Below are 41,109 nucleotides of genomic sequence, written 5' to 3'. Positions count from 1 at the left end.
GGCGGGGATTCTTTGCATTTCAGGTGAGAAGCGGGATTGACTCCACCGGGTTAAGCGTTTGAATAGATAGTAGGCAATTCCATCTGGGCGCCACGGTTTCGGCCCAACCCGGTTCGAGACCTCGGCCCCGCTGAGAGGACGACCCATGGATGCTGCCAGTTTCATCCTTCAAGCGGCGATTGCCCTCGCGCTGGTAGGGATCCTCTCCGCGGCAACCGCCTTCGCCTTGTCCAGGTGCCTAAGGCGGAACGACGACGCCGACTCCCTGTTCTGGTACGGATTCTCGGGTTTACTCGCGGTCGTGTTTGTCATCATCGGCGCGGTAGCAACAGTTCCCGGGAGCGGCGGATTGGTCAGCGCAGGGGCACTGGTCTTCGCTGGCGTAGCGATGGGCTGGCTGTGGCGGGGCGAGCGTGAACGTCGGCGCAGGGTCCTGGCCGAGGAGATTCGGGAGGTGCGCGAAGGTCTGCGGACCAGGCACGAGAGAGTCCTGCAGCAGTGGGTCACCTATGAGCTGGATCCGGCCGCGGCAATCGACTTCCCGGCGATGACTGACCTCAGCCGTAGCGACACCTCACAGTTGATCCGTTCGATGCGGGCGGCGGCCCTGATGCGGGAGCAGTTCGAGGGTGACGACGTCGACAGCTCCGAGTATGAAAGGGCCGTAGCAGGGCTGGAGGCGGCACTACGGGCCGCCGAGACGGCCGCCGGAGTTATCCGGACCGACCCGATGGGGCGCGAGCTGCCGGCCACCGGCAAATCCATCTAGTCAGTCTCCGGGCGGCTCTGGCCGAGCTGCTGGGCAGCGTGTAAGTTTAGGCTTATGAGAACACTAATTTTCGAGTAGTCCCTCAGGGATTACCTGCTGCCTACCGAAAACCATGCTCGTTGAGGCCGTGCCTCCGAGCGACGTTTCTTACTCACCCAGTGGCCGTTGAATCCAGTTCGGCGGTCGACTATTTAAGGATCACCATGACCGACCAGGCGAAAAACCACACCAGTAATGCCCAAGACCAGACCGACGAACTGTCGACACATTTATCGGACTCGGCGGCAAAAAAGCTTCAGGACGACCCACGGGCCAAGCTTGCACTGGAGAAAAAGAACCCAGACTTCGGGAAGCTGGCGGGATCGCGGAGCACCGGGCCCAACCACCAGCCGGTTCACCGCAGTGGGAAGCAGGGCAAGACCGAGAAGAAGGCTCGCTGGTAGGCCGTCGCCCCGAGACGGCGGTGTCACCGACCCGAAATGGGGCTGGCCGTTAAATTGAGACTGGCTCCGCGTTCTGCGTATGGGGGAATCGCAGAATGGGGAGCCAGCGATCTCAGTATACTTCAAATTCTGTACTGGAAGTCCAATTGAGAGGTTGTAATGGCAGTCACAGCTAAGTCATTTCAGCTGTGGCGTGCTCGGGTCGCACCCGAGGATACCGTCGCGGACCTTTGCCGCAAGGCAGGAATCAAGAGATCCACCCTCGGCCAGCAGCTGGTTCGGGGGAAGGTGGCGATCGGGACCGTCGTCAGCAGTGCCCGAGCCTACGGCCTGAACCCAGCACAGGAGCTGGGCAATTTCGATGGTTACCGGGACCTGCCCACAGGGATCCGGGAGCCAACCGACGCGGAGCTGATCAGCCAGGTTTCACACATCGATATTCTGAGACTCCTTGTGGCCCGTAGCCAGGATGAAGAAGAGGCGGGCCGCGAAGTCCGGTTTGAGTTGGCACCGTTTCCGCATCGAAATTCGGTGCGGGCGTGGATTGACGCCGTGGATCGGGGCGAACTGCGCCAGGGACTCGCCGCCAGGGCAGGGATTGCTCCGCAGAATTTATCGGCGCAGCTCACTGCTGGCCGGCTGACCCCTGAACTCGCTGTCGAGGCTGCGCGGGTCGCGGAAGTCTCGCTCACCAGCGGGTTGGTCGTAACGAGCCTCCTCACCTCGGCTGAGGGCGGGTGGCCGGCCGACGGCCGGAATCGGGCGTTGGGTATGTTGTCCGATGCAGACCTTGTGCTGCTGGCCCGCGACCGGCTTGATGTGCTGGGCAAGTCATTGAAGAAGCTCGAGCTAGCCAATAGCCGAGATCAGAACCTTTGGGAGAACCTCGGATGAATGGGCAAGTGATCCAGTGGATAGTGCTGGGGCTTTGCATAGCGTTTGTCCTGCTGCGCCTTCCTGACGCTATCCGCGGGCGGGGGCGGGGGATTTTCATTGCTCTGGTGCTGCTGGTAATTGCCGTGGGGCTGAGCTTGCCGCAGATTTACCTTCCTTGTGACCGGTTTCTTGGCGGAATCAACATTGCGAACCTCATCATCAGGCTCTCCCTGTATGCGGTTTTCGTGCTGCTTGGTCTCCGCATCGCCGCGGCGTTCAGGTCGCCACGTACGCGCTGGCTTATCGTCGGTCCAATTGGCGTCACAGTGTTGGCGGTAGTCGTTCTGGCTACCGTCGTACTCTTTGCGATGAGCGACCTTCCGGAAAGCTCCACTGGCCTGTTCGCCTACGGGGGTCAGGAAACGGTTCGTCTTTACGCGGAGGCCGGGAGGCTCTACCCGGGTTACGTCGCAGCCTGCCTGGTCCTGCCCGCCCTTAAAGACCTCGCGGATCCTGCCGGGCGGCCCGCGCACCGGAGCGCGTCGGCGCTGCTGGCCGTCGGGTTCGGAGCAGTTGTGGTCTTTGCGGTGGTCAGCCTCGTGCCCGGGACGAGCCTTGGGGTCTGGGAGATCGGCCTGCCCTTCGGTGCGATCGTGCTGGTGACGAGCGGCCTGACGATCATTTGGGCGTCACGAAGGCGGACCGAGTTGTCGCCGCGCACCAATCATCTTGCGTGATTTTTGACGTTTTTGTGATTGATTACCCCCCGGGTATTCACGTTTTCATCATCGTGTGGCAAAATTATGATTGTGTAACTCCGCTTGCCGTGGGGGACGGCGGAGCTACAGAGCGGGGTGGGGCGTCCATTAGAACGGGTGGACGCACCTACCCGCTCTTTGGGTGTCAACCGGTCCAGGCGTAGCGTTTCTCCGGCCGGCCCGCGGCGCCATATTTGGGCGTGATCTTCGCTTGTTCCCGAGCCACCAGGTACTCGAGATAGCGACGAGCGCTCACCCTCGCCAACCCGAGTCTCAGGGCAACCTCCGATGCCGACGACCCTTCAGGGGCCGACCGGAGATCACCGATCACTGCAGCAAGGGTGGGACCGGATAGCCCTTTCGGGAGGATAGGCGGGAGCATTGCTTGCGACGATCGAGATCCACCGGCCGCTCCCCGTTGCTCCTGCGCGGGGCCCAAGAGCGAGTCAATTCCTGCCTGATCGAGCGTAGGAGACCCCCCGGCACTGTGTTCGAGGATGCTGCGCCGATGGGCAACATACTGATCAAGACGTTCCAGTAGGACCTTCGAGTTGAATGGCTTCACCAGGTAGTGCAGCACACCACCGGCCATCGCAGCGCGCACCGTCTCGAGTTCACGGGCAGCGGTAATCGCAATGATGTCCACGGGGTCGCCTGGTAAATTCCGGGCCGCGCGTAGCACCTCAATACCCGATAGATCCGGCAGGTGAATATCCAGCAGCACCAACTCTGGTCGGTCGTTGGTAATTAGCTGCAACCCGTCGGTTCCGTTGTAGGCAACGCCGACCACGTCAAACCCCCCATGGGCCAGCAGGAACCCGGTATGGATCCCAGCTACCTCCCGGTCATCATCGATGACTGCGGTGCGGATCAACTGTGTCACTGGCGCTCCACGCCCACTGCGACCGGCGCAGGGGCGAGGCTGACCCTGAACTCTGCACCCCCGAGTGGGGAATCGGTCACGGAAATCTCACCCTTCCGGCGTTCTGTCACCCGCTGAACCAGTGATAGCCCAAACCCTCGGGCAGCTGATGGGCCGTCGGCCTTGGTGGAGATGCCGCTTTCGAAGATCTGCTGCCGCGCAGACTCCGGGACGCCTGGTCCGTCGTCGGACACCGTGATCACACACCCCGCCTCGTTGGCTGTCGTCGAAATATGGATCGTCCCGTTCGAGACGATCGCCTCCATCGCATTGTCGATCAAATTTCCCAGGATGGTCACCTGATCAGTGGTCCCGTCGGGATTCAACGTCGAATTCCCGTCAACAATCACCTGGATGTTCTTTTCCTCACCGATCGTACTCTTCGCCATCAGCAGGCTCGCGGCGTCGGGGTCGGTGATTCCCGGGCAGAGGTCGCCGGAGACCACTGATCCACCGTGCCCCGAACGGGTGATGAAATCAACCGCCTGTTCGGTCCGGCCGAGTTCCAGCAGACCGGAAATGACGTGCATTTTGTTGGAGAACTCGTGGGCCTGCACGCGCAACGCCTGGGTCACATCCCGGGCACCGTCCAGGTCCTGGAGCAACTGGTGCAATTCGGTGCGGTCCCGGAGGATCAGCACGCTACCCACTCGTCTACCGTCAACAACCGCGCGGTTGGCCTGGGCCAGCAGCACCCGTTCGCCCACCAGCACTGTGGTTTCCATCGCCCCGTCCGAATCGAGCATCCCGCCGAGGGCTGGCTCCAGCACATCATCGATGGGTCGCCCAACGGCCGAGTCATCAAGACCCAGCAGCCGCCGCGCCTCATCGTTGATGAGTGCCAGGTTCCCGCGTTCGTCGACGGCCACCATTCCTTCGCCGATGCCGTGGAGCATGGCGTCCCTGGTCTCGAGCAGGGTGGCAATTTCTTCAGGCTCGAGTTTGTAGATCCGGCGCCAGACCAAGCGGGACACGTAAATGGCCCCTGCCGATCCCATCAGGGCCGCAGCGATCAGCCAGATCAACAACTGGGGCAGATCCTCCTGAAGGTCCTGGCTGAGCCGGGACTCGAGGATTCCCACCGAAGCGGTACCGATCACCGAGCCGTCGGCATCGAAGATGGGGACCTTCACGCGCCACGACTCTCCCAGCGTTCCTGTCTGGGTGCCCACGAAAGTTTCACCCGACAATGGAACTGAGGGGTCAGTGGAGACCATGCTCCCGATCATTTCCGGGTTTGGATGTGAGTAGCGGATCCCTGAGTCATCGGTGACCACCACGTAGGTGACGTTGGTCGACTGGGCAATCAGGTCGGCTATCGGCTGGATGGTGTCGCTGGGACGTTCGTCGTCGAACGCCTCGATGATGGTGGGCAGTTGCGCCACCGATTGCGCGACCCCAACCATGCGCGATTCGTACGCATCGCGAATCTGCTGCTCCTGCATTCGGATTGCCACTGACCCAGCGATGAGAACAATGATCAGCACGATCGACAGCTGCAGCAGAAACAACTGTGACCTAAGCGACATTGACTGGATCATGAAGCTATTTTGGCACGTCAGGGCCCGTTCGACGCCGTGCACCCCATGACCGTAATGACCAATACGCGCGTTATGTCCACATTCTTCCCCGCTGGACCATGGCTCCCTACGATGAACCGGACGGCTTGGTGATCTGCATCACGCCCAGGAAAGGAATTCATCATGAAGCTTGATCGCCCAATGAAGCGCAGTTCAGCTTTGGTCGCTGCGGCGGCCGTATCGGTATTGGCCTTGTCGGCGTGCGGTGACAGCGGTGCCGAAACCCCCGAAGGCGGCATAGACCGCCTGAACATCGTGGTTCCCGCCGATCCAGGCGGTGGCTGGGACCAGACAGGAAGGGCCATCCAGGCCGATCTCGAGGAAAACGAGCTGGTCGGGAGCGCCTCAGTGGTCAACGTCGGCGGCGCCGGTGGCACCAACGGCCTCGCCCAGCTCGCCACCGAACAGGACCCCAACACCCTCATGGTGATGGGCTACGTCATGGTGGGTGCAGTGGAGACCAACTCCGCGGAAACCCGGATTGAGGACACCACCCCAATTGCACGGCTCACTGATGAGCCGCTGATCGTCGTCGTACCAGCCGATTCCCCGTACCAGACCATTGAAGACCTGGTTACTGACATTGACGAGAACGGGCAGGCAGTATCGGTCACTGGCGGGTCAGCTGGCGGCGCGGACCACATTCTCGCGGGAATGATCCTCGAGGCTGAGGGAGTAGCCCCCGACAAGCTCAACTACATCCCGTACTCCGGCGGCGGCGAATCGTTGGCTGCGCTGCTGGGAAACCAGGTATCGGCTGGTATCTCAGGTGTCGGCGAATACGCTGAACAGGTCAAAGCCGGAACGGTCCGCGCGCTCGCAGTCTCCGGCGAGGAACCTGCCGGTCAGGTGCCCGAGGTTGAGACCCTGACCGATCAGGGCATTGACGTGGTTCTGACCAACTGGCGCGGCGTCGTCGCTCCGGGCACGATCGACGAGGAGCAGGCAGCCGTCCTGACCGAGCTGATCACCGAACTCCACGAAACCGAATCGTGGCAGGAGACCCTGACCGAGAACAACTGGGCTGATGCTTTCCTCGTCGGCGAGGAGTTCCAGACGTTCCTCGACGAGGACATCGAGACGGTCAAGACCACCCTGACAGACATCGGTCTGCTGTAGCCGTTATGAGCACTCACCCACCAGAGGCACAGACCGGCGGCGTTGACACCGCTGCCGGTCGGCCCATCGGAGAAATCATTTTCGCGGCGGGGGTCCTCAGCCTCGGCATTGTCGGGTTTGTTGCCGGCGCAGGCATCAAGATGCCGCCGTCAGCCACCGGTATTGGCCCCCGCGAATTCCCTTTCATCGTGTCAGGTCTGCTGATTTTCCTTGGCACCGCCATCATCATTCAGCTGCTGAGGGGCCGTCGAGGCGCCCCCGAGGAGGGCGAAGACGTGGACCCCAACGCGAAAACCGACTGGCTGACGGTTGCCAAGCTGGTTGGGTTCGTGGCGCTGCACATTCTGCTTATCGTGCCAGCAGGCTGGCCGGTTGCCGCTGCGGTCCTGTTCTTCGGGGCCAGTTGGACCCTGGGCAGCCTGTCGTGGTGGCGGAACGCGGTGATCGCCGTCGTCATGGCGTTGGTGCTGCAGTTCGTGTTTGCCGGTCTCCTGGGCGTCTCGCTGCCCGCCGGGTTCCTCCTGGAAGGGGTTGAGATCTTCAATGGATAACTTCATGGCCCTGATGGAGGGTTTCTCGGTTGCCATGCAGCCGATGTACCTGCTGTTTGCCCTGGGTGGAGTGCTCGTGGGTACTGCGGTTGGGGTGCTACCCGGTATCGGCCCGGCGATGGCTATCGCGCTGCTGATGCCCATCACGTATAGCCTCGACCCGACTGCCGCCATTATTGTGTTCGCCGGGATCTACTACGGCGGCATGTACGGCGGGTCAACGACGTCGATCCTGCTCAACACGCCGGGTGAATCGGCGTCCGTGGTCACTGCCCTTGAGGGTAACAAGATGGCGAAAGCGGGTCGCGGAGCGGCCGCGCTGGCGACGGCGGCGCTCGGCTCGTTCGTCGCGGGCACCATTGCCACCGTGCTGCTGACCTTCCTCGCTCCGATGCTCGCCGAGTTCGCGGTTCGGATTGGCCCGGTTGAATACGTTGCCCTGATGGTCGTCGCCTTCCTTACCGTCGGCGCGCTGCTGGGTGCCTCGGTGCTGCGCGGGCTCGCATCATTGTGCATCGGTTTGTTCCTTGCCCTGGTTGGTGTTGACGCTCTGACCGCCCAGCAGCGCTACACCTTTGGCAATCCGTTCCTCACCGACGGTATCGACGTGGTGCTGGTCGCTGTGGCGCTGTTCGCGATGGGTGAGGCACTCTACATCGCTTCACGGATGCGCCACGGGTCGGTCGATGTGATCCCGGTCAGTGGCAACTGGCGGAAGTGGATGAAGCGGGAGGACTGGCGCCGGTCCTGGAAGCCCTGGTTGCGGGGCACTTTCATCGGGTTCCCCATCGGGACCATTCCGGCAGGCGGCGCCGACGTCGCCACCTTCGTCTCCTACGCGGCTGAACGCAAGCTCGCCAAGGGGGAGGACAAGGCCCAGTTCGGAAAGGGTGCCATCGAGGGAGTTGCCGGTCCCGAATCGGCCAATAACGCTGCCGCTGCGGGTGTGCTGGTTCCGCTGCTAACGCTGGGTATCCCCACCACCGCTACGGCGGCGATAATGCTGGTGGCCTTCCAGCGGTACCAGATCCAGCCTGGCCCCCTGCTGTTCGAGGTCGAGGGCGCGCTGGTTTGGGCCCTGATTGCCAGCCTCTACGTCGGCAACCTGATGCTACTGGTGTTGAACCTGCCGCTGGTGGGGCTATGGGTGAAGATTCTTCAGATCCCCCGTCCCTACCTGTACGCAGGGATCCTGGTGTTCGCAGCGCTGGGGGCGTTCTCGGTGAACTTCACGCCGGTGGATGTCTGGATTCTACTGATCATCGGGATTCTCGGGTTTTTCATGCGGCGCTATGGTTACCCGATCGCGCCGCTGGTGGTGGGGCTGATCCTCGGTCCCATCTTCGAGGATCAGCTCCGTCGGTCCATGGCCATCTCGCAGGGTGATCCGACCGCGTTGATTACCTCACCGATTGCGGCGGTGATTTACGCGACCCTCGCGCTCATCTTCGCCCTGTCGTTCTGGATGAAGAAGCGCCAGAAGGCGATGGAATCATCAATGGCTGAAGACTCGGTCACCAGCGGAGGGGGAGACCAGGCCCGAGCCTAGGCGTAAATCCGCCTAGGCGTCGTGGTCTGTCTCCAGGATCTGCGCCAGGCCCTCGAGGGCCTCCTCGGCACCGTCGCCGTCTGCACGAAGGACGACGACGTCGCCGTGGGAGGCCCCGAGGCCCATCAGCGACAGGATGCTTGACGCATCCATCGCATCTTCAGCTGGTTCACCCTCCATGGCGATGGTGACTTCCAGTAGGAGCTCACCTGCCGCCTCAGCGAAGATTGCTGCGGGCCTTGCGTGCAGGCCGACACGGCTCGCGACTGTGGCTTTGCGTTCTGACATAGGGTTCCTCCTTGGTTGGGGCGCTTACTGGCCCAGGGTTTCCAGAATGGGGAGCCGTTCACGGACGGCGGTGCGTCCGAGGTCGGCTGTTGGAGCGGCGAGGGCTAGCGCCGCCAGCTCCTGGGCTTCGGTGCGGGTCACTGAGGCGAGAACCGCAGCGACGGTGGGGAGCGATCGGGCTGACATGGAGAGAGTCTGAACTCCCAATCCCACCAGCACGACGGCGAGGGCGGGGTCAGCTGCAGCCTCGCCACACACCCCCACCGGCTTCGCGTCCGCCGTGCCTGCGGCTGCCGATTCGGCGCCGGCGACCGTGAGTTTGATCAGCTGCAGCACGGCAGGCTGCCAGGAGTCGTTGAGGGTGGCCAACTGTCCCAGCTGCCGGTCGGCGGCCATCGTGTACTGGGTGAGGTCATTCGTTCCCAGCGAGGCGAACCCCACATGCTGCAGGATGGCTTCGGAAGTCAGCGCAGCCGAGGGTACTTCGACCATCACGCCGGGCTGGTCGAGGCCCTCGGCCAGGCACATTTCACCGAAGGATTTCGCCTCGGCGGCAGTTGAGATCATCGGTGCCATCACCCATACCTCCGCCTTCGTGTCGGCGGCGGCCCGGGCGATCGCCTGAAGCTGGCGGGTCAGCACGCCGGGGCTGACGGATCCGGTCCGGTATCCCCTCACTCCCAGCGCAGGGTTGGGCTCCGAGGCGTCGGTGAGGAACGGTAGCGGTTTGTCAGCGCCCGCGTCGAGTGTTCTGACCACCACCTTGCGGCCCGGGAACGCGTCGAACACCTCCCGGTACGCTGACGCCTGCTCTTCGCCGCTGGGCTCGGTCTCACGATCCAGGAAGCAGAACTCGGTACGGAGCAGGCCTACACCTTCGGCCCCAGCAGCTGCTGCAGCGCGAGCATCCTTGCCGGATCCAACGTTCGCCAGTAGCGGCACCAGGTGTCCGTCGGCGGTGGCACCCGTCCCATTGAACGTCCCGAGTGCGGCGGCCTGTTCGACCCAGCGGTCCGCCGCGGCGCGCTCGTCGTCGCCGGGGTCGGTGATGATGGTGCCAGCCGCCCCGTCGACGTACACACTTGTCCCTGCCTCGATGGTGTCGGCGCCGGTTGCGGCCACCACTGCCGGGAGGCCCAGCGCGCGGGCAAGGATCGCGGTGTGGGACTGAGGGCCGCCGCTGCTGGTGATCAGAGCCAGCACCTGGCTGGAGTCGAGGGTTGCCGTGTCCGCCGGAGCAAGGTCCTCTGCCGCGAGGATGAAGGGTTGCTCGGAGGTCGGAACGCCCGGTGCCGGAAGCCCGCGGAGTTCGGCCACCAGCCTCGCCCGCACGTCGTGAACGTCCTGGGTCCGTTCGGCCATGTAGCCGCCGAGACTGAGCAGCATCTCGGCAACAGCCGAACCGGCTTCCCAGACGGCACGTTCGGCTGAGGTGCCGGCAGCGATGAGTTTGGCCGCCGATTTCAGGAGCATCGGATCGGCGGCCATCATTGCTGTCGCCTCCAGCACTGCACTTGCGTCCTTCGTCGCGGCATCGGCGCGCCGCTTCAACTCGGCCTGGACGGCCTTGGAGGCCGTCTTCAGCCGTGTGGTCTCCGCCTCGGCGCTCGTGTCCGAACCCCACCGCTCGTCTGCGTGTGGTTCCCTTGCACTGGCAGGCATCTGTAGGACAGGCCCGATCACTCGGCCAGGGCTAACCCCGACTCCGGTTAGTTTCGTCATTGAAGTACCCTCCCGGGTTTCGGTTAGGCGGCGACCGTCTCGATGACGGGGGTGTCTTCGGTCTTCCGCGTGGCGAAGCGCTTCAGAGCCACCACAGTGAGAGCCGAAATGATGGTGCCCGCAATGATAGCCAACACAAACATAGCGACATTCCCGATGGCAAAGAAGACGAAGATGCCGCCGTGAGGTGCCTGAGAGGTGACACCGGAGCCCATTACGATGGCTCCGGTCACCGCCGAGCCGAGCATGCTGGCGGGAATGACACGCAATGGGTCGACCGCTGCGAACGGAATCGCACCTTCGGAGATGAAGGCCGCACCCAACAACCAGGCTGCCTTGCCGTTCTCCCGCTCGGCCACTGAGAAGCGGCGGCGGTCCAGGACGGTGGCGAGTGCCATGGCCAGGGGTGGGACCATGCCGGCTGCCATTACAGCGGCCATGATCTGCCACGGCGCCTGGTTGGCGACGGCTCCCGCTCCGAGACCGGCGACGGCGAATGAGTAGGCGACCTTGTTGATTGGTCCGCCCAGGTCGATGGCCATCATGAGTCCCAGGATTACCCCAAGGAGGACCGCTGCCGCGCCGGTCATGCCGGAAAGCCAGTCGTTCAAAGCGTTGGTCAGCGAGGCGATTGGTCCGCCGAGAACCAGGATCATCAAACCTGAAGCCGCGATAGAGGCGAGTAGTGGAATGATGACCACCGGCATCAGGCTTCGGAGCCAGCGTGGCACCTTGATCCGTCCGATCATCATGGCGACGTAGCCCGCCAGCAGACCGCCGACGATGCCGCCCAGGAACCCGGCGCCCATAAAGCCTGCCACTGCGCCAGCGACAAAGCCCGGTGCGATACCTGGCCGGTCCGCCAGTGCGTAGGCAATGTAACCAGCGAGGGCCGGGATCAGGAAGCCCATCGACAGGGCTCCGATCTTGAAGAAAACCGCGCCGAGGAAGACCGCAAGGCCCTCTGGTGGCAGGTTGAGCAGGGTGTACTGGGCGAGCATCGCGTCGCCGTTACCCACGCCCTCATCATTCGACAGCGCGATTTCGTAGCCGGCGAGGAGGAAGCCAAGTGCAATCAGGAGACCGCCACCTGCAACAAAGGGGATCATGTAGCTGACGCCGGTGAGGAGTGCCCGCTTGAGTTGACGCCCCACACCCTCGCCGCCGCCGCCGTCGTCGGTCTGCTGTGACTCGGAGTCGGTTGACCCCTGCACGCGTCGTGCGTTGGGGTTGTCAGCGGCAGCGAGCGCCTCGTCGACCATGACACCGGGTTCGTCGATGCCGCGCTTGACCGGTGAGGTGATAACTGGCTTCCCGGCGAAACGGTTCCTGTCCCGCACGTCGACGTCGACAGCGAAGATCACCGCATCGGCAGCCGCGATCACCTCCGGCGGGAGGGGTGTGGCGCCAGAGGAACCCTGGGTTTCGACCTGAAGATCGACCCCGCGCTCCTTGGCTGCGGCGACCAGGGAATCGGCGGCCATATAGGTGTGGGCAATGCCGGTGGGGCACGCGGTTACGGCGACGAGCCGGCGAGGTGCCGATGGTGGGGTGCCGGTGGGCGCCGCGGTTGATTCTCCGGGAGTGCTTCCTGATGCCGCTGTGGACAGTGCGTCGGCGGGCTGGGCGCTCTTGCGAGGACCGGCGTCGAGGGCACCCTGAACAAGGTCAACGATGTCCTGGGGCGTTGCCGCGGCGCGAAGGGCCGCAGTGAAATCTTTTTTGATCAGCGATCGCGCCAGTTTGGAGAGCAGCTGCAGGTGTTCCTGGTCAGCGCCGTCGGGGGCCGCGATGAAGAACACGAGATCGGCGGGGCCGTCCTTGGCGCCGAAGTCTACGGCGGGGTTAAGCCTGGCCATTGCGAGGGTGGGCTCGGTGACCGAGGTTGACCGGCAGTGGGGGATAGCGATGCCGCCCGGTATACCCGTGGCGGTCTTCTCTTCCCGGGCCAGTGCATCGGCGTAAAGTCCGTCAGCGCCGGTTGCCCTGCCGGTGGCAGCAACCTGATCCGCGAGTCGGCGGATCACCTGCTGACGGTCAGAACCCAAATCCTGATCCAGTGTGACCAGGTCGGTGGTTATCAGCTGTGCCATTGATCTTCCTCCTTTGGAAGTGGTGCATTGAGCGGTGTGTCGGTTGGTGCGTTGTGGAGGGGAAGCCGCCGGGTGGTGACGGCCTCCGGAGTCGTTTGATTGAGAGCTGGAACTGTTGAACCGGGCAGCGCAGCGGCGGCTGATCCGTGGGCCACCGCCTGGCGGAGGCTCTGCTCGGGCGTTCCGCCAGCAGTGTGTGCCAGGAGGTAGCCGGCAAGGGCCGAGTCACCCGCCCCGACGGTGGACCGCGCGGCGACCGGTGGGTGAGTCGCTTCCCATGCCTCAGCGGCGGTCACCAGAAGGGCGCCCCGTGCTCCGAGTGTCGCGAGGACAGTGCCGACTCCTGCGCCCACCAAAGCTGCCGCAGCTGAGGCGGCGAGGGTGGAGTCGGCCTCAAGGGCGTCGCCGTCGGCCACGCCGCTCAGTTCGGCAAGCTCTTCGGCGTTTGGTTTCAGCAGATCCGGCAAAACGTTTGCCGCAAGGGTGTCGATGAGGGGCGCACCGGAGGAATCGACAGCGATCAGTGGTGGGTTGTCGGGGTAGCGCGCCCTGACCGCCTGGATCACTGTCGCGTAGAACGTGGTCGGGACTCCCGGCGGGAGCGAACCGGCCAGAACCAGCCAGGCAGCGCCGGAGCATTCAGAGACCACCGTTTCCAGCAGGTGGGCAAGCTCGGTCGATCCGAGGGCCGGCCCGGGCTCATTGATTTTGGTGGTGGTGCCGTCAGGTTCCGTGAGGGTGATGTTGCTGCGCAGTGGGGTGCCGATCGGTACGTTCCGGAACGGTACGCCAGCGGCGCGGAGGCCTGCGAGCACCGGGTCGTCGGGATCTCCAGGGAGCACAGCTGTCGACGCCACGCCTGAGGCATTGAGGGCGCGGCAGACGTTGACGCCTTTGCCCCCGGATTCCTGATGCGCGTTGGTGGCACGCTGCACGCCACCGCGCATCAGTTCATCGGCAAGTTCAACAGTCCGATCGAGGCTGGGATTTACCGTCAGGGTGATGATCACGCGACCACCACCTCTACGTCAGCGTCGGCCAGAGCTGCGGCCAGGACGGAGGGGGGTGTCCGGTCGGTAACCAGGGTGTCAATGTCGGTCAGGGAAGCGAAGCCGACGAGAGTTTCCTGCTCCAGTTTCGACGCGTCCACCACCGCGATGACGCGGCGCGCCGACCTGACTATGGCGGTTTTGACTGCAGCTTCGTCGGGGTCGGGTGTGCTCAGTCCAAAGGTCGAGTGAACGCCGTTCGCCCCGATGAAGGCGATATCGGGGCGGTAGCCGTGAAAACGATCGATGGTGTGGCTCCCGACAGCGGCGCTCGTGAGGCCCCGCACCCTCCCGCCGACCAGTTCAAGGTGCAGATTGGAGGACGCAATCGACTGAGCGATGGGAACGGCGTGGGTGATGACCACGAGGCCGGCTCTGGCCTCGTGTGCCAACAGTTCGGCGAGGTGACCGGTAGTGGTGCCAGCATCGAGGACTATTGATCCGGCGTCGGGAATCATGGCGAGGGCGGCCTTGGCGATGCGTGCCTTTTCGTTCTGATGTTGGCCTGCGCGGCTGTTTAGGCTCAATTCACTGGTGCTGCTGTAGCCACCTGTGACCGCGCCCCCATGGACCCGGCGCAACACCCCAGCATCTTCGAGCAGTGCCAGGTCGCGCCGGACTGTCTCCCTGGTGATGTTAAAGCGTTCAGCTAGTTCGGCGACGCTGACGCGGCCTTCGGCTAGGGCGATTGTGGCGATCTTGCTATGGCGTTCTTCGGCGAACACTGCGGCCTCCTTGCGGCGGTGACTACCATCACAATAAATGTCTGATTGAGTGACTATATCTGTGTTTATCTTTGTTTGTCAATCATTTTTTGGCAGAAAAAAGCGCCATCGGCCGGGCCGGTGGCGCTTCTCTCGGCGGGTACTGTTAGATGCCGCCGTCGCGTGTTTCGTTTCGGGTGACTGTCTCGCCTGTGTTGGGGTCCTGGACTGAACGGGATTCAGTGACCCGACGCTGACTGCGGGGTGCGTTCATTACGAGTGAAATAATGAGCCCAAGCACTCCGACACCCATCAGGATGTAGCCCACCAGAGTGAGGTCGATGAAGTCCACGACGTCAGCGACTGCGAAAGCAAGAATTGCACCCAGTGCAATAAGTACGATTGAAGAACCGATTCTCATTTGGTCTACTACTCCTTCGATAAAGGGCATCCCGCGACGAATTGGCCAGCGGGGGTGAAACTGGTGAACAGTTGGCTTTTCGGCCTTAACGTAGTGATCAGCTTACTGTTGTTCCGGTTTATGCTCGTTAACTAGCGGATTAGCGGCCGTCGCGCCGTGCCAGCTGGCGAGTCAAGTGTTATCAAATCAACACCGGCGTGGCCTATTGAAAGATGGTGCACAGGGGGTTTAATGAACTCAGCACCGCTTTAATTGAAAGCTAAGCACGCTGATGAAGTAGGATGGTTGGAAGCTTGTGTAGGGACATCCTGCATTACAGCACTTTTGTTATACGTATCACTCGTAGACAAGACTCGATCACAAGGAGTACTTCATGGGTTTCTTCGCATTCCTTCTTCTAGGCCTTATCGCTGGCGCAATCGCCAAGCTCATCCTTCCCGGTCGCCAGGGTGGCGGATGGATCATCACACTCGTACTGGGTGTAGTTGGTGCCCTGCTCGGCGGCTTCATCGGCAGCGCGCTGTTCGGTGCTGACATGAACGAATTCTTCTCGCTTGAGTCATGGCTTCTCGCTATCGGCGGTGCGCTGATCGTGCTGGTTGTTTACGGCGCCATCACCGGCCGCAAGTCACGCGCGTAATTTAGACGCTGCACAACAAAGCGCCGTCGGGGAAACCCGGCGGCGTTTTTTGTCGCAATGTATTTCGGGCCTTATGTTCCGCGTTAACCGCTTTCAAGTGAAGGAAACCAGCCATGAAACTGCCTAATCTCAATCCGGCATCCAGGATGGCCAATGGGGCGCTCTTCGACAAGGAGGGAAAACCGAAACCGGGCATCCAGCGCACCATTGAGCGAGCCATCGAGGTGCAACGGCCTCTCGTGTTGGCAAATCTGCGCCGGATGTATGCAAAGAATCCGCAGGCCACTGCAGCTGAGATAAGCGCTGACCTTGAACGCCATTATCTGGCAGTCATCACCGTCACCGGCGCAGCGGTGGGAGCAACCGCAGTGGTGCCCGCCGTCGGCACAATTGCATCTTTGGGTCTTTCAGCTGCGGCAACCGTCGGCTTTCTTGAAGCCACGGCGTTGTACGCCCAATCCATTGCCGAACTTCACGGCGTCCAGACTGGAGATCCGGAGCGGGCGCGGACCCTCGTGATGGCCATCCTCATGGGCGAGGAGGGCCTCGCGCTGATTCAGTCGGTGCTCCGCGGCTCGGGCAGTGGAGCGTCAGAGCACTGGGGGACGGTCCTGGGAGGAAGCGTGTCCTCACCGATTGCGCGTACCATCGGCCACAGCATCCGGAGACGCTTCGTACGTAAAATGCTGGCCAAGCAGGGCGGCGCTCTGCTGGGTAGGGCTCTCCCCTTCGGTATTGGGGCTGTCGTCGGTGGAGCCGGTAACCACATGATGGGACGGGCGGTGATTACCGCAACCGCTCAGGCTTTCGGCCCCGCACCCAGTGTGGTCCCAGGCGAGCTCCTGAAGGACCTGGATAGCTGACCAGGGGTAGCCGCTCCGTGTGCTGACCCGTGCCGGGTTACCCGAAGACGGCGTGGGCGACGCTGAAGATCAGCAGGCCCGCCAGGGAACCGACCACGGTGCCGTTGATCCTGATGAACTGCAGGTCCTTTCCAATCTGCAGTTCGATCTTCTGTGAGGTCTCGACCGCGTCCCAGCGGCCAACGGTCTCGGTGATGATTGCCGCAATGTCGCTGCGGTAGGTGCGCACCAGATAGCCCGCCCCATCGGCAATCCACCGGTCAACCTTTCCAGCCAGCTCCGCGTCCGTGGACAACCGGCGACCGAAGTCCCGGACCGCTGTCTTGAAATTGCGGGTCAGCTCGCTATCGGAGTCGTCGACAGCTTCCATCAGGGCCTTTTTGATGGTGGTCCAGGTGCGAGCCGCCAGATCGCGCACCTGGGGGTCGCCCAACACCTGCGCCTTGATGCCTTCGGCCTTGGCGATTACCACCGGGTCGTGCTGCAGGTCCTGAGCCAGGTCCTTGAGATATTTATCCAGGGCCAGCCGCACATCATGGTTGGGGTTGGTCTGAACAGCACGCATAAACTTGGTCAGCTCCACGTACACCTTGTCCCCCACGAGGCCGTCCACGAACTGGGGCACCCAGGTGGGGGATCGCTGCGAAACCAGGCCTGAGACGAGGTCATAGTTGGTGTCCACCCAGTCGGCGGCACGGTCCACCAGGAGGTCCACCAGCTGATGGTGATGGCCGTCCTCGAAGATCCGCTCGGCAATTTTCCCTGCCGGCGGCCCCCAGGGTGGCGTGAGCAGGTGTTTCCGGACCATCGACTCGATCACGGATTGCACCGCATCGTCGTCGAGCACGGTGAACGCGCCCCGAATCAAGGCTGCTCCCTCAACGGCTACCCGATCCGCGCCTCCGGGAGTGGCCAGCCACGCACCTGCCTTCTGCGCGATTCCCACCGATGCCAATTTTTGTTGCACCACCGTCTCGGAGAGGAAGTTATCCTCGACAAATTGGCCCAGTGACGCCCCAATCTGGTCCTTCTTGCGAGGGATGATGGCTGTGTGGGGGATTTTGACGCCCATTGGATGTTTGAAGAGTGCGGTCACAGCGAACCAGTCCGCCAGGGCGCCGACCATGCCGCCTTCAGCAGCGGCGCGTACATACTGCAACCAGGGATACTGGTCCTGCAGTGCAAACGCGACAATGAAGATCAGCGCCATGACACCGAGCAGCCCGGTGGCAACCACTTTCATGCGCCGCAGCCCGGCGGCCCGTTCTGCGTCAGTGCCGGCTAGGTGAGAGCTCAAGGATCCTCCGGGGGTTACGGTGCCCCAGGCGGGTGCATCCGTCTGAGCCAGTAAAGCAGCGTATGGCCGGGTAAGTCACGCCGGGCTGGCCAATTTCGCGTACGGTATCAGGTAGATGCTGGTTGCCGACGGGATGGGGCGTGGTGTACACAATTTTCGCCCACCGCGGCGCCAGCCACCAGTTCGCCGAACATACCCGCGCCGCTTACCTCCAGGCGCTCGCTGAGGGAACCGACGGCGTCGAATGCGATATCCACATGACGCGTGATCAGCAGCTGGTATGTATTCATGATTCCACCCTCGACAGGACCTCAAGCGGAACCGGTGACGTTGCGGACCATACGCTGCGGGAACTGCGGGATCTCGATTTTGCGTCGTGGAAGGGTGCCACCATCCCCCCTCAATATGGGGGGATCGCCGACCAGTTCCTCTCGCTGGGGGACCTGTTGGACCTGCTGTTGGCGGCGGACCGGGACGTCTCCCTTGCCATCGAACTCAAGCACCCCAGCCCCTTTGGGCTCAAACTCGAAGAGAAGCTGATCACCTTTTTGATGCAACAGGGGTGGGATCCGGTTAGTTCAACTCTCGCCAACGTGAGTATCAGCTTCATGAGCTTCAACCCCGACTCCGTGAGGCACCTGCTCGAGAAGGTGCCATCGCATATCGTCTGCCAGCTGGTCTCCGACGTGCGGCCCATCGAATTGCGGGCTGAGCTGCATCTGGGTGCGCTGACCGCGGCCGCGGTTATCGGGCTGCTCCGCCGGGCGCTCAACGACGGAGAGCGGAACATTGATTCGCACTCGGCGGGCATGGCGGGCCCCGGGATTGACTACGTGAGGACGCATCCAGCCAGAGTGCGCCGCTGGCTGGCCGAGGGGATCCGGCTACGTGTGTGGACGGTCGACGACGCCGACGACGTCGAACTCATGCGTGAATTGGGCATCCAGGAAATCACCACCAACCGTCCCGCGGCGGTCCGTGCACAACTGGATGGCACGCGCCCGCAGCCATGACGCGAGCCGCGATGGTGGCCGCCAGGATCAGGGGAGTCCGGAGGCGAATGTGATTGAGTTGAATCATGCAATCTCCGATCGAAGACTACTCACTCGTTTCCGACATGCACACTGGCGCGCTGATTTCCAAGACCGGGAGCGTGGATTGGCTGTGCTTCCCCCGGTTTGATTCTGATTCTTTGTTCTCCGCGCTGCTGGGCGAGCAGGACCACGGTCGATGGGCGATCGCTCCCGCCCCCGGTGCGGGCTCCGCCGAGGTCGTGGAGTGGCGCTACATTGACTCCACCTTTGTGATGGCGACCCGCTGGCACACCGACGCCGGGGACGTCCAGGTCACCGACTTCATGCCGGTCGGCGACCGCCGCGCGTCCTTGGTGCGGAGGATTCAAGGGCTGAGCGGCACTGTGCCGATGCGCCAGGAACTGGTGGTCCGCTTCGGCTACGGCAAGATCCTCCCCTGGGTCAGCAGGCAAACTGATGAAAGCGGCGAGGCCATCTCGGCGATTGCGGGCCCCGACGCCCTGGCGCTGCGCGGTGAGCACCTGCCGCACGCCTCCCACCGCCGACACGAAGGCGAGTTCACTGTTGCCGCAGGAGAAACCGTCGACCTCGAACTTGTCTGGTATCCCTCCTACCGGCCCATGCCCGAGCCCATCAACGTCGATATCGCTCTCCGGGAAACGATTGATTACTGGGCCGGTTGGGCCGCCAGCTTTGAGCAGCAGGGGGAGTACGATCCCATCGTCAAACGCTCGCTGCTCGTCCTGCGAGCACTGACACACGAGGACACCGGCGGGATTGTGGCCGCCCCCACCACCTCGCTGCCCGAGCACTTCGGCGGCGCCCGGAACTGGGACTACCGCTTCTGCTGGCTGCGCGACGCGGCGCTCACTCTTGAGGCGATGATGACCCACGGGTACCAGGAGGAGGCGCTGGAATGGCGCAACTGGCTGCTGCGTGCCGTCGCCGGCGACCCGGAGGACCTGCAGATCATGTACGGCGTTGGTGGGGAGCGCGAGCTGCCGGAGAAGATCCTCCATCACCTGCCCGGCTACGAAGCGTCCACCCCGGTCCGGGTTGGCAATGGGGCCGTCGACCAGTACCAGGCAGACGTCGTCGGCGAGGTCATGGTGGTGCTGGAGAAGCTCCGTAACAGGGGAGTGCTGGAGGACAGCTTTTCCTGGCCCCTGCAGCGCGCCCTGCTGAGCTTCGCCGAGAACCATTTCGACGATCCCGATCACGGCATCTGGGAGATGCGCGGTGAGCTGAAGTACTTCACCCATTCCCGGGTGATGATGTGGGCCGCCTTCGATCGCGGAGTGCGAGCCGTCCGTGAGCATGGGCTTGAAGGCCACGCAGAACGCTGGGCGGAACTTCGTGACCGGCTTCGCGAAAACATCCTGGAAAAGGGTTTCGACACCACTATCAACTCCTTCACTCAGACCTACGGCAGCCCCGAGGTTGACGCTTCCCTGCTGCAACTCCCGCAGGTTGGCTTCCTGGACTACGACGATCCCCGGATGCTCGGTACCGTGGCCCGATTGGAGAAAGAGCTGGCCAACGAACAAGGGCTGCTGCTGAGGTACCGCACCGAAGCCGGTATGGACGGACTGGAACCGGGCGAACACCCCTTCCTCGCCTGCTCCTTCTGGCTGGTGGAACAGTACGCCAGGTCCGGCAGGATTGACGATGCCAAGCGGCTGATGAACCAGTTGGTGGGCTATGCCAACGGCCTGGGCCTGCTCGCCGAGGAATACGACACCGACAGTTTACGGATGGCTGGCAATTACCCGCAGGCCTTCTCGCACCTGGCCTTGGTGCGTGCCGCCGATGCCATTCATGGGGTGCACAGCGGCTCGCTCTAGGGCGTCCATCGCCGAAATCTCCACGAAAAAGTGCCGGCCCCGCAGGTTCGCTGTTGCGTAACAGCGGCTCTGCGGGGCCGGCACTTTTCTGCGCCAGACGGCCTCTAACTAGGGGCGGATGATCACCTTGATGCAGCCGTCCTGCTTCTTCTGGAACTTCTCGTAGGCGGCTGGCGCCTCGTCGATGCCGATGGTGTGGGTCATCAGATCCATCACACCCAGCGGATCGGAGGGGTCCTCGACGATGGGCAGCAGTTCGTCGGTCCAGTTGCGCACGTTGCATTGCCCCATGCGGGTCTGGATCTGCTTGTCGAACATGTTCAGCAGGGGCATGGGGCTTGCTGTTCCGCCGTAGACGCCGCTGAGGGAGATGGTTCCGCCGCGGCGCACCGAGTCAATCGCAGCGTGCAGGACCGTGAGACGGTCGACCCCGGCGGTTTCCATTGCCTTCTTGGCGAGGGCTTCCGGGAGCATGTTGACCGCGTTCTGGGCAAAGGCGCCCAGTGGGGAGTCGTGGGATTCCATGCCGACGGCGTCCACTACCGCGTCCGGGCCGCGCCCGTCGGTCATTTCCCGCAGCTCGTCGCCGATATCTTTCGTGAAGTCGAGGGTCTCAATGCCGTGGCGTTCAGCCATCGCACGTCGTTCCGCGACAGGCTCGACGGCGATGACCCGCTGTCCGAAATGGCGTCCGATCCGTGCGGCGAACTGCCCCACCGGCCCGAGACCGAAGACGGCGAGGGTGCCGCCGTCGGGCACGTCAGCGTACTTCACGCCCTGCCATGCAGTGGGGAGGATGTCAGAGAGGTACAGGTACCGCTCGTCAGGTAGTTCGTGGCCGACCTTGACCGACCCGTAGTCGGCGTGGGGGACGCGCAGGAATTCCGCCTGGCCACCGGGCACCGAACCGTAGAGTTCGGAGAAGCCGAGCAGGCTGGCCCCGGAACCCTGTTCGCGGACCTGAGTGGTTTCACACTGCGACTGCAGCCCGCGGACACACATCCAGCAGTGACCACAGGAAATGTTGAACGGGATCACGACGCGGTCTCCAGGGCGCAGGTTGGTAACGGCGCTACCAACCTCCTGGACTATCCCCATTGGCTCGTGACCCAACACATCGATCTTGTGCATGTAGGGGGTCAACACTTCGTACAAGTGCAGGTCGGACCCGCAGATTGCCGAGGAGGTGATGCGGACGATCGCGTCGGTGGGTTCCTGGATGACGGGATCCGGGACTTGTTCAACGCTGACGGTGCGACGGCCTTGCCATGTTACTGCCTTCATGATGCACACTCCAGTTGGTAGTAAGTAAGCTGACTATCTTTAGTATTGCTCTGATTGACCCGGATTGAAAGCCAAGTGGCCGATTGCCCGCCGGAGCCCTACGCTGACTTGGTGAAATATCTGCAGTCGCCCGCCGTTCGGGTTGGTCTCTCAATCTCGGTCGCCACGGGGCTGTACGGGCTTTCTTTTGGTGCGCTGTCAGTCACCTCGGGCTTCGACATCTGGCAGACCATGGCCTTGAGCCTGCTGCTGTTCAGCGGCGGCTCGCAATTTGCCTTCATCGGGGTGGTGGGAGGCGGCGGCACCGGGGCCGCGGCGATGACTGCCGCCTCGCTGCTGGGAATCCGTAATGCGGTGTATGGCATGCAAATGAACGCGCTGGTGCGGCCCACCGGCTGGCGACGGTTCGTGGCCGCGCAGGTCACCGTCGACGAGTCGGCAGCTACCGCGAGCGGGCAGACCGATCCGGACGAACGACGACGGGGGTTCTGGAGCGCGGGAATCGGTGTGTTCGTGTTGTGGAACATGTTCACCGTCGCCGGTGCGCTGCTCGGCGGCGCGCTGGGCGACCCGGCGCGCTGGGGCCTCGATGGTGCAGCAGTCGCCGCATTCCTGGGCCTGCTCTGGCCGCGGCTCCGAACCAGGGAGCCGGCCGCCATCGCTGTGGTCTGCGCGCTGGTCACGGTAGCGGTCGTCCCCGTGGTTGCCCCCGGGCTGCCCATCCTGATTGCCGCCGCGGTGGCCGGCGCAATCGGCTGGTTTGGTCATGGACGCCCGGATGAAGGTATGGAACCCGACATTGACCCCTACGCGGAGGAGAGAGAGCACCGATGAACCTGTGGTTCTGGATACTGCTGGCCTGCGCGCTTGCGTTTCTCACCAAACTCGCTGGCTATCTGGTTCCGGCCCGGTGGATGGATAACCCGCGGATGTCCCGGGTTGCCGGCACCCTGACCATTGGGCTCCTCGCATCGCTCACGGCCGTCAACACGTTCGCCTCGGGGCAGCAACTGGCCCTCGATGCCAGGATTGTGGCCTTGGCCGCTGCCGCGGTTGCGCTGCTGTTGCGCGCGCCATTCCTCGTGGTTGTTGTTGCCGGTGCAGTGGCGGCGGCGTTGGCGCGGCTTGCTGGGATGCCCTGAACCGGCGACGAGGTCAGCGTCCGACGACGACGGCGGCGGTCGCCTCCGCGATTGCTGCCTCTTCGTCGGTGGGCACAACGAGCACGGGGAACGCAGACTCCTCCGTGCTGATCTGGCGGAGGGCCGAGCTCTTCTTACGGTTCTCGGCGTCGTCGAGGTGGACGTTGAGCGCGCCCAATCTGTTGACCACGCGCTCGCGGAACTGCCAGGAGTTCTCGCCGATGCCGGCGGTGAACACCAGCGCCTGGGCGCCGCCGACGGCCACATGATATCCGCCGATGTACTTGGCGAGGCGGTAAGACGCGAGGTCAAGGGCTAGCTCGGCCCTGACCTCCCCGGCAGCCGCTGACTCCACGACTGAACGCATGTCGTTCTGCCCGGTCAACCCTTTCAGGCCGGATTCGCGGTTGAGGAGCTGGTCGAGATCATCGGCCGAGTAGCCTTCCCTGCTCAGGAACAGCAGGATCGATGGGTCGATGTCGCCGGAGCGGGTCCCCATCACCAGGCCCTCCAACGGTGTGAACCCCATGGAGGTGTCGATGCTGGCTCCCGACCTGACTGCGGTGATGGAAGCACCATTGCCCAGGTGGGCAATGATTCCGGTGAACTCGGAGGGCGCCAACCCCAGCAGGGCGGCTGCGTGGTGGGCGACATAGCCAATTGAGGTGCCGTGGAAACCATAGCGGCGGATCCCGAACCTGGTGTACAGCTCGTCGGGGACTGCATACCGCCAGGCTGGTTCGGGCAGGGTGCGGTGGAAGGCCGTATCAAAAACCGCGACCTGCGGCATGTTGGGCCATTTGGCGGTTATCGCCCGGATGCCCTGAACGTTTGCCGGATTGTGGAGGGGCGCCAAGGGGCTGAGGCGTTCAATGGATCTCGTGATCTCGTTGTCCACCAGGACCGGTTCGCTGAACCGTTCGCCGCCGTGCACCACCCGGTGGCCGACGGCGTCAATGCCCTGTCCCTGCAGCGCTACTTCAACATCGGCCGTCACCCGGTCAAGTGCCTCCTGGTGGTCGGCTGGACCGCCGTGGGTGGGATCGCCGATCCGCTCCACGGTGCCTTCGGCTAACCGTTCGCCGGATCCGGTGTCGCGTACCTGATACTTCAGCGATGATGAGCCCGAGTTGATGACAAGAATGATCATGGTGCCTCCTGCCTGAAACTCTACTGGAGGCTGCTGACGTCGTGCGGTGGCGTCCTTCAGCAGGCGACTGGCGCACCAGCAACAACCCATTTCCGATGTAGGTGGATGGCAAGTCGAGTAGCATCGGCGTATGGAAGCTACCGAGGTGGTCCGGCGGTATTGGTCGGCGGTGTGGAGCCGGGACTGGAACGCTGTTGGACGAACACTTGCCGACAACGTGGAGGTCTTCTGGCCCGTCACGCGCGAAATCATCCGTGGCAAGGACAACCTAGTTGCGGTGAATTCAGAGCATCCGAACGGCTGGAGCATTGACGTGTTAAATGTTTACGACGCTGGCGACGTCGTCGTGTCCGAGGTACAGGTGCCTCAGGAGGACGTTGGCATCTTCCGTGTTGTCTCGATTTGGACCGTCGCCGACGGCGTTATCACTTCAGGCCGCGAATACTGGACCCTCTACGGCGGGGAGGAAGGCCGCGACTGGCGGCGCAAATACAGCACCGTTGGCGACATTCCCTCCTGAGATCAGCGTCCGGTAAGCCGAACCAGTCGATCGCCTTTGCCAATCACTCTCCGGTGTCCTGCGCCTGGACGGCGGTGATTGCCACAGTGTTGACGATATCTTCAACGGTGCAGCCGCGGGAAAGGTCATTGACCGGCTTCCGGAGGCCCTGCAGCACCGGCCCCACAGCCACGGCGCCCGCCGACTGCTGGACTGCCTTGTACGTGTTGTTGCCCGTGTTGAGGTCGGGGAAGATGAAGACGGTAGCCTGACCGGCGACCGATGATCCGGGAAGCTTCGACTTCGCGACCGAGGCGTCGACGGCGGCGTCGTACTGGATCGGGCCCTCCACCGGAAGCTCTGGCCGCAATTCCCGCACCAGCTCAGTGGCTCGGCGTACTTCGTCCACTGCGCCGCCTGAACCTGATTCGCCGGTCGAGTAGGAAAGCATGGCCACCCGTGGATCCACGCCGAACTGCTCAGCGGTCTCCGCCGAGGCCACCGCAATATCGGCGAGCTGCTCGTCGTTGGGATTGGGGTTGACGGCGCAGTCGCCGTAGACCAGTACGCGGTCGCTCAGTAGCATCAAGAAGACCGAGGACACGATCTTTACACCCTCCTTGGTCTTCACGAACTCCAGCGCCGGCCGAATGGTGTTGGCGGTGGTGTGCGCCGCCCCAGAGACCATGCCATCCACTTTCCCGAGCTGCACCATCATGGTTCCGAAGTATGCGCCTTCGAGCATACGTTCCCGGGCATTTTCGATGGACACGCCCTTGTGGGACCGTAGCCGCACGTACTCGGCGGCGAACTCTTCGCGCAAATCGGACGTGGCCGGATCAACGAGGGTGAGCCCGGACAGGTCGATGCCCTGCCCCGCCGCGAGCTCGCGGATCTTCGTCTCTGGCCCGAGAATGGTCAGATCGCAGACGTCCCGGCGGTGCAGGATCTCGGCGGCCCGAAGGATCCTCAGGTCCTCCCCCTCGGGGAGAACGATGTGGCGACGCTGGGACCGTGCCCGCTCGATCAGGTCGTGTAGGAACCGCAGCGGCGTCATGGTGAGCGCCCGGGGGAGTTCAAGCCGCTCAAGAAGCTCCTTCTCATCGACCTGGCGGGCCCAGGCGCCGAGGGCCGCCGCCGCCTTGCGCTTCAACCCGGTCGCAATTTCCCCGCGCACCTCACTGACCCGCCGTGCTGCGGTGTAGGTGTCATCGTCGAGTGTAAAAACGGGGAAGGGCGCTTGCGCCAGCAGGGAAAGGATCGTGGAATCAGGGGCGAGACCACCGGTGAGGATCAGACCGGAGGGCACGGGGAATTCCGGTGAGAAGGAGGACGCAAGGGTTGCCACCATGACGTCGGCCCGATCTCCGGGGACGATCACCAGGGCCCCGTCGGTGAGCTTATGAAGAAAGTTTCCGACGTTCATAGCGGCGACCTTGATCGACGCGACGTCCCGTTCAAGGGTGGGGCTACCCGCAATCTGCCGGGCCCCGAGCGCGCGGGCTACCTCGCCGACGGTGGGCCGGGAAATCTCCGCAAGTTCCGGAATGACATACACGGGACGCCCGGACCGCCCGGGGCGGACCTGCGAGCTGATCTCAGCGACGGCGTCGTCCGCCGCCCGGTTGACCATCATGGCCAGCAGCGAAACCTGCGCGGCGTCCAGTTCGCGGCGGGCGACGTCGACGGCGTCGGCCGCTTCGGACACGGACATCTCCTTGGCGTTCACAACCGCCAGCACCATGGCGCCGAGATTGTTGGCGAGCCGAGCGTTCAGGTCGAACTCGAGCGGGGCGTCGTGCCCGCTGAGGTCGGTGCCTTCGACGATGATGACGTCGCAGTCCCGCGCGATCTCGCTGTAAATAGCGACGCACCGGGTGTCGATTTCTTCCCGCTGGCCTTTGACCAGGAGGGCCCGCGCCTCGGTGCGGGTGAGACCGCCGCGGGCGCGTGCCGGCGGAAGATCGAATGAGCGCTGCATCAGGTTGACCATCGGGTCCGCTTCCACGTCATCGCCTTCAACGATGGGCCTGAAGAACCCGACCCGGTCCGAATGCCGGTGGAGCATGTCCGCCAACCCCAGAGAGATGAGGGACTTACCTGAGCCTTCAGTCATGGCACTGACATATATTCCGCGAGTCATTGCCCCATCCTGCCAAACGGTGGACGACCTAGCCATGACGGCGGGCACATCCGGAGATTTTATCTCGCTGGCTCAGCACCAATCTTGCTGCAACCCCTTCCGCTGGGGTGCCGATATGCCAGACTTGGACCATGCTTGTAGCCTTCTCAGTTGCCCCAGCCGGAACCGGTGCCACCACGGCGGAGAACGCGGATGGTTCGGTCCACGACGCAGTGGCCGAAGCCGTCAGGATTGTCCGCGACTCGGGCCTGCCCAACCAGACGGATTCCATGTTCACCACGATCGAGGGTGAGTGGGATGAGGTGATGGACGTGATCAAGCGGGCCACCGCAGCAGTCGGCAAGTACGGCAGCCGCGTCTCACTGGTATTGAAGGCGGACATCCGCCCAGGCTATTCGTGTGAGCTGACCGGAAAAGTGGAACGCCTCGAGCAGGCCATTGACGAGATGGACGAGTACCAGGGCCATTCATGACTGGGTGGGCCGCTGTCGAACGTTATCTGGTGGACACGGTGGTCCAACCGGATGAGGCGCTGACCGGGGCAGTTGACGCGACTGCCGCTGCGGGGATGCCCGCCATCGAAGTCACCCCCACGCAGGGGAAATTCCTGATGCTGCTGGCACGGATTCAGGGCGCACGGCGGATCCTCGAAATTGGCACCCTCGGCGGATTCAGCACCATCTGGCTGGCCCGGGGCGTGCCCGACGACGGTCTGGTTGATACCTGCGAGTACGAGCAGGCCCACGCCGAGGTGGCCCGCCAGAACCTGGATCAGGCAGGTGAGGGCCATAAGGTCACCATCCACGTGGGTGCAGCGCTCGACACCCTTCCCACTCTGACCGGACCCTACGACCTGTTCTTCATTGATGCCGACAAAGCGAACAACCCGCGTTACCTGGACTGGGCGATCAGGTTGTCCCGGCCAGGCAGCGTGATCGTCCTCGACAACGTGGTGCGCGGTGGAACCGTCCTTGAGACGAACGGTGATGACGCGGTGCGGGGCACCCGGGAAGCGCTGGAACTGCTGGGCAGCCACCCCCAACTGGAGGCAACCGCTATCCAGACCGTCGGGTCCAAGGACTGGGACGGGTTTGCGGTGGCCGTGGTCGTTGCCGCCGCGGCATAAACTGGGCGGGTGATTTTTTCCATCCGCCGGGCGTCGCCCGACGACGCAGAAACCTACTCCCGCACCCACCTGCAGGGCCTGCACGAGACCTATGCGCAGATCATGCCACCCCAGTTTCACGCGTACTACGACGCCGAACTGCCTGCCCTGATCGCCAAGCGGCGGGCTGCGCTCGAGGCCGGTGCCTCCAGTTGGGTGGCGTTCGATGAGGCTGGGACGGCCGTGGGCATCGCAACGTCGGGGCCGGGCCGGGATGAGGATCGTCCCGACTTCGAATTGCACCACATTTACACCCTCGCCGCGTCCCACGGCACCGGGTTGGGCCAGCGGCTTTTGGATACCGCCATCGAAAACCGGGCCGCCTACCTGTGGATTCTCAACGGGAACCCGCGGGCCGAACGCTTCTATCGGCGGAACGGCTTCGAACCGGACGGCACGGACACTCTCTGCGGGCCCACCTGGCACCACCGGCCGATGTTCCGGATGCACCGCCAGTAATGGTGGCCATCCGGGCGGCTAGCATGGCACCTATGCCCATATTCCTGGTTCGGCGCGCCCTTCCCGACGACGACGAACTCCTCGGAGTGGTGCTCGCCCGCTCAACCCGGGATGCCGGCATGATCGCCGACGGGCTGACCACTCCTAAGGTGGGGCGGCAGTAATGGGACGGCAGAGACCGGCCCGGCCCGGCGACCCGAAAGCCCAGCCCGATCAGGGCGACTCAGGACCGGTTGCCGGAACCTACGACATTGACACCGGCACCTGCGAAGTGGAACCCGACCCGTTCAACCCCAACGGCTGGATCCTCAAGGTCAACGGAGTACCCAGTTCGCACATCGATCTCAGCGACCCGTTGCGCCTGGACTTCGAATACATGAGGTGGATCGCGGCACTGGTCGAATCCCAGCGACGCGACGGCGGGCCCCTGCGGGCGCTCCACCTCGGCGGCGGAGCCTGTTCGCTGGCGCGGTACTTCGCCGCATCGGTACCGGAGGCTCGTCAGGTGGTGGTGGAACTCGATGGCAGACTTGCCGGGTTGGTGCGGGACTGGTTTGACCTCCCGCGTGCCCCGCTGGTGCGCATCAGGGTGGGCGAAGCCCGCGAGGTAACGGAATCCCTCACCGCCGGAAGCCGCGATCTGATCATCCGCGATGTTTTTGCGGGCAGCAAAACCCCACGGCCGTTGACCACCCTTGAGTTCACCCAGCACGCCAAGAGGGTGCTCAGTGAAAACGGCCTCTATCTGGTCAACTGCGGTGACTCACCGGACCTCGCCGGCGCCCGCCGGGAGGCGGCCACCATCGGTGAGGCATTTACTTACACAGCAGTGATCGCTGACCCAGCCATGCTGAAGGGACGACGGTATGGCAACGTCATCATCGCCGGCAGCGAGACACCACTGGATCAGGATCCGGGGCTGGCTCGCGTGCTGCTGGGTGGGGGAGTACCAGCTCAGGTGTGGGACGACGCCCGGGTGCGGAAGTTCAGCAACGGCGCGCAGGTCCTCCACGATCAGTGACCCTGCAGCCGGGCGAAGGTAGTCAGAACCGGATCGCGGATCTGCCCAGCAGGTGATCTTCGTAGGCTGCAGTAGCATCGCGGAGGGCCGCAACAACCACAGCTACGGCTGGCTGCCGCAGTGAATCCGGTCTGGCGACCAGCCAGTAGCCGAGCCGCTCGGCGATCTCGGCAGGAAGAAGACGGACCAGATCATCATGCCGGTCTGCCATGAAACAGGGCAGGAGCCCAATCCCGGCGCCAGCCCGGGTAGCCTCCACATGGACAAAGACATTGGTGGAACTGAGCGAATCCTTCATGGTCGGCAGTAACCGCCGAGGGGTGTCGAGACTGTCCACCTGCAGCATCGAATCAATGAAGTAGACCAACTGGTGCTCAGCTGCCTCGACGACACTGCGCGGGGTGCCCCATTCGGACAGGTACTCCCGGGAGGCGTAGAGGCCCAGCATGTATTCACCCAACCGGAACGCCTCAGCGCGATGCACCTGAGGTTCACCGACCACCACCTCAAGATCAAGTCCGCTGCGGGTCTGCGAGGCGCGGCGAGTGGCGGCGACTATCTCGACGGACAGTCGGGGNGGATGCTCCCGCCGCAGCCTGGCGAACGCTGGCGCGGCGATGTAGGCGCTGAATCCGTCGGTGGCGCTCATCCGGACGACGCCGGTTACCGGGGCGTCGTCGTCGCCGTCGGCCAACCCATTCACCGCTGATGCGACCCGCTCAGCTGCGGCGACCGCTCGAAAACCCAACTCGGTGAGCTCCCACCCACCGCTGGCCCGAACCAGGACATGACCGCCGAGGCTTTTCTCCAGGGCAGCGATCCGCCGGGACACAGTCGTGTGGTTCAGCTCCAGCGCCTCGGCGGCAGTAGTGAACCGGCCGCTGCGGGAGACGGTCAACAGAATCAACAGGTCGCTGGGGTTGGGAAAGCTCATATCTGCATTTTCGCAGTATCGAGGTGCGGAGTTGGTCATTGAAGCGGTCAACATCTGCAGCAATACTCAATGAGGTTGTTCCTGGGGTGACGCCTGTCACAGTACCCAGTAGGCATAGTGTCACCGTCGACACAGAAGGAGAAAGCCATGAGCGTCAATCAACGCTCCACCCAGTCCGGCCCGCAGGGAACCCCGGGGCGCGACCGTACCGACGAGTCAGGTCTGAAAAAAGTTGTCGCAGCCTCGATGGTCGGGACAGTTGTCGAATGGTACGAGTTTTTCCTCTACGCCACCGCCGCCACCCTGGTCTTCGCGGTGGTGTTCTTCCCCAACGCGGCGACCCCGCTCGATGGGATCATCGCAGCGTTCCTGACCTACGCCGTCGGCTTCATCGCCCGTCCGCTCGGCGGGATCTTCTTCGGCCAGATTGGAGACAAGCTCGGCCGCAAGCACACCCTCCAGGTGACCATCATCCTGGTCGGTGTAGCGACCTTCCTGATGGGCTGCCTTCCGGGCTACAACACGATCGGGTACTGGGCTCCGGCGCTGCTGGTAGTCCTGCGCTTCGTGCAGGGCTTCGCCGTCGGCGGTGAATGGGGTGGCGCCGTTCTGCTGGTTGCCGAGCACAGCCCCAACAAGTCCCGCGGGTTCTGGGCCAGTTGGCCGCAGGCGGCTGTCCCCGTCGGCAACCTCCTGGCAACCGTGGTTCTGCTGACCATGTCGTTCATCCTTCCCGAAGACGAATTTCTGGCCTGGGGCTGGCGGGTAGCGTTCTGGCTATCAGCGGTCATCGTGGTCATTGGTTACTACATCCGGACGCACGTCAGTGAAGCGCCGATCTTCCTTGAGGCACGTGAACAGGTTGAGCGCGAGAAGTCGATCAACTACGGGGTCCTCGAGGTAGTTAAGAAATACCCCAGGGGAATCCTGGGCGCCATGGGCTTGCGCTTTGCCGAGAATATTCTTTACTACATCATTGTCAGCTTCTCGATCGTCTACCTGAAGACCGTCCATGAATACGACACCAGCCAGCTCCTCCTCGCGCTGCTGATCGCCCACGTGGTCCACTTCCTGGTGATTCCCCAGGTGGGCCGGCTGTCTGATCGTTTCGGCCGCAAACCTGTCTACCTTGCCGGAGCGATTCTCGGCGCCACCTGGGCGTTCTTCGCCTTCCCGATGTTTGACACCCAGAACCCAGTGATCATCATCCTGGCGGTCACCATCGGCCTGTGCTTCCACGCCCTGATGTATGCGGGACAGCCAGCCATCATGGCTGAAATGTTCCCCACCCGCATGCGGTATTCGGGGGTTTCCCTCGGCTACCAGGTGACATCGATTATTGCCGGGTCGATGGCGCCGATCATCGCGACGGCCATCCTTCAGGAGACCGGTTCCTGGGTGGGGGTTGCGCTCTACGTCCTGGGTGCGTGTGTGGTGACCGGCATCGCCGTCGTCACCCTAAAGGAAACCAAAGGAATCTCACTGCGCGACGTCGACGCCGCGGACGCGGAGCGCCACGGCATCCCGGTTCCGAACGGTACTGCCTGATGGCATCCACACAGGTGAAGATGCCAGCCCAGCCACCAACCCAGCGGACGGTTGAGGCGGCACGTCCGGGCAGAACTACCAGCGCGCAGCCGCTCGCCGGGCGCCGGGCGCTCGTGACCGGCGGTGCCAGCGGGATCGGAGCGGCTACCGTCCGGGCGTTTGCCGCTCAGGGTGCGCATGTGACCGTCGCGGACCGCGATGGCGACGGTGCCGCCGCGCTGGCCGAGGAAGTGAATGGCGAATCGTGGACCGTGGACCTGCTGAGTACCGGGGAGCTTGAGGACCTCAGCCTCGACGTCGACATCCTCGTCAACAACGCCGGTATCCAGGCGGTACAGCCAATCCACAAGTTTGACCCAGCCGACTTCCGACGGATCCACACGCTGATGTTGGAGGCACCCTTCCTGCTGATCCGAGCCGCGCTGCCCGCGATGTACGACAGAGGCTTCGGCCGGATCATTAACCTGTCCTCAATCCACGGGCTGCGGGCGTCGCCGTTCAAGGCGGCCTACGTGTCGGCGAAGCACGGGTTGGAGGGCTTGTCCAAGGTGACGGCGCTGGAGGGTGGCGAGTACGGCGTCACCAGTAACTGCGTGAACCCCGGATATGTCCGCACCCCGCTGGTCGAAAACCAGATCACTGACCAGGCGCGTCTGCACGGGATCTCCGAGGAAGACGTGCTGTCCACCATCATGCTCACGGAAAGTGCCATCAAACGGATGGTCGAACCGGAAGAAGTGGCAGCTCTGGTGTGCTGGCTGGCGTCCGACGTGGCAGGCATGGTGACTGGTTCGTCGTATGTGATGGACGGGGGCTGGTCCGCGCGCTGACGGTCAGCCTGGGCTGGCCCCTACCGCGGGACCAGCCCAGGACTATCGCAGACCCAGCGCCAGTTCGATCGGTCCAATACCGAAAAACACCACAAATGCGCCCGCCACAACCCACATCAGGGGGTGAATTTCCCGGGCTCGACCCTGGAAGGTGCGGACCAGCACATAGGCAATGAACCCGGCGCCCAGGCCGTTGGCAATCGAGTACGTGAACGGCATCAGGATGAAGGTCAGGAACGCGGGGATCGCAACCCCCCAGTCCTGCCAGTCGATGCGGCCTACCTGTGCCACCATCATGAACCCAACGACGACGAGCGCCGGCGCCACGGCTTCGAACGGCACCAGGGAGATCAGGGGGGTGAAGAACATCGCCAGCAGGAACAATACGCCGGTGACGATGTTGGCGATACCGGTGCGGGCGCCTTCACCGATACCAGCTCCCGATTCGACGTAGATCTGGTTTGAGGACACCGACCCGGCACCGCCGGCGACGGCGCCGAGGGCATCGACCACCAGGACCCGGTTGACGCCGGGAATGTTGCCCTTCTTGTCCACGAGCTTTGCCTCGTTGGCGAGGCCCACCATGGTGCCCATGGCGTCGAAGAAGATGCTCAACAGGATGGTGAACGTGAGCAGCAGGGCCGCGGTCGCCCCGATGGTGCTGAAGGCGCCGAACAGGCTCACGTTGCCGATCAGTGACAGATCAGGAACTCCCACCCAGGCCCCGGTCGGAAGTTCGGGGACCACCAGGGACCAGCCCTGGGCGTTGGTGCCGTCCGGGCCAACGCTTGGCCCGACGTCGGCCACTGCTTCAATGCTGACGGCGAGAATGGTTGAGGCAATGACACCGATCAGGATCCCGCCTCGCACCTTGCGGACCACCAACGCGATGGTCAGAATCAGACCGAAGACAAACACCAGGGTGGGCCAGCCCAGCAGCGCGCCTTCGAAACCGAGGCCCACTGGCACTGTGGTTTGAGCGACATCCGGCACCCGCCTGACGAACCCAGCATTGACGAGTCCGATGAGCGCGATGAAGAGGCCGATACCGACCACAATCGCGGTTTTGAGGCTTTCAGGGACTGCGTTGAATACTGCGGTCCGGAATCCGGTGAGAACCAGGATGAGCATGGTGAGGCCGGCCAGCATCACTAGACCCATGACCTGCGGCCAGGTGAGTTCAGGGTTGGTGGCGACGGTGATGGCCACGAAGGCGTTGACGCCGAGGCCGGTCGCGAGGGCAAACGGGTACTTGGCCCAGGCGCCCATCACGATCGTCAGGATTCCTGCGACCAATGCCGTCACGGCTGCGACCCGTTCGAAGCCCAGCTCGGCGCCCGATGAATCGGCCCCGGCAAGGATCAGCGGGTTGAGGACAACGATGTAGCTCATGGCGAAGAAAGTTGCCACTCCGCCGCGGATCTCCCGGGACATAGTGCTACCGCGGTGGGTTACTTCGAAATAGCGGTCCAGTACGGAACCCTTTTTGAGCATGGTCATTCCTCGAACGGTGGGGGGTGTGGTCTGCGGATCGAGTCTATCCGCTCGACGCCGGGTGCGCCGCTTCTCCCAGCGTGCTGACAGGCCCGCCACGTAGAGTTGACACATGAGTACTACCTACCCCGCTGCACGCTCCGTCGTCGATCATTCGTTCCTGAGGGTCGCCGCCCTACTGGCCGCGATGTTGCTGGTGGCCTTGATGACTGTCCTCGGGTCCGCCCCGGCAGCCAATGCCCATGACGAGATGACCGGCAGCACCCCTGAGCCAGGGGCGAGCGTCGAGATGCTTCCCGAGGTGGTGGAGTTGACCTTCTCCAATGTGCCGTCGGGGATTGGGTCGGAGGTCGAGGTCCTCGACGCGAACGGCGAGAATTGGGCCGAAGGTGACGTGGCAATCATTGACCGGGTGGCCAGCCAGCCGCTCCGCGCTGATGCGCCAGCGGGTGAATACACAGTGAACTGGCGGGTAGTCTCCTCGGATTCCCATCCCATTGAAGGCAGCTTCGCGTTCACCGCGACGGCAGGCGGGGCCGCGCAGCCCCCGGGCGCCGCTGCCAACACCCAGGGGCCAATTGAAATCGAGGAGTCAGAGCAGGCTGCACAGGGTGATTTCCCGTGGAGCATCGTGGTGATGGTCGTGGTCCTGATCGCGCTGGCCGTGGTCCTGGCCGTAACCGCCCGGAAGAAGCTACGTCAAGGCGCCGACGCTTAGCTCTGCTGTGAAGTTGTAGGGCCAAAATTCATTCGCAAAAGCCATCATTCTTACCGGAGCTTATTAGGTCGCTATTTGCATTGCTGTCGGCAAACGGGCGCCCTCGTATATAACGAAAGAACATCGATTCGCTGGCATGAATCAGCTGGCTACTCCTTCTTTAAAAATCCCTGAGTTCATCGGGATCGGACGCCCTCCGACGGTTCGGGTCGGCCCTGAAGCAGCGTGCCTGGAAGTCGGTCTTGAGGTGCCAGGCGGGGTTTTTCCGCGTCCGGGACGAGCTGTCACCGGTATATTGGGTTACTCAATACCGCCGATAGTGATCGCCGAATTTGGATTAGGGCAATTGTTGCCCGTCCGTTGTCTGCAAATGTGCAGACCTATTTTCCGATTTTGTAGCGGTGCAGAGGGGTAGCAATCTTTTTGCCTTAGCCTCTTTGAGCCAGTGCACCTTGTGGTGCCATTCAGCGTTCCGTAGCAAGTGTAAATTGAGCTGCCGCAGGCTGCGCAAATCAAAAGCAACGTAGAGCGAGGAGCAAGATAACTGTGCCAGTCATTGAGGCCCGCGAGGTCTATAAGGTCTTCGGACACAGGCCCGAACGTGCCGTCGATCGGATGCGGGCTGGCGCTAGCCGCGAGGACCTCCGCAAGGACAACCTGACCCCGGCCGTTATCGACGCCAGCTTTGACGTCGCCGAGGGCGAAATCTTCGTGGTGATGGGCTTGTCCGGGTCCGGAAAGTCGACGCTGATCAGGATGGTGAACGGCCTTCTGATGCCGACTGCAGGCACGATGAAGGTCGCCGGTGAGGACATCACCCGGTTGAAGGGCAAGGACCTCCGGCGTGTGCGGAGGGAGAAGGTCAGCATGGTTTTCCAGCATTTCGCGCTCCTTCCCCACCGCACAGTTGGTGAGAACGCCGCCTACGGGCTGAAGGTGCAGGGGCTGAACCGGTCTGAACGTGAGAAAAAGGCTGAGGTGGCCTTGCAGATGGTCGGCCTTGAGGGCTGGGGCGGGTCACTTCCGGGAGAACTCTCCGGCGGGATGCGGCAGAGAGTGGGTCTGGCACGGGCTCTTGCAGCCGGGACCGACGTCATGCTGATGGATGAGGCGTTCAGCGCACTCGATCCGCTCATTCGACGCGAAATGCAGGACCAGTTGGTTGACCTGCAGCACCAGCTTGGCAAAACCATCCTGTTCATCACCCACGACCTCAACGAGGCGATGCGCCTGGGCGACAGGATAGCGATGATGCGCGACGGGCGGATTGTGCAGATCGGCACCACTGAACAAATCCTCAACGACCCTGCCAACGACTACGTTGCGAAGTTCGTGCAGGACGTGGATCGCACTCGGGTGCTCACCGCATCGGCCGTGATGGAGCAGCCCGTCGCACTGCTCGGCAGCGAACAGGGCCCACGCGCCGCACACAAGCTTCTCCGCGAGCACCAGCTGTCCAGCCTGATGGTTGTCGGATGGGACAAGACCCTGCACGGGATCGTGCATGAGCACGACGTTGCCGCCGCCGTCGCAAAGGGCACAGACAATCTTGACGGACTGCTTCGCTCCGCGGCGACGGTCCGCCTTGACACCCCACTCGCCGACCTAATGACAGCCGCTGCTGAAAGTGTCGTGGCACTCGCAGTCGTCGATGACCGGGGGCGGCTAAGCGGTGTGATTCCGCGGGTTACGCTCCTCAATGCCCTGGGCGACCCCAACGCGACAGTTGAGCATGTTGGACCCGATCAGGAGGTAATGGCGTGAGCCTGATGACCAGCCGCACCGACGGTGAAATTGTGCCCCGCATTCCTGTCGGCGAAGGGATCGAGACCGTCTTCGACTGGGTCGACGACAATCTCGGCGGGTTCTTCCAGGCAGTACGTGACCTCGTTCTCGGTGCCACCGACGGACTGGCTGACCTACTGAACTCCCCGGCGCCCCTCGTGCTTGTGGCCTTGTTATCACTACTGGCCTGGTTGGTGAAGGACTGGAAGTTCGCCGTCGTGTCATTCGTGGGTTTGGCCTTCATCATCAGCGTTGATCAGTGGGAAAACGCGATGACAACGTTGGCTTTGGTCCTCATCGCCACCTTCATCGCGCTCGTGATCGCTATTCCACTCGGCATCGCGGCAGCGAAGTCCGCTGCGGTGAGTAACGCGATCCGCCCGGTAATGGACCTGATGCAAACCATGCCAGCCTTCGTCTGGCTGGTGCCCGTGGTGACGCTGTTCAGCATCGGTCCCGCCGGTGGTGTGGTTGCGACAGTCATCTTCGCCCTGCCGCCGGGAGTGCGCCTGACCGAACTAGGTATCCGTCAGGTCGATTCCGAGGTGGTCGAGGCCGGACATGCGTTCGGCAGCACACCAGGACACATCCTGCGCGGCATCCAGATCCCCTTGGCGCTACCGACGATCATGGCCGGCGTCAACCAGGTAATCATGCTTGCACTCTCGATGGCGGTCATCGCCGGGCTCGTGGGCGCCGGCGGCCTCGGCGGTGCCGTCACCTCCTCGATCGCGCAACTCGATATCGGTCTGGGCTTCGAAGCCGGATTGTCGGTGGTGGTCCTCGCGATCTTCCTCGACCGGGTCACTGCTGCCGTCGGAGATGGTAGATCAGACCGTGACCGCCGCGTTCTCGGCGCCCTGGGTCGGTTGTTCGGTCGTCCCGAAAACAAGCCAGTTCCGCTCGCCACAAAATCTTGACCCTCCAACCAATCCTCGGGCGCCGGTTTAGAAGGCGCCCTCCGATGAATAAGGAAAGAAGATCAATGACTAACAAATTACGTACCCGCCGGGTCGGAGTACTTGCTGCACTGATGACTGTTGCGCTCGGCGCAACAGCATGCGGTGGATCGGATGCCCCAAGCGACGAGGGATCCGAAGCAGCGGCCCAATCCATCACGCTGGGTATCATCCCCTCCTGGACCGACGGGCTGAGCACCGCCTACCTCTGGGAGAACATCCTTGAAGCCGAAGGCATCGACGTCGAGATTCAGGAATTGAGCGAGGCCGCGCCGCTCTACACGGGCCTCTCCAACGGAGATGTCGACGTTTACCCCTCGGGCTGGTCCGAAGCGACGCACGCCGAGTACATGGAAGAGTATGGCGACGACATTGAGGATCTTGGCGCCTACTACGACAACGCCAAACTGACTTTCGCCGTGCCGGAATACACCGATATCGATTCGATCGCGGACCTGACCGGGAACGCCGACATGTTCGACGGCCGGATCGTGGGTATCGAACCAGGAGCCGGCCTGACGGCGGTGACCAAGGACAGCGTTATGCCAACGTATGGCCTTGAGGAGGACTACGAGCTGGTTGAGTCATCCACGACGGCGATGCTGACGGAGCTGCAAAGCGCCGTCGATGCCGAGGAGGACATCGTGGTGACCCTGTGGAAGCCGTTCTGGGCCAACAGTTCCTTCCCTCTGAAGGACCTCGAAGACCCTGAGGCAGCGCTTGGCCCGGTAGAAGGACTGCACACGTTGGCGCGTACCGGATTCACCGAGGACTTCCCCGAGATCGCCGAAATGATGACCAACTTCAAGCTGGACGACGACCAGTACGGTCAGCTTGAGAACCTCGTTGTCAACGAGTTTGGGTCGGGCCAAGAGGCTGAAGCCGTCGAGCAGTGGCTTGAGGAAAACCCTGACTTCATTGATGGGCTCAAGGGCTAACCCTCTCGATATCCCCAAGGGCTACCGCCTGTTGACGGGAGGACCGGATACTTCCGGTCCTCCCGTCGTCGTCGGTGGCCAGATGGGCGCGTGGCCAGGGGAGGGCCTAGGCGCCGAGTGCCCGGGTCGGTGGCAGCCGTAGCGGAGGGTGCTGAACAATCGCAGCACTGACCAGTTTCGCTTGCCTGACAATTTCTCGGGTGCTGGGGCTGAGCAGCTCGCCGACTCCCACCAGATGCAGGCCAATCGCCCGCGCTGCAGCCTTGAGGTCGTTGCCAACCGCCAGACCAAGCGACAGCAGGAACCGCCGCAACTGGTTCTGCGGGTACTTGGTCAGCACCACATGGTCGGCCAGTAGCACGCCGCTTCCGGTTTGGACCGCCCATTTCTTGGACCCGAGCACAGGGGTGGGCAACAACTTCGAATGGCCCACCACGCACAAATTCTCGGCGATGGTGCTGTGCCGGATGTCCAATGAATGGCTGCTCGCATAACCGCGCAGCAGCCGAAGCAGCTCTGTTCGTTCCGATAGGGACACCGAGTCGGTCATCACCGTACGGGACAGCTGACCGGTATCGAGCGGGTCCATGCATTCCACAACGATTGACTCGATACCCCGACGACTGAGTTCGCTGGCCACAGCCAATCCCGAAAGACCCGATCCAATGACGACCGTGGTGGTGAGCTCCGCACCGCCGTGCACGTCTGAGCGCGAGGCACCGGTTCCGGGCGACGGTGAACTCACAGGGTAGACCTCCGAAAGGGAAGGGTTAGTTCCGCACAGCCCGGCGCCTCTTCCGGGCTGTGCGGACACTTGGCTGCGAACGGGTCAACCAAGCGCATTTCGTTACGCCTGAGCAAAATGTGGCTCATTCAAGTAACGATTTCTCGAAGCCTATATAACTTTGACCACGGTGAATAGTCCTATGCGGAAGAGTAAGGTTTGAAATAGTTTGGCGGCGATCGAGGATCGCTGATCCGGCGCCGGTAGTTGTGACCGCAGGGAGGCAGGGCCATGGAAAAGGCACAGTCTGAAAATGGTGTGAACAGTCTCTACGGCAGCGGCATTGTGGTGGGGGTGGACGGCTCTGATCAGAGCCAGTGCGCCCTGGTCTGGGCGGCCCATGAGGCGGCGCGTCGAGGTACCCGCCTCAGCGTCGTCACCGCCTATACGGTGCCGGTGTTCGCGGCCTCAAGCATGGATGCCGGGTACGCCACAATTGACGACGCCGTCATCCGTGAGGGTGCGGAGGCGGTGCTCAAACAGGCAGTCGAACGTCTCCAGGGACTCCCCGTGGATATTGATCCACGGGTGGAGGCCGGAGACGCTGCGGGCGTCCTCCTGGAGCTGTCCGAGGAAGCCGAACTGATCGTCGTTGGGTCCCGTGGCAGAGGAGGTTTCGTCGGGCGCCTCCTGGGCTCGGTCAGCAGCGCGGTCCCGGCCCACGCAAAATGCCCGACGGTCGTTATCCCCCTCTGCGCCGCACGTCGGCTCACTGAAGCGGGAGTCGAGCCGCCGAAGGGGAAGGGGGAGCCGGGACCCACGGCAGACCAGGTGGAGCAGGTTGTGGTGGTGGGAGTGGACGGCTCGGAGCAGGCGCGGATGGCGTCGCTTGCTGCCGCGGAGCAGGCCGTATCCAGAGGGATGCCACTGCGGGTGGTCTGCTCGTTGCCGCCCTTCACCGGATCCCTTGCCTGGGTTCCCGCACCGTTGGACCGTGAAGCCCTCCACGCGGACATCCGCATCTCGCTGAACGCAGGAAGGGAGTGGCTGCAGAGCCACTTTCCGAGCCTCGATATCTCGGTGGAGCTGCTCGACGGTCCACCGGTTGAGGTGCTGATCGAGAGTTCGCGGACGTCCGAGCTGCTGGTAGTCGGCACCCGGGGACGTGGCGGGTTTGCTGGAATGCTGCTCGGCTCCACCAGCCAGGGTGTTCTCCATCACGCGAAGGGCCCCGTGCTGGTTGTTCCGGATGGCAATGATCCACGGTTGCTTGACCGGGAGAACTTCGGGCCGATGGTGGCCCCAACCAGCTAGTTCAAATGCCGTCAGTTCTTTGTGCCGGGCGGTGAGGCCCGGCACAAAGAACTAGAACCTTGCGACCAGCGGGTACAGGTTCGGCATGCCGCCCATGTGCGCCAGATCGGTCACGAGAATTCCCTGCGATTCGTTGAGCGCGTTCACTACCCTGTTGTTCCCGATGTAGATGCCAACATGGTAGAAATTCCCTGGCGATCCCCAGAACACCAGGTCACCCGCCTGAGCCTGTGCCAGCGGGACATGGTTGGAGCTGGCTGCATATTGTGCGGTGGCTACCCGTGGCAGGGAGATACCGGCAGAGGCGAATGCCTGCTGCACGAGTCCCGAGCAATCGAATCCCCGCGGTCCTGCACCGCCCCACTGGTAGAAGTGTGGGGAACCAGTCTTGGACATGGCGTAGCTGATCGCGGCCGACACCGATCCACCGTTTGAGGGTGGTGGGGCAGGTGCCGGCGCGGGAACGGGCGCTGGTGCGGG

The 41,109-nt window shown here is 63.1% G+C and carries 42 protein-coding genes; 26 read left to right on the top strand and 16 right to left on the bottom strand.

Annotated elements, in window-relative coordinates:
- Positions 1-145: 145 nt before the first annotated feature.
- From B384_RS19830 to B384_RS19205, 4 genes are all read left to right on the top strand, one after another.
- On the top strand, positions 146-769 hold the full coding sequence (locus B384_RS19830; RefSeq protein ID WP_019483959.1) for a hypothetical protein: 624 nt from the start codon (positions 146-148) through the stop codon (positions 767-769).
- 158 nt (positions 770-927) lie between these two features.
- Positions 928-1,212, top strand: a complete 285-nt coding sequence (locus B384_RS19210; protein WP_019483958.1) for a hypothetical protein — start codon at positions 928-930, stop codon at positions 1,210-1,212.
- A 159-nt stretch (positions 1,213-1,371) separates the two neighbouring features.
- Positions 1,372-2,106 (top strand): hypothetical protein, encoded by a 735-nt coding sequence (locus B384_RS0115215; protein WP_019483957.1) that lies wholly within the window; start codon positions 1,372-1,374, stop codon positions 2,104-2,106.
- Positions 2,103-2,825, top strand: coding sequence for a hypothetical protein (locus B384_RS19205; protein ID WP_019483956.1), 723 nt, complete (start codon positions 2,103-2,105; stop codon positions 2,823-2,825). Before B384_RS0115215 ends, B384_RS19205 begins: the two co-directional genes overlap by 4 nt.
- A 166-nt stretch (positions 2,826-2,991) precedes the next feature.
- Here B384_RS19205 and B384_RS0115205 read toward each other — a convergent pair whose 3' ends face one another.
- Together B384_RS0115205 and B384_RS0115200 are read right to left on the bottom strand one after the other, a co-directional pair.
- Positions 2,992-3,729 carry a response regulator gene (locus B384_RS0115205; protein ID WP_019483955.1) on the bottom strand — a complete coding sequence of 246 codons (738 nt, stop codon included), beginning with the start codon at positions 3,727-3,729 and terminating at the stop codon, positions 2,992-2,994.
- Positions 3,726-5,297 (bottom strand): ATP-binding protein, encoded by a 1,572-nt coding sequence (locus tag B384_RS0115200; RefSeq protein WP_237715335.1) that lies wholly within the window; start codon positions 5,295-5,297, stop codon positions 3,726-3,728. The genes B384_RS0115205 and B384_RS0115200 overlap by 4 nt, the downstream gene beginning before the upstream one ends.
- Before the next feature lie 174 nt (positions 5,298-5,471).
- Between B384_RS0115200 and B384_RS0115195 the strand changes: the two genes are divergently transcribed.
- From B384_RS0115195 to B384_RS0115185, 3 genes are read left to right on the top strand one after another with little or no spacing between them, the layout of a single operon-like run.
- On the top strand, positions 5,472-6,467 hold the full coding sequence (locus B384_RS0115195; protein WP_019483953.1) for a Bug family tripartite tricarboxylate transporter substrate binding protein: 996 nt from the start codon (positions 5,472-5,474) through the stop codon (positions 6,465-6,467).
- A gap of 5 nt (positions 6,468-6,472) precedes the next feature.
- Positions 6,473-7,018, top strand: coding sequence for a tripartite tricarboxylate transporter TctB family protein (locus tag B384_RS0115190; protein WP_019483952.1), 546 nt, complete (start codon positions 6,473-6,475; stop codon positions 7,016-7,018).
- Complete coding sequence (locus B384_RS0115185) at positions 7,011-8,567, top strand: tripartite tricarboxylate transporter permease (RefSeq protein WP_019483951.1); 1,557 nt, start codon at positions 7,011-7,013, stop codon at positions 8,565-8,567. Before B384_RS0115190 ends, B384_RS0115185 begins: the two co-directional genes overlap by 8 nt.
- A 12-nt stretch (positions 8,568-8,579) precedes the next feature.
- Here the strand turns inward: B384_RS0115185 and B384_RS0115180 are convergent, their stop codons facing one another.
- From B384_RS0115180 to B384_RS0115155, 6 genes are all read right to left on the bottom strand, one after another.
- Entirely contained in the window at positions 8,580-8,855 is a 276-nt protein-coding gene (locus B384_RS0115180; protein WP_019483950.1) for an HPr family phosphocarrier protein, read from the bottom strand.
- A gap of 24 nt (positions 8,856-8,879) precedes the next feature.
- Positions 8,880-10,577, bottom strand: a complete 1,698-nt coding sequence (gene ptsP / locus B384_RS0115175; RefSeq protein WP_026041220.1) for a phosphoenolpyruvate--protein phosphotransferase — start codon at positions 10,575-10,577, stop codon at positions 8,880-8,882.
- Positions 10,578-10,600: 23 nt separating this feature from the next.
- Entirely contained in the window at positions 10,601-12,670 is a 2,070-nt protein-coding gene (locus tag B384_RS0115170; RefSeq protein WP_019483948.1) for a PTS fructose transporter subunit IIABC, read from the bottom strand.
- On the bottom strand, positions 12,658-13,680 hold the full coding sequence (locus B384_RS0115165; RefSeq protein WP_019483947.1) for a 1-phosphofructokinase family hexose kinase: 1,023 nt from the start codon (positions 13,678-13,680) through the stop codon (positions 12,658-12,660). Before B384_RS0115165 ends, B384_RS0115170 begins: the two co-directional genes overlap by 13 nt.
- Positions 13,677-14,444, bottom strand: coding sequence for a DeoR/GlpR family DNA-binding transcription regulator (locus B384_RS0115160; protein WP_019483946.1), 768 nt, complete (start codon positions 14,442-14,444; stop codon positions 13,677-13,679). The genes B384_RS0115165 and B384_RS0115160 overlap by 4 nt, the downstream gene beginning before the upstream one ends.
- Positions 14,445-14,589: 145 nt before the next feature.
- Entirely contained in the window at positions 14,590-14,844 is a 255-nt protein-coding gene (locus tag B384_RS0115155; protein WP_019483945.1) for a DUF6458 family protein, read from the bottom strand.
- 373 nt (positions 14,845-15,217) lie between these two features.
- Here B384_RS0115155 and B384_RS0115150 point away from each other — a divergent pair, with 373 nt between their 5' ends.
- The gene (locus B384_RS0115150; RefSeq protein ID WP_019483943.1) at positions 15,218-15,484 is read left to right on the top strand and encodes a GlsB/YeaQ/YmgE family stress response membrane protein; all 267 of its coding nucleotides are present in this window, start codon (positions 15,218-15,220) and stop codon (positions 15,482-15,484) included.
- Between the two features lie 113 nt (positions 15,485-15,597).
- Complete coding sequence (locus tag B384_RS19200) at positions 15,598-16,347, top strand: hypothetical protein (protein WP_019483942.1); 750 nt, start codon at positions 15,598-15,600, stop codon at positions 16,345-16,347.
- A gap of 37 nt (positions 16,348-16,384) precedes the next feature.
- Here B384_RS19200 and B384_RS0115140 read toward each other — a convergent pair whose 3' ends face one another.
- Positions 16,385-17,590, bottom strand: coding sequence for a DUF445 domain-containing protein (locus B384_RS0115140; RefSeq protein ID WP_083850972.1), 1,206 nt, complete (start codon positions 17,588-17,590; stop codon positions 16,385-16,387).
- Positions 17,591-17,784: 194 nt separating this feature from the next.
- Here B384_RS0115140 and B384_RS0115135 point away from each other — a divergent pair, with 194 nt between their 5' ends.
- Positions 17,785-18,657, top strand: coding sequence for a glycerophosphodiester phosphodiesterase family protein (locus B384_RS0115135; protein WP_019483940.1), 873 nt, complete (start codon positions 17,785-17,787; stop codon positions 18,655-18,657).
- Between the two features lie 65 nt (positions 18,658-18,722).
- Positions 18,723-20,522, top strand: coding sequence for a glycoside hydrolase family 15 protein (locus B384_RS0115130; RefSeq protein ID WP_019483939.1), 1,800 nt, complete (start codon positions 18,723-18,725; stop codon positions 20,520-20,522).
- A gap of 108 nt (positions 20,523-20,630) precedes the next feature.
- Here B384_RS0115130 and B384_RS0115125 read toward each other — a convergent pair whose 3' ends face one another.
- Entirely contained in the window at positions 20,631-21,806 is a 1,176-nt protein-coding gene (locus B384_RS0115125) for a zinc-dependent alcohol dehydrogenase (RefSeq protein ID WP_019483938.1), read from the bottom strand.
- Between the two features lie 111 nt (positions 21,807-21,917).
- Between B384_RS0115125 and B384_RS0115120 the strand changes: the two genes are divergently transcribed.
- Both B384_RS0115120 and B384_RS0115115 read left to right on the top strand, forming a co-directional pair.
- Positions 21,918-22,640, top strand: coding sequence for an AzlC family ABC transporter permease (locus B384_RS0115120; protein WP_024477018.1), 723 nt, complete (start codon positions 21,918-21,920; stop codon positions 22,638-22,640).
- On the top strand, positions 22,637-22,948 hold the full coding sequence (locus B384_RS0115115; RefSeq protein ID WP_019483936.1) for an AzlD domain-containing protein: 312 nt from the start codon (positions 22,637-22,639) through the stop codon (positions 22,946-22,948). The genes B384_RS0115120 and B384_RS0115115 overlap by 4 nt, the downstream gene beginning before the upstream one ends.
- Positions 22,949-22,961: 13 nt before the next feature.
- On the opposite strand, the gene B384_RS0115110 is transcribed toward B384_RS0115115, so the two are convergent.
- Positions 22,962-24,098 carry an acetate/propionate family kinase gene (locus B384_RS0115110; protein WP_019483935.1) on the bottom strand — a complete coding sequence of 379 codons (1,137 nt, stop codon included), beginning with the start codon at positions 24,096-24,098 and terminating at the stop codon, positions 22,962-22,964.
- Positions 24,099-24,228: 130 nt separating this feature from the next.
- On the opposite strand from B384_RS0115110, the gene B384_RS0115105 reads away from it, so the two are divergent.
- The gene (locus B384_RS0115105) at positions 24,229-24,618 is read left to right on the top strand and encodes a nuclear transport factor 2 family protein (RefSeq protein ID WP_019483934.1); all 390 of its coding nucleotides are present in this window, start codon (positions 24,229-24,231) and stop codon (positions 24,616-24,618) included.
- Between the two features lie 43 nt (positions 24,619-24,661).
- On the opposite strand, the gene pta is transcribed toward B384_RS0115105, so the two are convergent.
- Positions 24,662-26,740: a phosphate acetyltransferase gene (gene pta, locus B384_RS0115100; RefSeq protein WP_024477019.1), complete on the bottom strand. Its 2,079-nt coding sequence runs from the start codon at positions 26,738-26,740 to the stop codon at positions 24,662-24,664.
- A gap of 131 nt (positions 26,741-26,871) precedes the next feature.
- Between pta and B384_RS0115095 the strand changes: the two genes are divergently transcribed.
- From B384_RS0115095 to B384_RS0115075, 5 genes are read left to right on the top strand one after another with little or no spacing between them, the layout of a single operon-like run.
- Positions 26,872-27,213, top strand: a complete 342-nt coding sequence (locus B384_RS0115095) for a thiamine-binding protein (RefSeq protein ID WP_019483932.1) — start codon at positions 26,872-26,874, stop codon at positions 27,211-27,213.
- Positions 27,210-27,866 carry an O-methyltransferase gene (locus B384_RS0115090; RefSeq protein WP_019483931.1) on the top strand — a complete coding sequence of 219 codons (657 nt, stop codon included), beginning with the start codon at positions 27,210-27,212 and terminating at the stop codon, positions 27,864-27,866. Before B384_RS0115095 ends, B384_RS0115090 begins: the two co-directional genes overlap by 4 nt.
- Before the next feature lie 9 nt (positions 27,867-27,875).
- Positions 27,876-28,364 carry a GNAT family N-acetyltransferase gene (locus tag B384_RS0115085; protein ID WP_019483930.1) on the top strand — a complete coding sequence of 163 codons (489 nt, stop codon included), beginning with the start codon at positions 27,876-27,878 and terminating at the stop codon, positions 28,362-28,364.
- 32 nt (positions 28,365-28,396) lie between these two features.
- Complete coding sequence (locus B384_RS21320) at positions 28,397-28,528, top strand: hypothetical protein (protein ID WP_272942580.1); 132 nt, start codon at positions 28,397-28,399, stop codon at positions 28,526-28,528.
- Positions 28,528-29,385 (top strand): spermidine synthase, encoded by an 858-nt coding sequence (locus B384_RS0115075; RefSeq protein WP_019483928.1) that lies wholly within the window; start codon positions 28,528-28,530, stop codon positions 29,383-29,385. The genes B384_RS21320 and B384_RS0115075 overlap by 1 nt, the downstream gene beginning before the upstream one ends.
- 22 nt (positions 29,386-29,407) lie before the next feature.
- Here B384_RS0115075 and B384_RS0115070 read toward each other — a convergent pair whose 3' ends face one another.
- The gene (locus B384_RS0115070) at positions 29,408-30,358 is read right to left on the bottom strand and encodes a LysR family transcriptional regulator (protein WP_026041218.1); all 951 of its coding nucleotides are present in this window, start codon (positions 30,356-30,358) and stop codon (positions 29,408-29,410) included.
- A gap of 108 nt (positions 30,359-30,466) precedes the next feature.
- On the opposite strand from B384_RS0115070, the gene B384_RS0115065 reads away from it, so the two are divergent.
- Together B384_RS0115065 and B384_RS0115060 are read left to right on the top strand one after the other, a co-directional pair.
- Positions 30,467-31,867, top strand: a complete 1,401-nt coding sequence (locus B384_RS0115065) for an MFS transporter (RefSeq protein WP_019483926.1) — start codon at positions 30,467-30,469, stop codon at positions 31,865-31,867.
- Positions 31,867-32,697, top strand: a complete 831-nt coding sequence (locus B384_RS0115060) for a 3-hydroxybutyrate dehydrogenase (protein WP_019483925.1) — start codon at positions 31,867-31,869, stop codon at positions 32,695-32,697. Before B384_RS0115065 ends, B384_RS0115060 begins: the two co-directional genes overlap by 1 nt.
- Before the next feature lie 42 nt (positions 32,698-32,739).
- On the opposite strand, the gene B384_RS0115055 is transcribed toward B384_RS0115060, so the two are convergent.
- Positions 32,740-34,191 carry an NCS2 family permease gene (locus B384_RS0115055; RefSeq protein ID WP_019483924.1) on the bottom strand — a complete coding sequence of 484 codons (1,452 nt, stop codon included), beginning with the start codon at positions 34,189-34,191 and terminating at the stop codon, positions 32,740-32,742.
- Between the two features lie 112 nt (positions 34,192-34,303).
- On the opposite strand from B384_RS0115055, the gene B384_RS0115050 reads away from it, so the two are divergent.
- The 4 genes from B384_RS0115050 (at position 34,304) to B384_RS19195 (ending at position 38,591) form a co-directional block, all read left to right on the top strand.
- Positions 34,304-34,909, top strand: coding sequence for a copper resistance CopC family protein (locus B384_RS0115050; RefSeq protein ID WP_019483923.1), 606 nt, complete (start codon positions 34,304-34,306; stop codon positions 34,907-34,909).
- Between the two features lie 546 nt (positions 34,910-35,455).
- Positions 35,456-36,673 (top strand): quaternary amine ABC transporter ATP-binding protein, encoded by a 1,218-nt coding sequence (locus B384_RS0115045; RefSeq protein ID WP_019483922.1) that lies wholly within the window; start codon positions 35,456-35,458, stop codon positions 36,671-36,673.
- A gap of 5 nt (positions 36,674-36,678) precedes the next feature.
- Complete coding sequence (locus B384_RS0115040) at positions 36,679-37,614, top strand: ABC transporter permease (protein ID WP_156809126.1); 936 nt, start codon at positions 36,679-36,681, stop codon at positions 37,612-37,614.
- 65 nt (positions 37,615-37,679) lie between these two features.
- On the top strand, positions 37,680-38,591 hold the full coding sequence (locus B384_RS19195; protein WP_019483920.1) for a glycine betaine ABC transporter substrate-binding protein: 912 nt from the start codon (positions 37,680-37,682) through the stop codon (positions 38,589-38,591).
- A 106-nt stretch (positions 38,592-38,697) separates the two neighbouring features.
- On the opposite strand, the gene B384_RS0115030 is transcribed toward B384_RS19195, so the two are convergent.
- The gene (locus tag B384_RS0115030) at positions 38,698-39,336 is read right to left on the bottom strand and encodes an FAD-dependent monooxygenase (protein ID WP_019483919.1); all 639 of its coding nucleotides are present in this window, start codon (positions 39,334-39,336) and stop codon (positions 38,698-38,700) included.
- 270 nt (positions 39,337-39,606) lie between these two features.
- On the opposite strand from B384_RS0115030, the gene B384_RS0115025 reads away from it, so the two are divergent.
- Entirely contained in the window at positions 39,607-40,629 is a 1,023-nt protein-coding gene (locus B384_RS0115025) for a universal stress protein (RefSeq protein ID WP_019483918.1), read from the top strand.
- 51 nt (positions 40,630-40,680) lie between these two features.
- Here the strand turns inward: B384_RS0115025 and B384_RS19190 are convergent.
- A partial coding sequence (locus B384_RS19190; RefSeq protein WP_019483917.1) for a C40 family peptidase occupies positions 40,681-41,109 on the bottom strand: 429 nt, incomplete at its 5' end.

Source organism: Arthrobacter sp. TB 23, from assembly GCF_000294595.1.
Taxonomy (GTDB): Bacteria; Actinomycetota; Actinomycetes; order Actinomycetales; family Micrococcaceae; genus Arthrobacter_D.
The sequence above is the reverse complement of the archived record's forward strand: the minus strand, read 5'-3'. Positions and strand labels throughout refer to the sequence as shown.

Coding starts and splice junctions, on each gene's coding strand:
- B384_RS19830 (WP_019483959.1), top strand. CDS start 146: ATGGATGCTGCCAGTTTCATCCTTCAAGCGGCGATTGCCCTCGCGCTG.
- B384_RS0115215 (WP_019483957.1), top strand. CDS start 1,372: ATGGCAGTCACAGCTAAGTCATTTCAGCTGTGGCGTGCTCGGGTCGCA.
- B384_RS19205 (WP_019483956.1), top strand. CDS start 2,103: ATGAATGGGCAAGTGATCCAGTGGATAGTGCTGGGGCTTTGCATAGCG.
- B384_RS0115200 (WP_237715335.1), bottom strand. CDS start 5,297: ATGTCGCTTAGGTCACAGTTGTTTCTGCTGCAGCTGTCGATCGTGCTG.
- B384_RS0115195 (WP_019483953.1), top strand. CDS start 5,472: ATGAAGCTTGATCGCCCAATGAAGCGCAGTTCAGCTTTGGTCGCTGCG.
- B384_RS0115190 (WP_019483952.1), top strand. CDS start 6,473: ATGAGCACTCACCCACCAGAGGCACAGACCGGCGGCGTTGACACCGCT.
- B384_RS0115185 (WP_019483951.1), top strand. CDS start 7,011: ATGGATAACTTCATGGCCCTGATGGAGGGTTTCTCGGTTGCCATGCAG.
- B384_RS0115180 (WP_019483950.1), bottom strand. CDS start 8,855: ATGTCAGAACGCAAAGCCACAGTCGCGAGCCGTGTCGGCCTGCACGCA.
- ptsP (WP_026041220.1), bottom strand. CDS start 10,577: ATGACGAAACTAACCGGAGTCGGGGTTAGCCCTGGCCGAGTGATCGGG.
- B384_RS0115170 (WP_019483948.1), bottom strand. CDS start 12,670: ATGGCACAGCTGATAACCACCGACCTGGTCACACTGGATCAGGATTTG.
- B384_RS0115155 (WP_019483945.1), bottom strand. CDS start 14,844: ATGAGAATCGGTTCTTCAATCGTACTTATTGCACTGGGTGCAATTCTT.
- B384_RS0115150 (WP_019483943.1), top strand. CDS start 15,218: ATGGGTTTCTTCGCATTCCTTCTTCTAGGCCTTATCGCTGGCGCAATC.
- B384_RS19200 (WP_019483942.1), top strand. CDS start 15,598: ATGAAACTGCCTAATCTCAATCCGGCATCCAGGATGGCCAATGGGGCG.
- B384_RS0115140 (WP_083850972.1), bottom strand. CDS start 17,590: ATGAAAGTGGTTGCCACCGGGCTGCTCGGTGTCATGGCGCTGATCTTC.
- B384_RS0115130 (WP_019483939.1), top strand. CDS start 18,723: ATGCAATCTCCGATCGAAGACTACTCACTCGTTTCCGACATGCACACT.
- B384_RS0115125 (WP_019483938.1), bottom strand. CDS start 21,806: ATGAAGGCAGTAACATGGCAAGGCCGTCGCACCGTCAGCGTTGAACAA.
- B384_RS0115115 (WP_019483936.1), top strand. CDS start 22,637: ATGAACCTGTGGTTCTGGATACTGCTGGCCTGCGCGCTTGCGTTTCTC.
- B384_RS0115110 (WP_019483935.1), bottom strand. CDS start 24,098: ATGATCATTCTTGTCATCAACTCGGGCTCATCATCGCTGAAGTATCAG.
- B384_RS0115105 (WP_019483934.1), top strand. CDS start 24,229: ATGGAAGCTACCGAGGTGGTCCGGCGGTATTGGTCGGCGGTGTGGAGC.
- pta (WP_024477019.1), bottom strand. CDS start 26,740: ATGACTCGCGGAATATATGTCAGTGCCATGACTGAAGGCTCAGGTAAG.
- B384_RS0115095 (WP_019483932.1), top strand. CDS start 26,872: ATGCTTGTAGCCTTCTCAGTTGCCCCAGCCGGAACCGGTGCCACCACG.
- B384_RS0115090 (WP_019483931.1), top strand. CDS start 27,210: ATGACTGGGTGGGCCGCTGTCGAACGTTATCTGGTGGACACGGTGGTC.
- B384_RS21320 (WP_272942580.1), top strand. CDS start 28,397: ATGCCCATATTCCTGGTTCGGCGCGCCCTTCCCGACGACGACGAACTC.
- B384_RS0115075 (WP_019483928.1), top strand. CDS start 28,528: ATGGGACGGCAGAGACCGGCCCGGCCCGGCGACCCGAAAGCCCAGCCC.
- B384_RS0115065 (WP_019483926.1), top strand. CDS start 30,467: ATGAGCGTCAATCAACGCTCCACCCAGTCCGGCCCGCAGGGAACCCCG.
- B384_RS0115060 (WP_019483925.1), top strand. CDS start 31,867: ATGGCATCCACACAGGTGAAGATGCCAGCCCAGCCACCAACCCAGCGG.
- B384_RS0115055 (WP_019483924.1), bottom strand. CDS start 34,191: ATGCTCAAAAAGGGTTCCGTACTGGACCGCTATTTCGAAGTAACCCAC.
- B384_RS0115050 (WP_019483923.1), top strand. CDS start 34,304: ATGAGTACTACCTACCCCGCTGCACGCTCCGTCGTCGATCATTCGTTC.
- B384_RS0115040 (WP_156809126.1), top strand. CDS start 36,679: ATGACCAGCCGCACCGACGGTGAAATTGTGCCCCGCATTCCTGTCGGC.
- B384_RS19195 (WP_019483920.1), top strand. CDS start 37,680: ATGACTAACAAATTACGTACCCGCCGGGTCGGAGTACTTGCTGCACTG.
- B384_RS0115025 (WP_019483918.1), top strand. CDS start 39,607: ATGGAAAAGGCACAGTCTGAAAATGGTGTGAACAGTCTCTACGGCAGC.